Genomic DNA, 57671 nt, shown 5'->3' on the forward strand with positions numbered 1-57671 from the left:
TTGACGCGGGTCGGCTGCATCGTCTTGTGCGTCCAGTTCCAGCGTGATCTTCTGGCCGCCGATTGTCAGACCTTTCTTGTTGATTTCTTCGATGGCCAGGCGAGCGCCGTTTTCATTGTCTTTGCCCAGGTGAGCGATACCGCCCGTCAACGGAGCAACGTGACCAATCTTGACTACTTGGTCGGCCAATGCCTGGCTCGCACCGAAAACCATCAGGCTGCTACCTAAGCCCAGCGATACTGCGCTTAACGATACTGCGTGGCGACACTTTGTAGACATGCGCATCTCCGGCTTCCGAGTCGTTATTGTTAGGGCTGCTGCCCGGATTGGGCACAGCCGCTTACATAACGCAAAAACCGGGCCCGGGGGGTGATGGGGGCTGGGGCGGGCATCGCGGGGAATCCACGTACGTGTGCTGTAAAGAAAATGATCCACGTGGTTTTTTTGAATAATGTCCGGGATCTAGACAGCGTAAGGAAAGGGGCTGATTTTGAGGGTGTACCGAAATCGTTCCACGTAACGAATCTGATTTTGGTGTTTCGGACAGTGGCCAGACTGGTGCATTTGCGTTCTTCAAGCCGGTGCATTGGTCCTGTATGTGGATGGTGCGGACGATATTGCCGGTGCGGGATCGTGCGTGCGTGCAGGACAGAGCTGTCGACTCGGGTTTCGAAGGGGTCGTGCAATGATCGCTGCCATTACCGGTACTGGCTCATCCAGATATATCCGGCGACTCCCGAACCAATGAATCTTCGGCGGGGTGTAGTTTGCGCGGAATCCATAGCCGCGTCGATCACGCGATCGTCGTGATCCTCATCCCAATTTATATGATGAATATCCCTTATGCTCGCAACGCACGCGGCCGGGGCGCAACGATGACGATGCTCTAGAAGCTAGAGAGCATCCTGATAGAGGCCCAAATTGCCGAATCGCTTCGCATCCGTTGGATAGGCGTATCGGAGAAAGCAAGGAGATGAGAAATTATCAGATTAAATTTTGTCGCAGTCCTAATATTTATATCGGTAACGATCGCGGCCGTGTCGGGTTGCACAAAGGAACCCTACATGCTTGGGGTAACGGGATACAACTACACCGATCGGGCTGTCGCAGATTTTGCAGTAAACGGTGCGGGTGGTAGCGACATTGTGCTCAGCACGCCAACTTCAGGCGGGGGAAAAATAACGTGCTGTGTCGTCATGAGAAGAGGCACGAAAACGCCATTCTGGATCGAGGTCGAGTACAAAATGGATGCACTGGTTTCCTATTCAACGAGAGAAGAAATTGTACCTGCAGGCCCCCACATAAAAGCTCGCGTGAAAGTTGATGGCCCCATTCCGCCTGACCCTGCATATGTGGAAATCCATTTTTACCAAGACCACATTGAAGCTGCTATTTCAGGGGAGGACGGACCTTCTGCTCCGAGACTCAAGCTCGAACGGCGCTTGCCCTTTATTCGATAGAGATATTTCATGACTATGCCAGATAATACTCAAACTCCTCCAGCGGCTGGCCAGCGCCCACTGACGCTACTTGAGCGTCAGCAACGCGCTGCGGCGATGGCATGCGTTGATCCTGCTATAAAGCCGGGTGTTTCCGACTGCTCGCAATCGCTGTGGATTTCGCTTTTTTTCGATGGTACTGGTAATAACCTAGAGTCCGATAGGGACAAGTTAAAGCACAGCAATGTCGCGCGCCTTTTCTTAGCGCACAAAGAGAACGATGAAAGTACCGGTTGGTATTCGATCTATGTCAACGGGCTTGGGACAGCGTTCCGGGAGATTGGTGAGCTCTCTGCGAGCGTAACCGGCGGCGCTTTCGGGGTGGGCGGCGAGCGACGTTTAAACTGGGCGCGAGCAAAGTTCGACAAGCGAATAGCGATAGCGGAAGCCCGCGCGATGAATCCGAAACATCAAATTCGGATGATCAACGTGGCGCTGTTCGGCTTTTCTAGAGGTGCCGCGCTCGCTCGTGCTTTTGCGGTTCGCCTTGCTGCGGAATGCAAGCGACAAGGTGAAGGATGGCAGTGGCGGGGTCATCCCATCCGTCTGTACTTCATGGGCTTGTTCGATACGGTCGCATCGGCTGGTCTACCCGCTGGGGCGAAGGCCGTGGACCATAGTCCGGCCCTCCAGTTTGGCATCTCCGCAATCTCCAGGGTTTTCCCGCCCGCCATCTCATTGAGGTTTGCCCCAAAGAACGGTCACTACGGATGGGGGGAGCACATCAAGATTCCAGCAATGGTCGAGCAATGTGTTCACTATGTCGCCGCACACGAGGTTCGTGATTCATTCCCGTTGGACTCCGTACGCGATGGTGAGCACTATCCGGCGAACACGGTTGAAGTGGTATATCCCGGCGTCCACTCGGATGTAGGAGGGGGATATGCTCCTGGAGAGCAGACAAGGGCGCTCCAGGATGACGAGAAGTTGAGTCAGGTCCCATTGCTGCATATGCATCGTGCAGCGTGCGTAGCAGGAGTTCAATTGAAAGCGGTTGAAATGCTGGCGCCGGACGTAAAGCCGTACTTTCATCTTGCTGCCAAGACAGCCAGCCTGTTCGACAGCTACCAGAGCAAAGCACAAGCGGGTGGTCCTGTGGAAAAGGCCTTTTCAGATCACCTCTACCAACTTTACCGCGCTCGCAGCTACCTTGCGAAATTGACCCACGATGAGGCTGCACAGACCCGTATTCCGGCGGCGCGAGAGGTCTTGACGCAAACGGGTAACACCGACAAGGTGCCAAAGCTGTTGAAGGAAGTCGCACATATCACGGAAAACGGGATTGCGGTCAATGAAGCGATGTACGTGGCAGAGTACCGAAAGACGGATGGAAAGACGCTAAGCCTGCGAGAGGAGACGCTCGCCCGCGCAAATTTAGATGTCTCGCTGATTACTGGGACGAGCATTGAGAGACAAGCGCTACTCGATTTCTTTGACTATCTGGTTCACGACTCGGTCGCGGGTTTCGGGTCGGATCTTTCGAAACTTGAGAACTGGCGAATGATGTACTTCGGAGACCTCGCTTACGAACCGGCAAACAACTGGAGCTTGGCGGACACGTCGGTGCCGACAGAAAAATTCCAGACGAGCGCCTAGACACTATTTCGTCGATGACTACTCTTTCTGCGCAATTGTTCCTCCGCATGGCCGCGGGAACCCCAGTCCCCCGGCCCTGTCGGGAAAAGTGAGTTTGACGTGAAGAATTCTATCAATTGGATTTCCGTTCTGGGCCTAGGCTTTATTGTCCTCGCGAGCTTGGCGGGTTGTGCAAAAGAGCCCTACATGCTCGGCATTACGGGATACAACTACACCGATCGTGGAGTCGCGGATTTTACGGTGAACGGTGCGGGCGGCGGCGACATTGTGCTTAGCAAACCAACGTCTGGTGGGGGAGGATTGTCGTGTTGCGTTGTCCTGGGAAAAAACACGAAAACGCCGTTCTGGATTAATGTCGAGTACCAGATGGATGCGCTTGAAACCTACAGTCCAAGAAAAGAAATCGCACCGGCAGGCCCTTACATAAAGACCCGTGTAAAAGTTGACGGACCCATTCCCGCTGATCCCGAATATCTGGAGATTCACTTTTACCAAGACCACATCGAGGCGGCTATCACAGGGCGAGACGGCCCATCACCGCCAAGACTGAAATTACAGAGTCGTTCCGACTTCGCAAGATAGATGCTTCGGAGATATGTAATTAGATTTGGCTTTTGGGAAAAGAAAAATTGTAGGTAATCGAAAGGCCGGTGGCGCGTATACGGATGAAAATAGCTTTGGTATTGTCGCAGCATTATATTTAGAGTTTGCCACCGTCCCAGGGCGTTCATCTTCACATGCCATATCAAGCCATACTCGAATCGATCAAACAGGAAGTCGCGCCGCTATTGATGCAAGGGCGTGTGGCCGATTACATCCCGGAACTCGGGTGCGTACCCTGCGATAAATTTGGTATGGCCATCGTGACGCTCTCAGGCCAGACCTATACAGTAGGCGACGCACACGAGACGTTCTCGATTCAAAGTATTTCTAAACTGTTCTCTTGCGTGCTGGCCTTCCAGTTGCTCGAAGAGCAGTTGTGGCAGAGGGTCGGGCGCGAGCCTTCGGGTACCGCGTTCAACTCGCTGGTACAACTCGAATACGAGGGCGGCGTGCCGCGGAACCCGTTTATCAATGCCGGGGCACTGGTGGTTACCGATATCCTCTCAGAACGGTTCGTCCAGGCGGAAACCGCGCTCGTGCAGTTTGTTCGGCGCTTGAGCGGGAATGCCGACATCGATTACAGCCACCGGGTCGCGCAATCGGAACGCGAGCACGCGGAGCGTAATCTGGCGATGGCGCATTTCATGAAGAGCTTCGGCAATTTCCACAATCCGGTTGACCTGGTGATCGACGCGTATTGCCGGCAGTGCGCGATTGAAATGAACTGCGTCGATCTGGCGCGTGCGGTGCTGTTCCTCGCCAACGGTGGCGTGGTGCCATATAGCGGCGAACGGATTTTGGACGCACGCTCGACGAAACGGCTCAGCGCGTTGATGCTCACGTGCGGGACCTACGACGCCGCCGGCGATTTCGTCTATCGGGTTGGGTTGCCGGCGAAAAGCGGTGTGGGCGGCGGCATCGTGGCGGTATTGCCCGGCGAAATGGGCATTTGCGTCTGGTCGCCGGGCCTGGATGCAACGGGCAATTCACTTGCCGGCATACAAGCACTCGAATCGCTGACGACGTTAACGGGCCGTTCGATTTTTTGACTAAAGCGGACCCAACAGGCGCTCGAGCAAATCGACGCCGCCCATCTGTCCGCCTTTAAGCACGATCTCCAGGCCAGCGGGCCTCCGGCTGGTCAAGCCGCCAGCGGTAGCCATCCGTGATCGGTGTCATGAAAGACCAGTTTTTCTTCCTCTTTCCGGTCAAGGTCGGCGGTGCGCTCAATCATCTCTTTGAGCTTGACGTTGCCGTCGATGGTTTCGATGTAGATCGCGCGTAGCATGCGGTCTGCGGTTTTCGGGATCTTGCCGTGTTTTTCCCAAAGCGCGATCGTCTGCTCCGTGGTGCCTATCAGGTCGGCGAGGCGGTGCTGCGACAGGTCCAATTCCTTGCGCAAGAATCGGAATTCGGTGCCGGTGAGATGGCCTTGCTGTGCGAGCGTGCGGCCGATAACTTTGTGCAGGCCGTCTACGTCCTGAATCGACGTTGCCACGCCGTACGCCGTCTTGCGCTGCGTGACGCCGTTTTCGAGCCACACGTTACGCAGCCCGCTTTCCGTGTAGTGGTACATGGCATCCTCAAAAAACAGTGATTACGACGGCCCAATCGCCGTCCTCAGTACGCTCCATCGCCGCAGCTATGCTTACCTGGTCGCCGGCGTTTCGGCGCGTGAGCGTGCATTGCCAGTTGCCTTGCAAATTCGTGTGTGCCGGTTCCGATATCATTCCGTTGCGCAAACAGTCCAATACCTGCAACAGCGTGATTCTTCGCTCGCGCATCCGTTTCTTCGCGTGCGGCGTAATGAAGACGCGGCCCGAATCCTTCGCCGTGTCGCTTATCAGGCGCCGCAGGTTGTGATCGTTCAGACGGAACGAGATTGGCTCGGGTAGCATACCTATAATTATTATAGGTATGCGGCGGAAAAGCAAGCAGTACGGTCGTTGTATGGACGTGTTTTCCGTGCCCGCGCCGGATTTGATGAGCCACTTCGAGGTGGCATCCGGCACCATGGAAGCGAAGGCCGGCACGCACGCAAGCGCTTGAATCGCTGACTACGCTCAGGGGCCGTTCGATTTTTTGACTAAAGCGGACCCAACAGACGCTCGAACAAATCGACGTCGCCCATCTGTCCGCCTTTGAGCACGATCTCCAGGCCGTCGAGGTAGGGGCGATCGGAATGCAAGCGGGACAATGCCACGCCCGGACACACGCTGCTCAGATACGACAGGCCCCAGGCGTCCAACTGTTGCATGGCGTAACTCGAGGTGTCGCCGCCGGCGACGGCCACGCGATGCAGCTGCGTCGTTTCAAGCACGCGACGCAGCAATTGCCCGCAGGCGAGGGCCAAGGTTCTCGGATCGTCGTGGCCGGCGCTTTGCGGTTCGCCGACGCGCCGCGTGAACGCCAATACATGTCGTCCCGCATGCAGTGCTGCGGCGATCGGCTTCAAAATTTCTTCAAGGTAGGCGGACGCTGCGTTGCCACACAGTTGCTCGGGCGCAAGCTCGATTTTCTCGAACGCGTTGGCGTGGGCAATCTGTTGCGCCGTGAGCGGCGAGAGGCTGCCTGCGAGAATGAAAACGGGACCTTGCGCAGCGGCAGGAACGCGTGGCACGTCCCGTCGATTTCCGGGCTCCGGTTCAAACTTCGGCTCAGCTTGCGGCTCTATTCCCGGTTCGATTTCCAGCTCGACTCCCAGCTCGACTCCCAGCTCGATTTCCAGCTTGGTTTTCGGCTCGGCTTTCAGTTCCAACGCTAGCGAAGTCCCGGCGAGCGCGTGCGCCACGCTGCTTGCGCCAACTATCAGCATTGGCGAGCGTCGTGCATGAGGCGCGATCAATTCGCCGATCAACGGCAAATGGGCCGCTTCGAGCGCATCGAACAACACCGCATCGGGATGCTGCGCGAGTTGCCCGTCGAGCACGGCGACCCGTTCCGAGAGTGGTCGCACATACGTCGTGCAGTCCACCAGCGCCACGTGCCGCAACCCCTGCGCTTGCAAATGAAGCCGCAGATCGCCTTCATCCATCGGCGTAACCGGATGGCGGCTCATGGTCGGATGACGATCGATCCGATAGAGCGTCGACGCGGCGCTGGCTGCTGCAAACAGATTGCCGAACACACAGTAGCGTCGCAGGTCCGGTTGGCCGCCGATGATAGTGACCAGCGGATTGGGAAAACTACGGCGCAGCACATTGATGGCAATACCGATGCTGCCGGTACGCGGTGAGCTATCGAAGGTCGAGCACACTTTGTAGTGCAGAACCCGTACCCCGAGTGCCGCGAATGCGGCACCGACCGGACCCAGCTCGGCTTCGAGCGCTTGAGGTCCCATTGAGCGCGCGGTACCAGCCACACCCACGGCATCGAGCGGTCCAGCCGCGCTTAACTGCTCGGCAGTTGGCATCGCCATGAACAGGATCGCGCGCAGGCCGGCGCGCGCCAGATGGGCGAGCGTATCGGTGGCTCCGGTGAAATCGTCGCCATAGTAGCCATACCACGGCGAGGGCGAGGATGAAGACGAGGCCGCGACATTGCCGGCTGCCGGGAGCGTAGTCGTCATGCCGCTTTACTTACCCGGCTTACCGAAAAATTCCAGCGCGCGCCGCAGTTCCGGCGCATGGGCTGCGAAGGCCGCCAAGCTCACGCCGCACTGCGTCGCTTCCCACGCCTGCCGCAAGCTGGTGACGCCTGCTGCTGGCCCATCCGGATGCGCAAGAATGCCGCCCCCCGACATGAACAGCAAGTCGGTCGAACCGATCGCCTCGAAGGTGGCGGGCACCGTGCCGGCCCATTGGCCCGAGGAAAATGCCGGCATGACCGTATCGTCGACGCCCTCGCACAAGGGCGTCACGCAATCGCGGGCCGACGCAATCACCTCGGCGTTGTCCTGCGCGAACTTACCGTCCAGGCCATGCACGTGCATATGATCAACGCCAGCCAGGCGCCAGAGCGTCTGGTAAGCCTGAAACGACATCCCCAGCGCCGGGTCGCGCGACATCATGCCGAAGCCGTTGCGGTGGGCGTGCAAGACCAACGGGGTACTACGCCGTAGCGACTGGATTGCAGAAAAACCGCACCAGTTGATGCTGGCCATGACGCAACTGCCGCCTTCGCGTTCAACGAGTTCTGCATGACGGCGCATCGCATCGAGGTCATCGGTGATATTGAACGCCACCATGACGTGGCGCCCCGTGCGTTCTTGATAGCGACGCACTTGCGCCATCACCGCGGGCACGCGCTCGGCTAGCGGCGCCTGAGCGGGATCGGCACACACCTCGTCGTCCTTGATGAAATTCACGCCCGCTTCGCACAGGCTGGCGACCAGCTCGGCGATCTGCTCGGTGGAGAGTCCGACGTTGGGTTTAATGATGGTGCCGATCAGCGGGCCGGTTTCCACCTGCGTGATCCGGCGCGTGCCGGCGATGCCGTGCCGCGGCATCTCGAAGCGGGCCCGGTAGGCCACCGGAAGCCGCATGGCCAGCAGGCGCATGCCCGTGACTTCGCCCAGATCGTAGAGATTGCCCGCGACCGTGGCGGCCAGCGTCGGCAAATTAGCGCCGATGTTCTCCACAGGAAATGACAGCGTCACCCGTGCGCGGTGCCAGGGGCCGCCGATGCGTTGCCGTTCGAGCCACGCATTGCTCAAGCTGGGCCGCAGTGCCGGTTCGAGCATTTCAATGCGTTCGACCTGGGCACGGCTGCGCTCGCGCAGCGCATCGCTTTCACCGGCGACGCGCACAAAGGTGCCGCACGATTGCTCACCCGCCATCACCTCGGCCACTTTCGCCATGTCGAGCGGCGTCTCGACCAGGTAATCGGCTTCCAGGCGCTCGGCGTTTTGCAGCCGGTCCAAGGTTGCCAAGGCCGCCAAGGTTCCAGTAGCGCTCATAAGGTACTCAGGTCGGGGAACGGGCGGATCGGGTCGTGGCCATCCCAGCCCACCGATGCCGCGCGGATCATGTCGAACATCTTGCCCTTGGCGCCAGCCACTTCGGACAGCTCGATCACGGTGCCCGGATGGAACTCCGTATCGAAGTACACAAAGCGGCCATTCTTGCCCACTTCGCCGCTCATCGCGACTTTGAAACCTTGGCCTTCCAAGCGCGCCAGGTCCGCGTCGAAATCGGTGGTCCAATACGCATTGTGTTGCAGCCCGGTATGGCCGGCGCGCAGGAAATCGCGATACATCGAGGGCACATCGTTGCGTGTCTGGATCAGCTCAACTTGCAGCGGTCCCGAGTTGGCAAGCGCCACCGAGTTGTGCACCTCATACGATTGCCCACGGTAGGTGTAGTTCTCGACCGGCACCTTTTCTTTATAGAACCAGGGGCCTACGCCCAGCACACGGCTCCAGTAATCCATGGCGGCTTCGATATCGCGCACGACATAACCAGCCTGGCGAATTTCGCCAAAGTATCGACTCATGAGGGTTCTCCAGATTGATTAAAGAAAGCCGGTCGAGATCCAGGGGATCGCTGCGATCGCGAGCAAGCCGAGCAGCAGTGCGCCCAGGTAGCCGCCGATATAGCGCATCCCGGCATCCGGACTGACGCGGCTGATGGCGCAGGCCGAGTAATAGCCGACGCCGAAGGGCGGGGAAAACAGGCCGACGCCCATCGATAGAATCACGACGATGGCGTAGTGGATTTCGTTGACGCCGACTTGCCGGGCAATCGGAAACAGCAACGGGCCGAACAGCACGATCGCCGGAATGCCTTCCAGCACACTGCCCAGCATGATGAACACCACGATGGAAATCAGCAGGAAGCCCAGTGCGCCGCCCGGCATATTGCCGATCAGGTTCGCCAGGTCTTGCGAGAAACCCGATTGCGTGAGAGCCCAGGCCATCGAGGTGGCGCAACCGATGATGAAAATGATGGCGCCCGAAAGTGTCGCCGCTTGAACCAGCATTGGCCGCACGCGGCGCCAGTCGAATTTGCGATAAACCAGCAAGCCAATGACGACCGAATAAGCGATGCCTATGGTCGACACTTCAGTGGCCGTGGCGACTCCTTCGACTACCGCCGTGCGTATCACCACCGGCAACGCGAGCGCCGGCAGCGAGACGAGCAGCAGCCGGCCGATCTCCTTGCGCGCATAGCGTTTCACGCCGCTGAGGTCTTCGCTGCGGTTGCGCATCCAGACCACCGCGCACAGCAACACGGCCAGCAACATGCCGGGCAACAGACCCGCCGTGAAGAGCGCCGAAATCGATAGGCCCGTGACCGATCCTATGGTGATGAGCACGATGCTCGGCGGGATGGTTTCGCTCTGCGCGCCCGTGGTGGCCAACAGCGCCACCAGATCGCCTTCCTTGGCGCCGCGCTGTTTCATCTCGGGGAACAGTACTGGAGCGATCGCGGCCATATCTGCGACCTTCGAGCCCGAGATGCCCGACACCAGATACATCGCGCCGATCAGCACATACGACAGGCCGCCGTGCAGATGACCGACGAGGCTGGCGAGGAACTGGATCATCGCGCGCGCCATGCCGGTCATTTCGATCAGCAGCCCCAGAAACACGAACAAGGGCACGGCCAGCAGCACCAGGTGCGACATCCCTTCATCCATTCTGCCGACGATGATTTCGAGCGGCGTGAAGGTTGTTAGCCCCAGATAACCGAAGGTGGCGAGCGCAAACGAGAACGCGATCGGCACGCCGGAAAACACGCAGCAAGCGACGATGCCGACGAAAAAGATCACCAGATTGATTTTGCCCAGACCGGCAAACCACGGCCCGGCCGCGACGATGCCGCCGACCAGCAGCGCCGTGAGCAACAACGCCGCCACGATATGGCGCGGCCGGCCAACGGTGAGCAGACGCAAGACGCCGAGCGTGAGCATCAGCAAGACACCTACGGGCAACGCGAGCGCATGCCACGCGTTGCTGATCTCCAGCGCGGGCGTGAGGATGGCGGCTTCCCCGCTTGCATAGTCGAACGCCGGCGCGATGACCAACAACAGGAACGCCAGCGACGCGCACAGTGAGACCGTTTCCATCAACACCTGAGTGCCGGGCGCGCAACGCGAGACCAGCGCCGTCATGCGCATGTGTTCGCCGCGTCGCAAAGCCAGCGCTGCACCGAACATCGACAGCCAGAGGAACATCATGCTGGCCAGCTCGTCGGACCAGACCAGCGGTTGTTGGAAGACGTAACGGCTCACTACGCCAGCCAGCAGTACACCGATTTCAGCCAGCAGCAGCAAGGCCGCACCGCTTTCGATTGCGACTGTCAGGCCGCGATCGAGGTGGCCCAGCCAGCGCCGCAGGCCGTGAGTGGCCGGGAGCGCTGCCGGGGGCGAAACGGTATAGATGGGATTAGACATAGCGACGGATCTGCCGGGTGGGGTGGCTCAAGCAAGTGGCTTAGGCGCTGGCTCAGGCGAGTTTGCCGACCGACTGCTCGAGCAGGCCCCACGCTTGCGCACCGAAGCGGCCTTGCCATTCCTTGTAGAAGCCTGAGCTGCGCAACGCCGCGCGGAACGAGTCGGGCGCGGGACGGTTGATGACGAGTCCCTTGCTTTGCAGATCGGCGACGGCCGCATCGTTGAGCTTGCGCACGTCGTCGCGCTGCTTGAGCGCCGCTTCGTTGAACGCGCCCGAGACGATCGCTTGCAGATCCGGCGAAAGACGGCCCCAGGCACGCGGGTTGAGCACGAACCAGAAGCCGTCCCAGATGTGGTTGGTCAGCGAACAATACTTCTGCACCTCATACAACTTCGCGACTTGCACGATGGGTAGCGGATTTTCCTGTGCATCGACGATGTGCGTTTGCAGCGCAGTGTAGACCTCGCTGAACTGCAGGCTGGTCGGCGAGGCGCCCAAGCCTTTGAACATATCGATACTCAAGGGGCTGACCGGCACGCGGATCTTCAGGCCCTTCATGCTCTGTGCGTCGGTGATCGGCCTGTTGCCCGTGGTGGTCTGGCGAAAGCCGTTGTCCCACATGCGCTCGAACGTTTCGAGGCCGGCCTTGGACAGCGTGGCACGCACCAATGCGCCGAGCTTGCCGTCCATCGCGCCCCACACCTGGTTGTAATCGCTGAAGGCGAAGCCGACCGCGTTGATCGCGGCCACCGGAGCCAGGGTCGAGACGACCAGCGCGGAGGGCGTGAACATCTCGATGCCGCCGCTTCTGACCTGCGAGAGCATGTCGGTGTCACCGCCGAGCTGGTTGTTCGGGAAAATGTTGATCGCGACGCGGCCTTTGGTCTGCTCGAGAATCTTGTTTGCAGCTTCCTGCGAGCGCACGTTAAGCGGATGCGTCACCGGCAGGTTGTTGCCGTACTTCATGACGAATTCGGGGGTCGCGGCTTTGACGATGGCGGGGAACCCTAATGTTCCCAACGCCCCGACCGCCCCGATCGCGGGGCCGGCGGCGAGGGCGCGCAAAACGGCACGTCTTGAGAGATTGGTCATGCTGGTCTCCATTCTTATAATGATGGACAATTGATGTCCCATCAAATTGTTTTTTTGATGCAAACTGTTGTTTCAGTTGGCGAGTATTAGCGTAGGTCTGCGAGCGGTTGATTGTCAAACGCGAATATTGATGGTTTTTGATGTGTTCTATGAAGTGGCCTGCCATGTCCGATTTTTTGCCTGAAGCTGCGGTTGCGCGCGCCCGTATCGTCGATCTGGCGCGTAGCGCCGGTGTGTCGACCGCGACCGTGGACAGAGTGCTCAATGGCCGCAGCGGCGTGCGTCCGCAGACTGCCCAGCGGGTATTGAAAGTGGCGTCCGAGCTGGGCTATTTGTCCGAGCAGGATGCGCGCACCAGTAGCAGCGCGCAGCGGACCATGCATCTGACGTTCCTGCTGCCGGGCGGCAATAACCGTTATCTGCGAATGTTGGGCGACTACATCGACTGTGCGGACGAGGCATGGGCGCCGTTCCCGGTCAAATGCCGCACGCAATTCGTCGAGAGTTTCAATCCCGCGGAATTGGCGCAGCGCTTATTGCACTGTGGGCAACGTTCCGATGGGGTGGTGTTGATGGCACTCGAAGATCCCTTGGTGCGCGATGCGGTGAACACCTTGGCCGACCAGGGCGTGCCGGTATTGACGATGATTTCGGATTTGTCGAATGCCCGGCGCCGCGCTTATGTGGGGATCGACAACCGCGCGGCGGGGCGCACGGCCGGGTTGTTGCTGGGGCGTTTCATGGGGCCGCGCCCGAGCGGCAAGATCGCCATGATTGCGGGCAGCTTGAATTATCGCGGCCATGAGGAGCGTGAGATCGGGTTTTTGCACTTGATCGAATCGAATTTTCCCGCCATCCATGTGCTTGGGCTGCGCCAGGGGCAGGACGACAGTGAGCGAAATTACGAGCAAACGCGTCATCTGTTAGAGCAACATCCCGATCTGGCGGGCATCTATAGCTGTGGTGGTGGCACCGACGGCATCGCGCGCGCCATCAACGAAATTCGCCATGAGCAGAAGATCCTGTTCATCGGGCACGGACTCACGCCCGATACGCGAGCACTGCTGATCGATGGCACGCTGGACGCATTGATCACGCAAACGCCTCAGGCGATGGTGGGCAACTGTGTAAAGATCTTCCGCAATATCCGCGAGAAGAGGGATCCGCTGGATCGGGTCAAGCCGGTCCAGTTCAGTATCGTGTTGCGGGAGAATTTGCCCTGAGTCGGCGACGAGTGGGCAACATCAGGGGCCGCCGACGTGGCAGCCCCTGATGTTCACCTGTGCTAGCTTGTGCTTACTTGTGTTCGAGGTGGTAGCGGGTGACGCGATCCACTTCGTTTTTCGAACCCAGCAATACGGCGACGCGCTCGTGCAGTTTGGTCGGCTGGATGTCGAGTATGCGTTTCTCGCCATTGGTTGCCGCGCCGCCGGCCTGCTCGACGATGAACGCCATGGGATTGGCCTCATACATCAAGCGCAGCTTGCCCGGCTTGCCCGGGTCGCGCTTATCCGCCGGGTACATGAAGATGCCGCCGCGGTTCAGGATGCGATGCACGTCGGCTACCATGGACGCGATCCAGCGCATGTTGAAATCCTGCTGGCGCGGGCCGTCCTTGCCGGCGATCAGTTCGTCCACATAGCGCGTGATCGGCGGATACCAATGGCGCGCATTCGACGCGTTGATCGCGTATTCGCGCGTTTCCACGGGGATCCGGATATCGCTTTGCGTGAGCACCCACGAGCCCATTTCACGATCGAGCGTAAAGCAGTTGACGCCGTGGCCGGTGGTCAGCACCAGCACGGTTTGCGGACCATACACGGCGTAACCGGCGGCGACTTGCTGCGTGCCGGGTTGCAGGAACGATTGTTCGGTCGGCTCGACACCGTCCGGGCAGCGCAGCACCGAGAAAATGGTGCCGATCGAGACGTTGACGTCGATGTTCGATGAGCCGTCCAGCGGATCGAACATCAGCAGGTACTGGCCTTTCGGATAGCGGTTCGGAATCGGGTGGATCTCTTCGAGCTCTTCGGACGCCATCGCGGCGAGGTTGCCGCCCCATTCATTGGCTTCGAGGATGATTTCGTTGGAGATCACGTCGAGCTTTTTCTGTACTTCGCCTTGCACGTTTTCGGTATTGGCCGAACCGAGCATGCCGCCCAGGGCGCCTTTGCCGACGTAGAAGCCGATCATCTTGCAGGCACGCGCGACGACCTCGATCAACAGGCGCAAGTCGGCCGGGATGTTATTTGTTTCGCGCTGCTGCTCGATCAAGTACTGCGTGAGGGTGGTACGGCGATGCATCTGCATGGAGCGCTCCGGGATATTCGACAATGGTTCGATTTTACATCGTGGCGGCGCTTAAGCGGCAAATGAGCGGCAAATGTCGTACGTTGATTCAAGCCAAAGCCTTATCGATAATCTCCAGCACATCCTTCGACTTCGCCTGTGCTCGCACATTGGCCAGTGCAGCACGCATAGGCTCACGCAGCGCCGGCACAAACTTGCGCCAGCGTTCCAGCGCGCGCGCAAGGCGAGCCGCTACCTGCGGATTGAGCGCGTCGAGCGCGATCACCTGCTCGGCCCAGAATGCATAACCTGAACCGTCGACCGCATGGAACTGCGCGGGGTTTCCCGAGCAGAAACTGAAGATCAACGAGCGTGCACGGTTCGGATTACGCAGCGTGAAGGCCGGGTGCTGCATCAATTCGCGCACCGTATCGATGATGCGCTCGCCCGCGTTGCCACGTCGCACGGCCTGCAGCGCAAACCACTTGTCGATCACCAGCGGATCTTTCTCGAAGCGGCTGTAGAAATGCGCCAGCGCTTGTGCCGCGGCCGCGCCGCCAGCCTGCAGCAGCGCTGTCAGCGCGGCCGAGCGGTCGGTCATATTGTTCGCCTGGTCGTACTGGCTTTGCGCGAGCGCGCTGACTTGCGCGTCGTCGAGTTCACTCAGATAGGACAACGCGAGATTTTTCAGCGCACGCTGACCCGCGTCCGCGGCGCTCGGTTGATACGGGCCCGGCGTCTGATGCGTGTGGTAGATGTCGATCAGGTCGTCACGCAGCAGCGTAGCCAGCCGGACGCGGAAAAAGCGCCGCGCGGCATGCACTGCGGCGGGATCCGCCACCTCCATCTGCTCGGCCAGATAACTCTCGGACGGCAGCATCAGCGCTTGCTCTCGAAATGCCGGTGACAGGCTTTCGTCGCGCAGCACTCGACCGAAAGCTTCGATCACGGTATCGGCGAGTTGTAGCGGCCGACCGGCGGCAGCCGCCTGCGCCAACGCCAGCAGTTCCTGTGAGGCCAGTCGCTGACCGGCTTCCCAGCGGTTGAACGGGTCGCTGTCGTGTGCCAGCAGGAATGCCAGTTCCTCGACGCTGTAGTCGTACTCGACGATCACCGGCGCCGAGAAATCGCGCAACAGCGAAGGCAGCGGCTTTTGTGCGACGTTGATAAAGGTGAAACTTTGCTCGCCGGCGTTGAACTCAAGAATACGCGTCGTGCCGTGTGGCGCACTTTCGCCCGCAAGCTGCAAGGGCAGATCGTGGCCATCGGCGCCAACCAGGCCCAGCGCGAAGGGGATCAGCATGGGTTGCGCTTTTGCGTGCGCGTTTGCGTCATCAGGCAGCGACTGCGCGAGTTGCAGCGTGAGCGTGCGCGCCGCCGGATCGTAGACCGTATGCGCTCGCACGCGCGGTGTGCCGGACTGGTCGTACCAACGTTCGAACTGCGCCAGATCGCGCTGGTTCGCATCGGCCATCGCGCCGCGGAAGTCATCGCAGGTAACGGCCGCGCCATCATGGCGTTTGAAGTACAAATCCATGCCGCGGCGAAAGCCGTCGCGGCCGAACAAGGTCTGGTACATCCGCACCACTTCGGCGCCTTTCTCGTAGACGGTCACGGTGTAGAAGTTACTGATTTCCACGTAGCTTTCAGGGCGCACGGGATGCGCCATTGGGCCCGAGTCCTCGGCGAACTGCATCTGGCGCAGCACGCGTACGTCGTCGATGCGCTTGGTGGCACGGCTGCTGACGTCGCTGCTGGCGGCGCCCGCGGAAGTGCCGTCGTCGATGGCGCCCCGGCTCGCCATATCCGCTGAAAATTCCTGATCGCGAAACACGGTCAGACCTTCTTTCAGGCTCAACTGAAACCAGTCACGGCAGGTCACGCGATTGCCGGTCCAGTTATGGAAATACTCGTGACCGACCACGGCCTCGATATTCGCGTAATCGGTGTCGGTCGCAGTTTCGGGGTTCGCCAACACATAACGCGTGTTGAAAATATTCAAACCCTTGTTTTCCATCGCACCCATATTGAAGTCGCCGACCGCAACGATCATAAAGCGCTCCAGGTCGAGCTCGAGGCCGAAGCGCCGCTCGTCCCATTCGAGCGCGTGAATGAGGGAGTCCATCGCATGACGCGTCTTGTCGAGATCCTGAGGCTCGACCCACACTTGCAGCAATTTGCTCTTGCCCGAGCCGGTCGTGAAATGTTCTTCCAACGCGACCAGCTTGCCGGCCACCAGGGCGAACAAGTAGCTGGGCTTGGCGAACGGATCCTCCCATTTTGCGAAATGACGCCCATCAGGCAAATCGCCTTGTTCGATCAAGTTGCCGTTGGAAAGCAGCACCGGGTATTCGGCTTTGTCGGCGCGCAGTGTCACGACGTAGCTGGCCATCACGTCAGGACGGTCGAGGAAGTACGTGATGCGGCGAAAGCCTTCCGCTTCACATTGCGTGAAGAAGTTGCCGCTCGACACATACAAGCCCATCAAGGTAGTGTTGCTCGCCGGCAGGCAATGGTTGACCACGGTCAATTCGAACCGGTCGGGCACACCCTGCACGCTCAAGTGGTCCGCGCTCGCCTGGACATGGGCGTACGGTTTGCCGTCCAGCGCAGCGCTGACGAATTCCAGGCTGTCGCCCAGCAACTCGAACGCATCGCTGTGCGGCGCATCGGGATTGCGGCGCACTTGCATGCGGTTGGTCACCACGGTTTTTTCCGCTGCCAGGTCAAATTCCAGAGCCACGGAGTCGATGAGAAAGGCCGGCGGGGTGTAGTCGGCGCGGCGAATTACGTTGGACGCTACAGTATTCGACATAGGGCGGAGGAATCTTCAGGTTCATGGAGCGTGAGTGGCAAACGCCACAGATCGGTCCATTGTACAAAAGTCGGGGTTGCTACGGGTTTCTTCTGGGATTCTTCTGGGTTTTCCTACGCATTTCTTAGGGTAATCAGACCCGTTAAGCCGCAATTTCTCGGACTACGTCGCGTATCATCAAATACAGCGGCCTGGGTCGCGACGCGTGTTGAGTCGCGAGTTGAGTCGCGAGTGTTAGATCAGTACGGAGGGCGGAAAATGAGAACAAAATTCAGCGCAATGCCGATGAGAGGCATCCCCCGCATGGGGCTCGCCGGCGCAGGTTTGGTACTACTGCTGACGGGATGCACGAGTTACGTCACGACCAACGTGACCGCGTTCCAGAATTGGTCAGCCAGCGACACTGATCGCAGCTATACCTTTCTGCGTACCGCGCAACACAGCGATCTCGAAGAAAGTAGCTACGAGTACATGGTCGACAACGCGCTATCGGCCTATGGCTTCCAACTGGTGGAGGCCAGCCGCGCGCATTATGGGGTGGCGTTGGCTTACGGGGTGCGCAACGACACGACGGTGGTGCCGCAGCCTGTTTTCTACGATACGTGGCAGGGCCCGGTTTGGTACGGCGGCTACGGCGGGTTTAGAGGCTACGGTTATGGCGGGTTCGGGCCGCCGCCTTTTGGCGTGATGGGGCCGGTCGCTTATGTCAATCAGGCTTACCCATCGTTCGTCAAAGGACTGTCGATCCAGATCGTGGATCAGAAAACCCATGCCGAGGTGTACAAGGTCAATGCGAGCACGACCGGCCCGGATCCTGAATTGCTGCTTGCCATGCCGTATCTGGTGCGTAGTGCGTTGAACAATTTTCCGATGCCCAATGGCACCGTGATACACGTGAGCTTGCCGGTCGGTGCCAACGGCCCGGCGCCGGCTGCCAACACGAACCTCAGCGCGAACGAAGCGGCTGCGGCACCGGCCACGATGCCTGCCAGTTCGGCTGTTGCGCCGAAATAGCAGGCTGGTCGAGCGTCAACCGCGGCAGGTACTGCCAGGCGCAACGCACGCGCAGTTCAGGCGCGCTGGTATTGTCCATGCCGCGCCAAACTGCGCGCGATCAGCACGAATATCAGCACGAAACCCAGCAGTGCCCATTGCGGCAGTAACAAGCCGAAAATCGGCGGGTAGAGCGTCTCGCATAAGCCAGACACCTTGAAGACCGACGGCAGGATCTTGGCCAGCGGCAGGCTGTCGACCACCGGTTCCAATGCGTCGAAACCGCAGCCGAACGCGGGCTTGGCTTGCACCCAGACGTGGCGCGCGGCAGTCACGATGCCGCCGAGCGACGCCAGCAGAATCAGGACTTCAGCGATCCGCACGCCGCGCCACCCTCGTGCGGCAGCGCCAGCGAGCGCGAAAACGGCGATCAATAGGTAGGCATAGCGCTGCAAGATGCACAGCGGGCAGGGATCCTCATGCTGGAAAACTTGCAGATAAAGCGCGCCGCCTATCAATGCAAGCGCCACCACGGCCAATATGATCAGTCGGTGCCGTTCTCGGCGTAAATAATAAGATGCTTTGTCCATATGAATTCCTGAGTCGGAGAAACCGGGGCACCTATTGTAACGGGGGGGCCGAAGGTCGGTGGAAGACGATCGCAATGTCAGCAAAGTCTTGCATAAGTGCGGGCCAGGCATGGCCCTAGCCCGCACGTCGCTGATCTCGCTGGCTCATGTCGCCACCGCTGCTACGCAGCCCTGGCGTGCCTTATGCGGTGGTCGTCCGATCGCGGGGGCGCGGGGTGCGACGTCCGGGGGGCGGCGTCCGGCTGAGACGTTGGGGTGCGACGTCCTGTCGCAGGGCCGTTCTTCGAGCCGGCTGCCATGCGAAATTCCGCCGGTTTGCCGCTTCACCGCCACTGACGCATAATGGGTGTGTCCTCTGTCTTTGCGCCCGCCGCGCTTCCCACTACGCTATGAGTGAAAACCAGTCACCCCCGGGTTCCCCCGGCGAGCCTTCCAACCCCAGTCCATCTACCGATCCCGTTACTCCCGCGAGTCCTCCCGCGCCCGGTGCTGCACGAGCACCGGAGGAGGTGGTTGCGTCCGATACGCCTTCGACGGTAGTGCGGCCCGTGCAACCAACGGCGGAGCAGCCCGTAGCCGTGCCGGTGGCCCAACAAACGACACCACAGACGACGCAGCCGGTCGCGCCGACGGTGACGCCGCACGCGGTGGCACAGCCAATCGAGCCAACTGTGGCAACAGTGGTACCGCCTGCGCCGCAGCCCGTGCCGCTCGCAGGCCCCGCCATGGGTAATTTTGCGAGCGCATCTGTCGGTGATCCTGCTAGCGTGGCTGCCGGAGTCGCCGCCGCTGCGAATGCAGGCGCAAACGCAGGAGCCGCCGCCGGTGCGAATGCCGGTGCGAATGCCGGCGCAGCGGCTGGTGCTGCGGCCGCTGCTGCCGCAGCTACGACTGGCGGGACCAGCAGTGGCCCCTCTGCCGGATATGAGCGGCCTGCCTATTTGAACGACGGTTATTCCGCGTGGGGTGCGATAGGCCGACGCGTGATGACACGCGCCCAGGCGATTTTCGATCGAGCGGGCAAGCGCATGTCGCAGCGCACGCTCAAGATCGGGGTGTCGGCGCGGATTTTCCATCCGGAGCCCGAAGGCAAGGGCCTGCGCGGCAAGACGCTGCAGTATCTGGAGGAGTCGATCGCGCACTGGGTGATGTCGCGCGACGTGCTGGTGTTCATGATCCCCACGGTCGGTCAACAGGGCATGATCCACCCCAGCAATATCCGCTTGCGCGACTACGCCAAGCATCTGGACGGCTTGCTGCTGCAAGGCGGCGCGGATGTTTCGCCGCAGTCGTACGCGGAGGCTGCGACGCGTCCCGAGTGGCATGGCGATCGCGTGCGCGATATGTACGAGCTCGAACTGCTGCACGAATTTATCGAGTCGGGCAAGCCGGTGCTTGGGGTGTGTCGCGGTTGCCAGTTGATCAACGTCGCGTTCGGCGGAACCCTGTATCAGGATATCGCCACCGATGTCGAAACCGCGATCGAGCACGTCAACGAGTTATACGACCAGCATCGCCATGTGATTCAGTTTCCGCCGGGCTCGTCGATGTCGGGCATGTTCGCGGGGCAGCGCGAGGGGCTGGTCAATTCGATCCACCATCAGGCTGTGCGCACGGTCGGGCGCGATCTGTCGGTGGAAGCGGTGTCGGCCGAGGACGGCATCATCGAAGCGGTGCGCTACAAAAAGGCGCCGTTTGTGATGGGCGTGCAATGGCACCCGGAGTTTCATCGCGCCGGAGGCCCCGAACTGCTTGACTGTACGCCCGTGCTCGATAACTTCCTGCGTGCGGCACGCGACACTCGGTTCTGATACCGTCGCCTCAGTCAGACGCCTGCAACGCGTGCCGAACCTGCTCGAGCACGCTGCCCCAATCGTCAGGTGCACTTTGCCGAAATAGACGCACGCTCGGATACCACGGGCTCGTCGATCGATTCAGCAGCCAGCGCCAGTCGGGCGCATACGGCAACATCACCCAGGTGGGCTTGCCGAGCGCGGCGGCAACGTGAGCCACCGAAGTGTCGATGCTGATGACACAATCGAGGTGTGAGATCAGTGCGGCAGTATCGGCGAAATTGTCCAGCGGATAGGCCGGCGTATGGACCGTCGCCAGACGCGTGATCCGCTCCAATGCATCGAGATCCGATTCGCGCAAATCCTTCTGCAGCAATACCCAGTCTATGTCGTCCGGCGCGAGCAGCGATTCGAGCAGCGGTTCGAGCAAGGACAGCGGCAGCGCGCGATGTTCGGCGCGTGCCTTCACGCGCCCAGACCAGACCAGGCCGATGCGGCGTCGCGTACAAGTCGGCAGGCTGGCGCCCCAGCGTTCCACACTGGCTGGCGGCGCAACCAGGTAGGCCGGCTGATGCGGGATGGTAGCCAGCGTCGTGTTGAAGGCGAGCGGTAGGCTCAGTAGCGGGCAGTGGCAGTCGAAGGGCGGTCGCGGCTCGCCTTGCGTAATCAGATCCACGCCCCAGGCGTGCGCTAGCGGTTCAAGCAGTGCGGTCAGTTCGGCCTGAACTTCAACGATGACACGCTTGGCTCGTTTGGCAACGTTCGGGATATAGCGGATAAATTGGATCGTATCGCCCAGCCCCTGTTCGGCGTGAACCAGCAAGGTACGGCCTACCAGCGGTGTTTCGCCGCGCCAGCGTGGTTGGGTGATCTCGGCTGCCTGCGCGTAGATACGCCAACGTGCTTCGTAGCCGTGCCAGCCGCCGCGCAAATCGCCTTGCAGCAGCTTGATCAAGGCCCGATTGAATGCTGCGAACGCGAACTCGGGGCGCAATTGCAAGGCGCGCTCGAAGGCATGCGTGGCCGCGTCAAATTCGCCCATGTCATAGAGCGCTGCGCCCATTTCTTGCCAGGCCGCGGCGAACGCCGGGTCTAGTCGCAACACCTGTTCGTAATGGGCGCGTGCCTGCGCCGCATGACCAGAACCGGCCAAAGCGTGGGCCAGTCCGTAGCGCGCGAGCGGCCAGTCGGGTTGCAGCGCCAACGCGCGTTCGAACGCTTGCGCGGCGTCCTCGCAGCGATCGAGCGCGTCCAGTGTGTGTCCGAGGTTGAACCAGGCGGACGCGAAATCCGGTTGCTGGGCCACCGCGGCCCGAAAATGAACCAGGGCCCGTTCAGTGTCCCCCAATGCCTTGCGCGTGTTGCCCAGGTTGTTGAGCGCGCCGGAGTGGGTCGGCGCCTTGGCCAGCACCGCTTCGAAGGCGTCCGCGGCCGCATCGAGCTGGCCATGGTTCGCCAGCGCATTGCCCAGGTTGTTGAGAATTGCCGGATCGCCGGGCTCATAGCCGAGCGCGTTACGGTAGCTGTCGATCGCGTCGGCGTGCTGGCCGAGCGCATTCAAGGTATTGGCGAGATTGACGTGCGCCGCGCTGAAATCGGGCTGCAGCGCGATGGCGTGCCGGTAGGCGGCGAGCGCTTCGACGTTTTGCCCGAGCGCCTTGAGCACATTGCCCAGGTTCAACCAGGCGCCCACCAGCGCAGGTTGAGTATCGAGCGCGCGGCGTATCAATTCGGCGGCTTCATCATGACGGCCTTGCTGGTGGCGCAGCACGCCAAACAAGTGCAGGCAGTCGGCATGGCGCGGTTCGCTGGTGAGCGCGGCCTGATAGGCGCGCTCCGCGAGGGCGAGGGCGCCGCGCTGGTGTGCTGCATAAGCTTCGCGAAACGCAGAGGACATGTAAGGGCAGACTCGCAGGTAGACCGGCATTTTGCCATAGGCGGTGGCAGCTTATGGACGTTTTGCTTGCCACGCGACGCCTTAATATTTAACATGTGAACATATGTTCATATGTTGATTTCCATGAAAGCAGAAACCGACGAGCGCGTTTTATTATTGTCCGATCTGTTCAGGCTGCTCGGCGACCAGACCCGGCTGCGCATCGTGCTGGCCTGCGTGGCCGCACCCGTCGCAGTGGGCGCGATCGCGGAGTCGCTGGGCCTGAGCGCCTCGCTGGTCAGCCATCACTTGCGCTTGTTGCGGGCCGCGCGGATCGTGCGCGCCGACCGGCAGGGCAAGCAGGTCTTTTATCTGGCCGCCGACAACCATATCAGCGATATGCTGGGCGATCTGCTCGAGCACGTCGCAGAACCCCATCCCGATCTTTAGCAGGAGTCGCCATGAGCGCACATCAGCATGACGAGTCCGCGCATGAAGCGCACGGTCCCGGTCACGACCATCATCACGGCGCCGGACACGATCATGGCCACGGCCACGGTCATGGTCATGGTCACCACCACGGCGTGCCGCCTGACGGCAAGAGCCGGGCCTTTGCCATCGCGGTCACGCTGAACGTCGCGATCGTGGTGATTCAAGCGGTCTACGGTTTTATCGCCCATTCGACCGCGCTGCTCGCCGACGCCGGTCATAACCTGTCCGATGTGCTGGGGCTGTTGTTGGCATGGGGCGCGATTTATCTGAGCCGCCGCCAGCCTACCGAACGTTATACCTACGGCTTGCGCGGCACCTCGATCCTGGCCTCGCTCGCCAATGCGGCGCTATTGTGCATCGCCAGCGGGGCCATCGCGCTGGAGGCTGTCATGCGACTGGCCAATCCTTCGCCGGTCGGAGGTATCGAGGTATTCGCAGTGGCCACCGCGGGCATCGTGGTCAACGGGTTTTCGGCTTGGCTCTTCATGGCGGGTAGCAAGGGCGACCTCAATGTGCGCGGCGCGTTCCTGCATATGCTCGGCGATGCGGCGGTGTCTGCCGGCGTCGCCATAAGCGGCTTGGTGATCTTGTGGACCCACTGGTACTGGGTCGATCCGGTGATGAGCTTTGTGGTCGTGGGCGTGGTGCTCTACGGCACTTGGGGGCTGCTGTGCGATTCCGTCAAACTGTCGCTAAACGCGGTGCCGCAACAAGTGGACGCCTCGGCCGTGCGTGAATACCTGGCCGCTTTGCCCGGCGTGGTCGAGGTGCATGATTTGCACGTCTGGGGCTTGTCGACGACGGAAAATTCGCTGACCGCGCATCTCGTGATGCCGGGAGGCCATCCAGGCGACGTGTTTATCTGTCAGATCACGGCGAAGCTGCTCAGCGAATACCAGGTGCATCATGCAACGATCCAGATCGATCTCGGCGCGACCGACCACGGGTGTGCACTGTGTCCGGCGCCCGTCTAGCACCGGCTTGATCGCCAGTGCACGCTCGCTTGTGCTCAATCGATCAAGCGTGCCGCCATTCAGCCTCTGAACAACGAGACGGTCGCGATGCCCAGCATGGTCATCGCCAACGAGCCGAACAAATGCGCTGAGATATGCGCTACGGCCCAGCCAAGGCGACCTTGTTGTATCAGCGAAGTCGCTTCGGCCGAGAAGGTCGAGAACGTCGACAGACCGCCCAAAATGCCGGTGATCACAAATAGCCGCCATTCGATTGCCACTCCCGGATATCGCGCAAAAAACGCGATTGCCACGCCGATCACGTAGCCCGCCGATAAATTGGCGGCCAACGTACCGATAGGCAAGGTCGGCAGCAAGGCATTGAACTGCAGGCCAAGCGCCCAACGCAGCAAAGAGCCGAGCGCTCCTCCGATGGCGACGGCGGCGAAGGAAAGCAGCATGAATACTCCGAGTGGCAAAAAGGAAGTGGTCGCAGTTTATCATCGGCGTTGCGTCTTAAGTGACCTCGCGCACCGCCGTGGGTGTTAGCCCGAGGTCAGCCCGACCGTCAGCCCGATGATCGGCACCCGCCGGCCAAAAAAAACCGCCCGGGCTAACTGCATCCGGGCGGTCTTCTCAACGAGTTTGTCAACGGGCTTGTCAATAACAGCAGCTCAAATTCCCATCACGCAGAGGCCGGCTCCAGCTCTTCGCGATGCAAGGTCAGCGCCTCGCGAATGATCGGATTGAGCTCTGCGCCGTCCGGGGTATCGAGCGCATGCAAGATGGCCGTGCGCATGCGCGGCGCCCAGAATTTGTGGATATGATCCGCAATGTTGGTCAGCGCTTCGTCGCGATCGGGCATCGAATCGAAGAAGTCGCCGATCTGATTGGCCATCGTAATCATGTTGTCGAGATCCATCGTTCAATTCCTGATCATTTTGCCGCCGCGCCCTCTTCGACAACCGGCTGGCGGTTGTGCAGAAGGTCGAGCTGCGTTTCGTTGAAGCGCGAATAGGCTTTCTGCCATTCCGACGGTTGTTCGACCGGCAAGACCTGCACCGCCGTGACCTTGTATTCCGGACAATTAGTCGCCCAGTCCGAGCTGTCGGTGGTGATCACGTTGGCACCCGACTCCGGGAAGTGGAAGGTCGTGTAGACCACACCGGGCTGCATGCGCTCCGTCACCAGTGCGCGCAGCACAGTCGTGCCGGCACGCGACTCGATGCCGACCCAGTCGTCCTTGTTGATGCCGCGATCTTCCGCATCGACCGGATGAATTTCCAGCCGGTCTTCGCTGTGCCACTGCGAATTCTCGGTGCGCCGCGTCTGGGCGCCGACGTTGTACTGCGACAAGATACGGCCGGTCGTCAGCAGCAGCGGATACTTGCGCGTCACCTTTTCCTTCGTGGCGAAGAACTTGGTAATGATGAAGCGGCCCTTGCCTCGCACGAATTCGTCGATGTGCATGATAGGCGTGCCTTCCGGCGCATGCTCGTTGCATGGCCACTGCACGCTGCCCAGCTTATCGATCAGGTCGAACGAGACGTTCGAGAACGTCGGCGTGAGCCGCGCGATCTCATCCATGATTTCCGACGGATGGCTGTAATTCATCTCGTAGCCCAGCGCCTTGGACAACATCATCGTGACTTCCCAGTCGCCGTAGATGCCCAGCGGCGGCATCACTTTGCGTACGCGCGAGATGCGGCGCTCGGCATTGGTGAAGGTGCCGTCTTTCTCCAGGAACGATGCGCCGGGCAGGAACACGTGAGCGTATTTGGCGGTTTCGTTCAGGAAGATATCCTGCACCACGATGCATTCCATCGACGACAGCGCGTGTGCGACGTGATGCGTATCCGGATCCGACTGGACGATATCCTCGCCTTGCACGTACAGGCCCATGAAGGTGCCGTGAGCCGCCGCGTCGAACATGTTGGGAATGCGCAGGCCCGGTTCCGGTTGCAGTTCGACCTTCCACGCTTCTTCGAACAGCGCGCGCGTGATCGAGTCGGAGATATGGCGATAGCCTGGCAGTTCGTGCGGGAACGAGCCCATGTCGCACGAGCCTTGCACGTTGTTCTGGCCACGCAGCGGGTTGATGCCGACGCCTTCGCGACCGACGTTGCCGGTAGCCATCGCCAGGTTGGCAATGCCCATGACCGTGGTCGAGCCCTGCGCGTGTTCGGTGACGCCCAAGCCGTAATAAATGGCGCCGTTGTTGGCGGCCGCATACATGCGTGCCGCACCGCGCACTTGCTCGGCCGGCACGCCGGTGAGTTCAGCCGTGGCTTCCGGTGAATTTTCCGGCAGCGAGACGAAGTCGCGCCATTGCTGGAACGCACGCGCTTCGCAGCGCTCCGCGATAAACGTTTCGTCGATCAGGCCTTCAGTGACGATCACGTGCGCGAGCGCATTGACTATCGCGACGTTCGTACCCGGGCGCAATTGCAGGTGATACGACGCCTTGATGTGCGGGCCGTCGACAATATCGATCTTGCGCGGATCGACCACGATCAACTTGGCGCCTTCGCGGATGCGGCGCTTCATGCGTGAGGCGAAGACCGGGTGGCCGTCGGTCGGGTTGGCGCCGATCACGACGATCACGTCGGAATGAGCGACCGACGCAAACGTTTGCGTACCGGCCGATTCGCCGATGGTTTGTTTCAGGCCATACCCGGTGGGCGAGTGGCACACGCGTGCGCAGGTGTCGACGTTGTTGTTGCCGAAGGCGGCACGCACCAGCTTTTGCACCAGGTACGTTTCTTCATTGGTACAGCGCGACGACGTGATGCCGCCGATCGAATCGCGCCCGTACTTGCCCTGGATCCGGCGGAATTCCGAAGCGGCATACGCAATCGCTTCTTCCCAGCTCACCTCTTGCCACGGATCGTTGATGCTCTTGCGGATCATCGGGGTGGTGATGCGGTCGGGGTGCGTGGCATAGCCCCACGCAAAGCGACCCTTGACGCACGAGTGGCCTTCATTGGCCTGCCCGTTCTTGTACGGCGTCATGCGCACGACTTCGTTACCCTTGACCTCGGCCTTGAAGGCGCAACCGACGCCGCAATAGGCACACGTGGTTACCACCGACTTGGTCGGCTGGCCCAGCATGATGACCGATTTTTCCTGCAAGGTCGCAGTCGGGCAGGCCTCCACACAAGCGCCGCACGACACGCATTCCGAATCCATGAACGACTGGTCTTCGCCGGCCGAAACACGCGAACCGAAGCCGCGCCCCGAAATGGTCAATGCAAACGTACCCTGGGTTTCTTCACAGGCGCGCACGCAGCGATTGCACACGATGCACTTTGACGGATCGTAAGTGAAATACGGATTGGATTCGTCTTTCTTGCTGTCGAGGTGATTCTCGCCTTCGTAGCCGTAGCGCACTTCGCGCAGCCCGGTCATGCCAGCCATATCCTGCAGTTCGCAGTTGCCGTTGGCGCCACAGGTCAGGCAGTCGAGCGGGTGATCGGAGATATACATCTCCATCACGTTGCGACGCAGGCTATGCAGCTTGTCGGTCTGGGTATGCACTTTCATGCCGGCTTCGGCCGGCGTGGTGCACGAGGCCGGATAACCGCGGCGGCCTTCGATTTCAACCAGGCACAGCCGGCACGAGCCGAACGGCTCGAGTGAATCGGTGGCGCACAGCTTGGGCACTTGTACGCCGGACTCGATGGCCGCGCGCATCACCGACGTGCCCGCAGGAACCGTCACCGCGACACCGTCGATTTCCAGCGTGACGGTCGTGTCGGCATGACGATACGGCGTGCCGTAATCGAGCTCCTGGATGGGCATCGAATCGCTCATCGGAATCGGTTTGATCGATGCGCATCCGCATGAACCTGAGCCGCAGCCCGATTGGGGTTGAGTTGCGTTTGCCATAAAAGTGGTCTCCATTTCGTCAGGCCGCCGCGGTTTGCGGTGCGCCGGTCAGGCCGAAATCTTCGGGGAAGTGGTTCAGTGCGGACAGCACGGGGTACGGGGTCATGCCACCCATCGCACACAGCGAGCCGTTGAGCATGGTGTCGCACAAGTCGCGCAGCAGCGTGACTTGCTTGACCGAGGTATCGCCATTGCGAATGCGCTGGATGACCTCGACCCCGCGGGTCGAGCCGATCCGGCACGGTGTGCATTTACCGCACGATTCGAGCGCGCAGAATTTCATCGCGTATTGCGCGAGCTGCGCCAGATTGGCCGTATCGTCGTGTACGACGATGCCGCCATGACCTACCACCGCGCCCACTGCGGCGTACGCTTCATAGTCGAGCGGAATATCCCACTGGCTTTCCGGCAGATAGGTGCCCAGCGGGCCACCCACTTGCACGGTACGTATCGGCCGGCCGCTGGCGGTGCCGCCGCCGTAGTCGAACATCAATTCGCGCATGGTCACGCCAAACGCCAGTTCAACCAGACCGCCGTAGCGGATGTTGCCGGCCAACTGGATCGGCAGCGTGCCACGCGAGCGGCCCTGGCCGAAGTTTTTGTAGAAGTCGGCACCGCGCGCAAAAATGATAGGCACCGAAGCGAGCGTGACTACGTTATTGATCACGGTCGGCTTGCCATGCAAACCGGAGAGCGCGGGAATCGGCGGCTTGGCGCGCACGATGCCACGCTTGCCCTCAAGGCTTTCCAGCAAGGCGGTTTCTTCGCCGCACACATAGGCGCCGCCGCCCATCACCACATGCAGTTCGAAGGTCTTGCCCGAACCCAGCACATCGGTGCCCAGCCAGCCGGCGGCGCGAGCCTTCTCGATCGCGCGGTTCAGCGTCTTGACCGCGTGCGGGTATTCGCTGCGAACGTAGATCCAGCCCTCGGTCGCGTCGGACGAAATACCGGCAATGGTCATGCCTTCGATCAGCATGAACGGATCGCTCTCCATGGCCAACCGGTCGGAGAACGTGCCGGAGTCGCCTTCGTCGGCATTGCACACCACGTATTTCTGGTCCGCCACCGCACCGAGCACGGTCTTCCATTTGATGCCGGCTGGAAAGGCCGCGCCGCCGCGGCCGCGCAAGCCCGAGTCGATCAACATCTGGCAGGCGTCGGCGCCGCGCATCGCAAGCGCGTTCCTCAGCCCCTCGAGTCCGCCATGCGCGACGTAGTCTTCGGTCGAAAGGGGATCGGTGATGCCGATGCGGGCGAACGTCAGGCGCTGTTGCTTCTTCAGAAACGCAATTTCGTCGACTACGCCCACGCATAGGTCATGCTGGCGGCCGTGCAGGAAGTCGGCATCGAATAAAGCGGCGACGTGTTCGACTTCAACATTGGCGTATCCCACGCGCCCGCCTGCAGTTTCCACTTCCACCAGCGGTTCGAGCCACAGCAGGCCGCGCGAGCCGTTGCGCACCAGTTCGATCTCGACGCCACGCTGCGCGGCTTGAGCCACGAGCGCTTGCGCGACTTCGTCGGCACCGAGCGCGAGGGCGGAGGAATCACAAGGAACGAAGATGCGGGTCATACGGTTTCCTTTGCGGCGGCGGCCTCGGTGCACGCTTGCTGGTTAGCTTGCAGCAGCGCATCGAATTTCTTCGGCGTAACCTTCGCATAGAGCTTGTCATTGATCATCATCGACGGCGACAGTGCGCATTGGCCCAGGCAATAGGTCGATTGCAGGCTGACTGCAGCGGGGCCATCTTCATGCTGGTGGCTGTCGAAGCGGCATCCCGTGCGCTGCTCCATGTGCTCGGCGAGCGCCTCGGAACCCATGCTCTGGCATGCCTCGGCGCGGCACAACTGGATGGCGATCGGCGCCGGCGCGGAGGTACGGAAATGATGGTAGTACGTGATAAAGCCATAGACTTCAGCACGAGAGAGGTTCATCGCCCGCGCCAGCGGCGCTATTGTGCCCTCGGGAATATGTCCCGCTTCCTCCTGAATTGCGTGCAGGATGGTTAGCAGGGGCTGCCCGGGAAGGGCCAAGCGGGCCACCAGCTCTTCTGGCGCGATCGCAACGCGAGTGTGCACGATATATCTCCGGATCCACGCTTAGAATATGCTACAAGAAGCATATTTAAACGCTATTATTCAGGTCTGTCTCCCACGATAGCCGTTGATAAACAGAGTTTCAATAGGAATTTACGCTGCATAATGATTCAAGTCACCTCTCACACCGAACTGCACCTGCTGCATCCAGGCGGCGAATCTCTGAATCTGGGCGATGTCGTTCCTCTACTCAAGCAGATCCGGCAGTTGGGCAGCATCGCGGCGGCGGCGCAACACATAGGCATGTCCTACCGCCACGCATGGGGACGCGTGCGAACGCTGGAGCAACTGTTGGGCAGCGAATTGATCGCCAAGTCGCGCGGACGCGGTTCGGTGCTGTCGGAATTGGGCGAGAAACTGTTATGGGCCGACCGCATGCGCGAAGAACGCACGCAGTTGTCCATGGCAAGCCTGAGCAAAGAGGTTGCCCAGGAATTGAATAAGCTGCTGGGCGGAGCCGGAGGCGTGGCGCGCATCCATGCCTCGCACGGCTACGCAGTCGACGCGCTGGTCGATGCACTGGCGGCGCAGCAGACGGTGGCGGACTTGCGTTACCGCGAAAGCGCCGAGGCCGTGGCCGCGCTGGCGCGTGGCGAGTGCGATATTGCGGGTTTTCACCTGCCGACCGGCGAATTTCGCGCCAGTTGCGCGAATGCGTTCCGGCCCTTGTTGGACGATAGCCGGCATGTGTTGATCCATTTGACCCAGCGCAAGCAGGGCTTGTTCTTGCCCAAAGGTAATCCCAAGGAAATCAAAGGCTTGGCCGACCTCGCCCGCGAAGACATCCGCTTCGTGAATCGTCAGCCAGGTTCGGGTACCCGTATGCTGCTGGATTTGCTGTTACTCAAAAACGGCGTAGATCCGGCGTTGGTCCACAGCCAAGCCAGCACCGAATTGACGCACTCAGCCATCGCGGCATTTGTCGCAAGCGGGATGGCCGATTCCGGCTTTGGTGTGGAACCCGCTGCCCGCCAATTCGGGCTGGACTTCGTCCCGATCGTGGACGAAGATTATTATTTCGTGTGTGAGCGCGCCAAGCTGAACGCCGGCGCGCTGCGCATCTTGTTGGATATCCTGCTTTCGGACGCGTTTCACGAGGTCGTCAGCCAACTGGCCGGGTACGACGGTCGCCGGTGTGGCGAAATAGTCAGCGTGCGGGCCGGGTTGAGCGGCTGACCGGCTAGTTAGTTGGGCCGTCGCATCGCCTTCAAGGCATGGTGGCCAATATCGGTAAGCCTGACATGGTGCGCGCCCGACGCCAATCGTTCGAGCAATACCAACTGTCGCTCCAGCAATGCGTCGAGTTCTTCGCGCTCCATTTCGACCTGTTGCGGCGCATCTTTCACAAGTAACAGCGTGGCAAATTCATGCGGACTCAGCATCGTTGTCTCCACTCATATCAGGTTGGCGGACGGCAGACCGGAGCGCGGAACCCGTTGCGACGACACAACGAACGGGCGGTAAATAATCTCCGGGAGTTCAAGTCTAGGCGCTGGCGAGCCGAATTTCAAAGATGAATATGGAATAACAAACGCGGCTCGAGGTTCATTTACCGGGGGCCGCATATAGCGTGGCAGTACATCGACGCTATCGCATCGCTAATACGATTGTCTTTACCGTCGGGAAGTTAAATCCGAATACAGAATTCGAGCGCGCTATTCAAACGGGGACCCAGTGTGGACTGTCTGCGGCGCCGCCTGCAGCCGGATCGCCGGCCTGCGAAAAACGGCCGGCCTGTGGTCCTGAAAATCTGATTTTTACACCGAGAAATTATTAAAAATAAAATCACGGAAGAATAAAATCACGGTTAATCATGGTATTTGATGCATAAGAAAATATAGCGCCAGCATGGTTTTACGCGCGCGTCCTTTATTTTCGACACACCATTTATTTTGGGCCGTATTGGATAGGCATTGCCTATAATCTGCCACGATAATCGATAAAAATAAAAACGATGACACGTGATTTCGATCTTCTCGGACCCAGCAGGCGCCGCGCGGCAGTGATATCGGCACGCGCGGCCAATCTTGTGCTGGCGGCGGCGATTACGCTCGCATTGGCGCTCTGTGCGATTCTGACCCAGTTCCTGTTTGCTTCATATCAAGACACGTTGCGCCTGGCAGAAGCTGCCGATCAGAACCTCTCGCGGGCAATCGAGCAGACTTTGATGCGTAATTTTATTTTGTATGACGCGCCGTTACGCGCAATACAAGACAATCCCGGCCTCATTAACAATGCGATCGCGCAGCGCTCGGGCCGCAAAGAATTCACCCTCGAGCGCGCCACCGTTCCCAGGGAGGTCGAAGGCATCTACGTGCTCAATGCAACCGGCGACATGACGCTTAACCTTTTTGCGCCGATTCCATGGCAACCGAGTTATGCGGATAGCGACTACTTTGTGGTCCAGCGGCAAGATCCGCTTCGAGGTTTGTACTTGAGCGAGCCGTTCAAATCGCGGCTAACGGGGTCGACGGAAATTGCATTGAGCCGGCGCTTGAACCATGCCGACGGCAGCTTTGCGGGCGTGGCCGTGATTGCCATCGACCTCTCGTCCTTCGATACGATTTTTGCGGGCTTGAAAACCGGTCGCCTCAGCCATATGAATTTGTTCCGGGACGATGGGCTGTTGTTGGCCACCTACCCTGACCGGCGGCGTCCAGTGGGCGTCGCGATTGGCGCGACCCCCAACTTCACCCGCATGCAGCGCAGCCGGGTCGGCAGCTTTGTTGCCCCTGCTGCATTGGATGGCGTTCGGCGGCTGTACTCATTCAGGCGTATCGGCGATTTACCATTGATATTCACCACGGCGCACTCGGTGGACGATATTTTCAGCGGCTGGATTCGGCGCTCCGTCATATTGGGCAGCGTGGCTGCGCTGTTTGCCGGGCTGAGCATCGCGATTGCGTGGTGGTGGCGGCGCGAATTGCGTCGGGTCCACGAACTCCATCGGCTGCTCGGGCCTCACGCGCTCAGCGATCCGCTGACACAATTACCCAACGGTGCGTGCTTCGATGCGCAACTGGTCGCGCAAAGCAAAGCGGCCGGTGAGCGCAACGTGCCGCTGACGCTAATGATGATCGACGTCGATTTTTTGAAGGCCTACAACGCTATCTACGGCTACCGCGCAGGCGACGCCGCGTTGATCCGGCTCGCGGAGCATTGCCGGGCAGCCGCGAATTCGGGGGATGTCAAACACGTCGTGGCACGCTCGAGCCGCAACCGCTTCGTGATATTGCTCAGAGGTACCGCTATCCGGCCTGCCGAGTTGATTGCCGACGGCATCCGCCAGCAGTTTGCGTTCGAGCGTATCCCACATCAAGCTAGCCATTTTGGCGTGCTCACCATCAGCATCGGTGTCGCCGCGCTCTCGGACGAAATGGATCAGGAAGGGCGGGCGCTGATGAATGCTTGTGATAACGCGCTCTCACAGGCCAAGCGCGCTGGCCATAATCAGGTTTTCCTGCATCAGGGGCGATGGTCGCCGCAAGCGCTGGGGTCAAACTACGCGGCCCGCCGCGCGGCGGGCGCATAGCGCGAATCCGAACGCCCGCGCGCCGGTCGGGCGAGCGGGGGCGTTGCACTGGTTAGCGCGTTACCGATGTGCCGTCCTGTACGCTGCCTTTCGGGTTGTCATGCTACGATGTTCTGGACATCGCAGGAGATGTCAGCAGGAGATGCCCATGAGCCAGGAAATCGTGCAACGCTTCGAAGCGCAGTTCGCGCTGCGGATCGCGCAGGCTATCTCCGGCGTGTTCGGTGAGCGCATCAAGGTCGAGGTGATTCCGAATCAAGGCAGTGGTCACCCGACCCGCGTCCATATCCACGGTGTACCGATAGAGCCCTTAGGCAGATTTGCCTATCCGTTGAATGCTTACCTGACCTGGGACGGGGGCGAGATCGAAGCGCTTTTCAGCGCCAACGGCGAAGCGAAATTCGCGCGCTATCTCGCCGCGTTGCCCAATAAGATTTTTGCGTGGCAGGTACCGCGTCAAATCGATTTCCGTTCGCGCACTCAGGCTGAAGTCTCGGTTTTGCTGGGGGGGCTCGACTTCGAGAGCTGAAGTCCATTTTCGCTTTCGCATGTTTCTTCTTACTCAGGGGTGGCTGCCATGACGACCAAATCGATTTTTAGCGAAACCCATATCGCTGCGTATGAAACCAAGGCAAAGCCTGGCGAAGGGTGGAAGGGCTACATTTGGATACGCCGGCAAGGCGAAGAGCAGGACGAGGCACCCACGGCTACGACGGACGAGTTTGCGGGCGAGGATGACGCGTTATTTGCCGCCGAACTCATTGCTCGCGACAGGCTGCGCGAGCTGTCGATCTAGCGCCATCGTCAAATCGGATATCCCATCCGTGCATCCGCGGCCCGAGCGTATTTCGAGCGCTGGCACGCCTCTTGCGTGAAGGTAGGCATCGACTCAACAAAAAAAGAGGAAACCTATGACTACCCAACATACCGCTACACAAGCCCGCACCAGCACACAGGCCGCCAATCGTGCATTGGGTTTTTCAGGTTCGCACGCCAGCACCGGCTTTTCCATCGGTAGTTTTTACAATGGCCCGCTGCTTGGCGAGGTATCGCGGCAAGAACTCGAACTACTTCGATACGCGAACTTGCAGGCTTTGATGATTTTGGCGCGCGGCTAGGGAGGTCGATAGCCGACGTACGCACGTGGTCTTCAAAGTTGCTTCGCGAGAAGTTATGGCAACGACACCCCAATAGCCCGACAACGGCTATTGGGGTTTTTTGATACCGCCCGCGATCACATGGCGTGCATTTGCTGATGGTAGTCGGGAATCGGAACCACCACGCGCGAGGTCACGCAGGGGCTCGGGTGTGCGGCTTCCGGTTGCCGCGGTAGCAGCCTTTGGAATTCGCCCTTGATAATGCCGTAGCAATCGCAGGTCCGCCGCTTGAGGCCTTCCCGATCAAGTACCGTGATATGCCCACGGCCCCGCTGTATCAGCCCTGCCGCCTCGAGTTTTCCTGCCGCCTCGGTCACGCCTTCGCGACGTACGCCCAGCGTATAGGCAATCATCTGCTGCGTCGTGACCAGGTCATTCGCCTGCATGCGATCGTGGGCCAATAGCAACCAGCGACACAGTTGCTCGTCCACGGAATGACGACGATTGCACAGCGCGCTCTGGGCAATTTGTGTCATCAGCGCCTGGATATAAAGCAGCATCAGGCGATTGATCGAATGCGATCGTTCGAATTCGATCTTGAACTGCTGTGCGTTCATCGCAAAGCCGTAGCCGCTACTGGAAACTTCAATGCGGCTGGGCATTGCGTTACCGCCCGTGAGCACGGGCACGCCGGCGACGCCCTCGCGACCGACTGCGGCCACTTCCACACTCGCGCCGTCTTTCATCAAGCAGAGCAATGAGATCACGGCTGTGGTGGGGAAATACACCACTTTGATCGGCTGGCCCGCGTCCGACAAGAGCTGCCCGCATTTCAACTGGACAGGGCGAAGGTGGGGTGTAAGAGATCGAAGCTCGGATGTCGATAACGCCGCCAGTAGATGGTTTTGAACCACATCGTCATGAGAGTTCAGCATGATCGTTTCCGCCAGTTTGCCGGTCCAATAAAGTCTAAGTGACCGAGCATCGAATCAAGGGGCCGTCTGCGGTGTCATTGCCCGTGCCGGGCTTCGGTACGCGTGACGCAAACGTCTTTTTGCTATTGCGGCTCGCCTGCAGCGCCAGTCGCTGCCTGCGTGCGATAGATATAGCGATATCCGTGCCAAGACCGTAGGACCGGCTGTTTGGAAAATGCATCGTCGCGGTTCGGATCGGGAAGACGTCGATATGATCGGAAACGTCTCAGAACTGAGGCACCGAATATTTGTCCCGGCGCGTATCGGAAAAGCGTTCGCGTTCAAATCGCTCGGTTAGCCGTGTTGAGCATGGCAAAGTTTTGACAATCCTCAACCGATGGATGACAACACCGACTTGGCCCCCTTTGCCAAGCGAGCCAAGTCGCTCGCACGCCCCGAGCGAAAACGTTTCAGCCATGAGAATGCGGCCTTTGAGGACGCAACCGAGAGGCAACCAAGGCCGCGACGCAGGACACAACAAAGGCCGCAACGAAGGACGCAATGGGCGACGTCATCGAGGCCAAATGAGGGGCCATTTGAGCGCGACGCCATTGCAGAATCGTCCGCATCGTGGGCCTGCATGCGAGACGCGCAGCGAGGCTCGATAAGGTGTCGGAAGGTGGCTGCGCACAAGCGCGCAAAGGGTACGCTGCCGAACAGAGGGGGGGGTGCGTGGGGCCTAAGGTTAAGTCGTCGCACTCGTCAATCGGCCGCAACGCACATGCCCGAACGATGCCGCGACGCCAGTGTGTACTCGGTGACGACTAGGCTACGGGGAGATATCCATGGAATGGAAATGCAGTGAGTTCAAGCACCTGTCGACGCACGAGTTGTACTCGATTTTGCGTGCGCGCAGTGCCGTGTTCGTAGTCGAATACGCGCATATCCATCTCGACATCGATGACAAAGATCAGGGGGCATTACACATATTCGGACTTGAATCGGACGGCGGATCGCCGCAGGTCGTTGCCTACGCACGCCTGCTGCCCGGCAACGAGCAGGAGCCCGAGGTCGTCATCGACAAGCTTTTGACGGTCTCGAAACGGCGTGACGACGATACACGCGACCTGCTCATGACCCACGCCCTGGCTGCGGTGCAAACCGTCTGGCCCGATCATCCGATACATATCAATGTCTCGGCGCATCTGGAGGTATTGTGCGAGAGCCTAGGCTTTCGCAAGGCGGTCGGGTCCTTGCTGGATCATGGCGCGTCCTGCGTCGGCATGGCGAGAGGACAGGCGCAAAGCGGGGGGCTGCGGGAGCGGGCAACGGTCCACGCGGCGCGCGAAGACGCGCAGGACTTCGACGCACCTGGCCCACATCATCTCATCGATCGCCTGGGCATGACCTGACACGGTTCTCGGCCGCAAACCGCGGCCGAGTCTCTTCCCGACTTGGCTGCGCGCGAGTGCTTACGGCTTTTTCCAGCCGCTGAGCGCGTTCAGATAGACGTCTGCGGGGCGATCCATGCCGGCCGCCTTGGCATGATGCAGCTCCGCGTCGTGCAGTTCCGCCCCATCGCCCTTGATGCCCGTCGCATGGCCACAGCCGTTCGTGTCAGTCGACATGCCGGGCGTCGGATGAGACGCACGAGCACGCAAGCCGTGCGTCTGCATCAGCCGGTACAGCGTGGCACGCGAGACACCGAGTTCCTGAGCGACCTGGTTGAGGCGGCTGTTGTGGCGCAGCAGCGCATCTTCGATCGCGTGCCGTTCGGCGGCCTCGCGGGCATCGACCAGCGTGCCGACCCTATCGTCCACGCAATGTTCCAGTTCCAGATCAGCCGGCGTAATCACACGGCCCTCGGTCATGACGATGGCGCGCCGCACCCGGTTGATCAGTTCGCGAATATTGCCCGGCCAATGGTAGCTGTACATCGCTTCGAGCGCCGCCTCGGAGAATCCGCGGATGCGCCTTGGACTGTCGGCCCGGTAACGCTCCAGCGTGTGACGCGCCAGGATCTCGATATCCTTGCCACGCGAGCGCAACGGCGGCTCCTCCAGGCGCAGCACGCAAAGCCGGTGGTACAGATCGGCGCGAAATGTTCCCGCGCGCACGGCATCTTCCAGGTTCGCGTGGGTCGCGGAGATGACCCTTACGTCAACAGGAATGTGTTCGTGAGAGCCCAGGCGCTGGATCTTGCGCTCTTGCAAAAAGCGCAGAAAACTGACTTGGCTCTCCAGGGGCAGGTCGCCGATTTCGTCGAGAAATAGCGTGCCGCCATGAGCGGCTTCTACATGCCCTATTTTTTGCTGATGCGCGCCGGTGAATGCGCCGCGTTCGTAGCCGAACAACTCGGATTGCAGCAGCGTATGCGGAATCGCGCCGCAATTGATCGTGACGAACGGCCCTTTCCTGCGGATCGAGCGTCGATGAATCGAGGCCGCGGTCAATTCCTTGCCGGTGCCCGACTCGCCATAGACCAGCACCGGGGCGTCGGTTTGGGCGACTTTGCCGATCGAGCGAAACATGGACAGCATGGCATCGCATGTGCCTATCATTTCGGTATCGTCGGCGGGGGCAAGCTCTGCCGCGCTCTGGTCTAGCGTGATCATGCCGTGCGCGTGGCCGATGGAGCCGACGATGCGCCGCGCCGGGCAGGGGAGTATTGCGAAGTCGAGAAAATAGAGGCGAATCAGCCGGCGCACCATCGGTTGCGCGAGTTGCGCTTCGGATAGCGTAATAACCCAGCCGACGCGCGGGGCGGTAAACATCGTCTCGAATGCTGCGATCTGCTGCACGGTATAACCACTGCTGAAATCGAACAGTCCGACGGTGATGGGTTCCTTGGCGAGCAGCCGTTGGCCATCTCGTAGCGATTCGACAGTCGACACGGTCCAGCCACGTTCGGCGAGTAAATCCTGCACTTGGGGATCGGGAGTGCACGACACGTAAAGCAGATGTCCCAGAAATTCTTCGTTCATCACACGGGCCCTTCTGTCTTCGTTTACATTTGGTTCGCAAGTCCGGGGCGCGATCGATTTGTTAGACAACTACGCCTCACCGCTGCAACGCTGGACTCGACGAAACTCCGATGCTGCAAAGCTCTGAACGTCCCTCTCGCGAGGCGGCATTGTCATTTTCTTATACACCAGTAGAAAGAAAAAGTATGTGCAGATGGAAGTGCCTTCGTCCTCCTATGTGCCTTTGCTCAAAAAAAGGTGAAATAGCACGCTCTCGTGAATATGAGATGGCCTGTCCATCGCATTCTTTGCACGGATGAAACGTTTTGATCGAGGGCCGTCCATTTCGGGTAAATAAAAAGTGCGAGCCAACCCGTCGGGGGACGAGTCAGGAATAGAGCCCTTTTTTGTCACGCGTAAATTCATCTTGTTTCGCTTACGAAAATGCACGGAGCTTCCTGGCTATCCTGGGATAGCGACGCTTGCGGCACAGATGCGTATGCGCAACAACTGCGCGGAACAATGCGGGATCGGGCGCGCCGCATAAATAAATTGTTGTGCAGCACTGACTAATGAGGTTAGCCTGAAGCGTCGGATCAATTTAGCCATGGCGCACAGGCATATGTACAGGCGTATGCACGGACGTAACCCCGCTCGGCACGCCCGCCAAAGCCTCGCTGTTAAGCGCCAACACCCAGGGTCGTAGGGTCAGCGTGCTTATAATCGCCGAACGCTGTGCGAAAAAAGGGCCCGCATTGCAGTCATTACGTTTTTCAATCGTTAGATTTTTCACGATAGATCGGGATGCCGCGGCTTGTAGTGGTCTTGTCGTCGTCTAATACCCGGCTAGTATCCAGTCCGTACCCGTTTTGTATCCGGGGCAGATACGGGTCTATCTTTTCCGAGCGTCCAGCAATCAGCAATTCGAATCGTTCGATATTCCTATGCGTATCCTGTTCGTCATCGGCAACCTAGGCGATTACCACGTGCCGCGATATGAAGCGCTCGTCAGGCTCGCATCGAGTCGAGGCGACGACGTGTCGCTGGTCGAAGTGTTCGGAAAATCCGGCGTTTATGAGTTTCCCCAGGATCGTCGGGAGAAATTTTTCAGCGATCGTCCGGCGCATACGGTCACGCTGCTAGCCGATGCCGGAGAAGCGGACGGCCACAGTCTCAAGGTCAGCCTGCGGTTGTGCGCGGTCGTGCGAAAATTCAAGCCCGATGTGGTCGTGACGCTGGGCTACAGCACGAGCTATTCGATCTGCCTCTGTCTGCTGAAAATGGCATTGCAACGTTTTTCGTTGATCTACATGTCCGATTCCAAAGCCGACGACGGCCGGCGCAACACCGTCAAGGAGATGCTCAAGCGTCAACTGGTCTCGCGCTTCGACGGGGCGTTGGTCGCGGGTGAAAAACATCGTGCCTATGCCCGGTCCCTAGGCATTCCGATGGAGCGTTCGCGGGTCGGTTTCGATGTCATCGATGTCGAGTATTTCGCCAGGATGTCGCGTGCGGCCAGTGCGAATGCGGACGAGGTGCGCGCGCGTCACCAACTGCCGCAGCGATATGTCCTGTGCGTGAGCCGGTTCGTCGAGCGCAAGAACGTCGATCTGGTCATCGAGGCCTATGCCAAATCGGGCCTGGACGTGGCCGATGTATCGCTGGTGCTGGTGGGGCAGGGGCCCGACGAACAGAAGGTGTTGGAGCAGATCCGGCGGCTTGGCTTGGAAAGCCGGGTCGTTATTCTGAGTTCCGTGGCAAATCAGGAAATGCCCGGTCTCTATGCCTGCGCCGAATTCGTGGTGCTCGCCAGTCAGTTCGATCAATGGGGCCTATGCATCAACGAGGCGTTTGCTGCGGGCAAGCCGGCCATCGTGACGCGAACCTGCGGCGTAGCCGATGAACTGGTACTCGACGATATCAACGGTTTTGTCGTTGAACCTGGGGACGTGGCGACCCTGACGCACAGGATCCGGCTACTGGGGAGCGACACCGCGTTACGCAAACGCTTCGCCCATAACGCCGTGTCGTTGATCCGAAATTGGACGCCGCTATTGTTCGCGGAAAATCTCATCGACCTCGCGGAATCGCTCACAGGCACCGCCGGTCGCACCCGCGACGTACGCTAGCTACATATTGGGGGTGAACGAAGCGCCTTCGCGGGTCACCACGCGGCGCTTCAGCGTCCTGGCCACGGAATACACGGTGCCCAAACGTTCCACACCGAGCCGCTGCTTCAGTGTGCCGCCAAACCCCGAAAGAAATTTGAAGGTGGCGGGGCTGGAAAACCCGTCGAAGTCGAAGGTTAGCCCACGCTCGAGCGCTGCCTGCAGCGCGGTCCAAAGCAATAGGCTGATCGATCCGCTATCGCTGCCTTGGGCACGCGTCGAAAGTAGGTAATACATGGCATGCTGATCCCAGACGAGGCCAATGGCCGCCACCAGCTTACCGTTGCGGTCATATGCGCCCAGCAGTTGCCCAACACCTCTGTGAACGAACTCGCACACCAGGCGGCTCATGATGCTCGATCCATAGGCATTGCGGATCGAGCGCGCGGCGAGGTTGGCTTCGTAAAAATTCAGGAACTCGGTCGTGGCATCGATCGGCGCTACGGTCAGGTTTTTGTCTGCGCTGCGGATCAGGCTGCGGGTCTTGCCGCGCAACCGCGCCCACGCCTCTTTCTGAGGACAATCCGGCGCGATCCGATAGGTGTAGCGCGCCGAAATCGAAAAACCTTGCAACGCGAACGAAAGCGCTTCCTCGATGCGCGGGTCGAATACTTGAAAAAAACTGTCGAAATGAGGCAGTTGCTCGATGAGCTGCGTGGTGATGTTCAGGCGGTGACATTGTTCCTGGCTGGGGCTGCCCCCCAGAGGCTTGATGACCGGACCCAGCGTGCGGGTCAACGGCGGCAGATGCGACACGCGCCACATGCCCACGCGGGCAATAGCGTAAGGCATTTCGCCGAGCACCTCCTTGCCGCGTAGTACACGCGCCATCTTCCACTCACCTTCGGTCGCAATGTCCAGCCACCATTTTTCGTGAAAAATGGAATGTGCGCCGCCGGCACTGCTTGATACCAAAGGCGCGGCCGCCGCGGCAATGGCCCCGGCGCGCGCCAAGCCCGAGGTGGTCAGATCAGGATCTTTCAAAATGTTCATCGAACGAGCCCATCTTTGTGGAACGATTCCGTGCGCTTGGGGTTCCAAGCTCGCAGTCGCGCAAAGCTTTCGAACGCCGCCGCTCGCGTCGCAAACGTCAGTAGCCCTTGTGAATCGCCGTGAATCATGAGGCTGCGTAGTCGACATAAGAGTATTCGCAGGTTCCCGGCGGCTTGGTCCGCGGTATCTTGCTCAATCCAAGCCAATCCCGTTGAAAGAGTTCAGCCGACCTCGCTGCCGGATCGAAACGCCCGGCGTCTGACTAGCCGATTCGAGTCTTATCTTTGATTTCAGACGGCGTAGTTAGTGTAGACGGAGCACGATAGCGTTCGCCCGCCAAATTCAAGCGCATTTGAGCGATTGCAACGAGATGGTAAGTCGGAAGGTAGTCATACGTCATGCAAAGCAGATGTGCTTGCGTGGCGAGATCGGTTCAAAATTCGATCCAACGACACAGCCACGCAGAGTAATGCACGATGAGGCTTTGGATCGGTGCGTGATGGCCGTATGCGATCGATGAGACGGCCAGCAAGCCTATGGCGGCGATGCGCGGGTGCGGCAGCGTGCGGGGCAGCCTGAAAAAATGGCGCAGAAAGACGAGTGCGATCGTGCCCCCCAAAAGCCAGCCGGCCAGGACTTCGATCGGCGTGTGAGCGTGTTCGAAAACTCGCCCGACACCGATTGCGGCGCTGAGCAACAAGCCCAGCGATGCCCCGAATTGCCACCATCGGGTGTTCGCACTGCCTAGCAGCAACGCGATCGTGACGGTCCATATGGCCGATGACAGCATCGTATGGCCGCTGATCACCCGGAAGTGCAGCACGCGAATTTCGGTACCACAACCGGCATGGAGGAATTTGACCAGGCCTACCAGCGCCATCCCGATCGAAATCGCGAGTACCCACCGCACTGCCTCCGACTTGTCGGCGGCGCGTATCCAAAGTGCGCAGACGAGCGCAAGCGGCAACATCAATGCCGCGTCGCCCAAGTTTGTCACCGGCGCCCAATCCGTCATTGCTCTGTCTCTTTTTCGGCGCCGTGTCGTTCGACTACCGTCAACCGGTGCCGCTCGCACTAGCGTTAATCGGTGTCGTTTTTACGCCGGCCGGCGAGACGGTATTGAGTAGGGGAAATCGATAAGCGTTTTCGAAATATTTTCGCCAATCCGTCGCCGCTCCAGGTTCCGCAACGGCGGGCGATCTTGTCCACGGGCAAGTCGGTGGCGGAGAGCAGCATGCAGCTTGCGTCCAGTCGCGCCCTCAATAGGTATTCCGATGGCGTGAGACCAACCTGCGCCTTGAAGCGACGCAGAAAATTCCGTTCGCTCATGGCCGCTACACGCGCAGCGTCCGCCACGGAGATCGGCCGACCGTAGTTTTCGCGTATCCAACGTGCTGCCGCTTCGATCTTCTGCCGCACCCCGCCGTCGTCCAGATCGCCGAGCACGGCGCTCAGCCTGCGCCACGCGCCGGGAATCGAGCGCTCCGAAATCTCACGCGCAACGGACGAGCCGTAATCGCGCTTGACCACGGAAAGGGCTGCTGCGATCGGTCCTTTGGGATCGTCCAGCGTCAGCGCCGAGACCAACATCTGCGGCGCGCTCATGTGAGGGCCGCCCGACGACCCACCCTCGCGCATATCCAGCGCACCGCCTCGCAACGAGAGGTTGGCGGCCGCCAGGATTTCCGTGCCTTCGCCTATGGCTTTGACGATGCGAGTCTTCGGCGCGATGCTGCGCAGGCGCTGCAGAAGATGGTCGTCTTCCTTGGCTTGCCGGGCGCCTTTGCCACCTGCGACAAACAGCGCATCGCAGTCGTTGAGGCAGGGGGTGTCGAGGCTATCGGTCCAGATGCGCATGGAGCAACTGCTGGCCACGCTGCCACCCGCGCTTGAGAGGAACAATAGTGAGTAGGGCAGTCCATCGCTGGAGGGCTCCTTCTGCAACTGGTTCGCGAGAAAGAAGACTTCGGCAATAGAACTGACTTCGACTAATGAGAAATCGTCGAAGATCAAAATAGCGACGCGCTTTTCCATGTGGGTTACTTGGTCGTGGGGCCGGTCATGCCTGGGCCTGAGAGTGGGATGGGTGCCATATCTGTGCGATTCGCCTCTCCCTGCAACGATCAATGTTGCGGATTCCACAGGATCGAAAAACTTCTCCTCTGCGTCGCATCATACGCGGCGAGGATAGTGACGAGAGTCATTCGTCGGAAAAGGGCGAGATGTTGGCAGATCCATTCGACCAGCGAGGCATACCCTGGGGCATCGGCTTCAACTTCAACTGATCCGGGGTGACGAGGTGCGAACTCTACACAAAGCGGTATTTCCTGTCGCTGGGCTAGGTACGCGGTTTCTTCCTGCAACCAAGGCAAGTCCCAAAGAGATGTTGCCTATCGTCGATAAACCATTGATCCAATACGCCGTCGAAGAAGCCATTGCAGCGGGTGTGACCGAAATGATCTTTATCACCGGCCGCGGCAAACGCGCGATCGAGGACCACTTCGACAAGTCGTATGAAATCGAGATGGAGCTGCAAGCACGCGGCAAACAGGCATTGCTCGACCTGGTGCAAGGCATTAAACCGAGCCACGTCGATTTCTTCTACGTGCGTCAATCCGAGCCGCTTGGGCTGGGTCACGCAGTGTTGTGCGCTGAGCGGATCATCGGTGACGAGCCGTTCGCCGTGATCCTCGCTGACGATCTGCTCGACGGAAAACCGCCGGTGCTCGAACAGATGGTCTCCGTGTTCGATCATTACAATTGCTCGGTGATCGGTGTCGAGGAAATTCTTCGGGAAGAGACGCGCTCTTATGGCGTGATCGACGGCCGGGCATGGGACGAACGCGTTTTCAAGATGTCGGGCGTGGTCGAGAAGCCCGAACCGGCGCAGGCGCCATCGAACCTGGGCGTGGTGGGCCGCTATGTGCTCACGCCTGGCATCTTCGATCACTTGCGCGCGCAAAAGCCCGGCGCCGGCGGCGAAATTCAGCTGACCGATGCCATCCAGTCCTTACTGGCTCATGAGCAGGTGCTGGCTTATCGTTACCGGGGCAAGCGCTTCGATTGCGGCAGCAAACTCGGTTATCTCAAAGCGACGGTCGAGTTTGCATTACGGCACCCGGAAGTGAAACAGGCCTTCGAGGCCTATTTGATTGAGCGATTCGGAACGACCCATATTTCGGCAGAACTGGTCGAGCAAGTGGTTTGAAATGGTGTTCGTGTTGCGGCCCCGCAGAGCGGCCGAAGTGAGATCAAGCCGGAAGAGGAAAAATCCGCCAAGGTGCTGGTGATATCGGGCAAATACGCGGACGGGCCTTGATTTTCTGTGTCGCTTGCGATCTTGTAGTAGATGGCGCGAGGCTCCCCCGGTCCGCGCCATGGTCCTTGGGGCCCGTTTCCCGCGGGCCCATTTTTTTTGGGTGCGCGCTAGTTGAGCGCACGGCCGATCTCCGCGTCGGGCAACACGCGGTACGACGACGGTTCGTGGATGTTTTCGAGTACGTTCGAGTAATCGTGAGTAATTTTGAGTATTCGCGCGCGATCAGCGGAAATAGGCTTTGGTATTCTCGTGCACGTCGTCGCGAATCAGCAGTTCGGTGGGAAGCAGCCAAGCGTACTCGCTGTGCTGGTGAAAGCGGCCGATCGGCGCGGTGGCGTTCAGGGTGATGGCGTAAGCCAACACGATGTAGTGCGTCGAGACGCCAGGTTCGCCGGCGAAGTTGTCGACATAAAGATGCTCGAAGACGCCGTAGAAGCGAGCCGCAGAGCGCTCCAAACTCCGGATGCCCAGTTCATCGTTGACGATACGCGTGAACGCGCTGTCCAGCGTTTCGTCCTTCATGATGCGCCCGCCGGGCACGAACCAGGTGTTGCGCGCGGGACGGTTGCGGCGCTGGCCGACCAGGACGTGATGGTGACCATCGGTTACGATCAGGTCGATTGCCACGAGCGGTGTGTGGCGAACCACGTCGAGAAATTCAATGTCGCTGAGCATCATGGATCCGGTGCCTTGTGAAGGCGGATGAAGGTCGGAAGTATGTCGATACATGTACGGCGTTCGATCGTGGTAGCGCCCCGCTCGTCGTAACCCTATGTATTCCGAAACATATTTCTTGGCTAATGCAGCGATGCCATGAAGTGACCGGATGGAGAGGGATCGACGCATGCGCGACGAGTGAAATCAGTCTAGCGCGTTGCTGTGTGCGAAATGAGTTCCAGGTACTGTCGAAAACCGCCGAAGTATCGCCGCGTCGGGCCAGGGGCGCGGCGGATCAAGGCGCGACATAGCCCTCGGGTGTGGTCGCATTGGCTTTGGCCAGCGCCGCATCGTTGGCGATCACATAGATCGGTGCCTCGGTCAGCGCGAGCGACACGCGACCGTTCGCATAGGCGACGTTCGACGCATTGCCCATCATGTCGAGCACACTCACCGTACCCGACGTCCCCGGGGCGTCCACCTGCAAACTGTAGGGGACGCTATAGGTCGCGCTGAAACCCGAACTGCTGCTCCACACCGCATTGTTATGCGTCCATAGCGCGCTGATTACCTTGCCACCGTCGGTCTTCTGAAACGCGTACGCATATACGCCTTTCGGCGTGCCGCGGATCGGCCCCAGCGTGATCGTGGCATCAATGATGCGGGTCATAGCCGCCACGGCCAGCGCAGCAGGTTTGGGGCTGATATCGTGGGGGCCGTAACCGCCTTGCGGATGCTCGAGGTCAAAGAAAATTCCGTAACCGGGCGGTGGCGGTATATCGGACATGTAGAACACATAGGTCAGATCCGCGCCTTCGCCAAGCAGGATCAAGTGAGTGCGCACTGCTACCGCGCCTTGTGCGTAGAGCACGTTCGCGTTGGGATAGTTTGGGCCGTACGAGGTTCCGATGTCATAGCTGGTGCCGGTTTCCGTGACGAACAGCTTGGCGCCCGGCTTGAGATAGGCCGCCATGACATGCCTGAGCGCGCGCGTGGAGGCGGGCAGCGCGTTGGCGGCCACGGCGGGATCGGGGTCGTCGGCGAGCCGCTCCGGGGGATGCGATGGCGATGTCCCTGCGTCGTAGTATCCGTGCGCGGTTACGCCGTCTAGATACTGGCCGATACCCAGCGGCGCGAGACGCTTGAGCCACACGGTGTTGGTTGCCATGATCGCATTGGTGACACCCATCACGACGGCATGCGGATCGGTCGCGTGTATGCCCTGCCAGGTGGCCTTGTACATATCCACGAAGTGGGCGTCGGTGTCTTTCCAGGGAAGGCCGCCGCCGAAGTCCGGTTCCCACGTTACCTGGTAATAATTGTTCGTTTGATTGGGGAAATATCGGGCACGGACCGCATTCGATTCCTGTCCCACTTTGCTCATGAACGACTTGTAAGCCGACAGCGATGCCGGGGCATAGCTGTGCGTGATCTCATGCGTAGGACTGGCCCAGGCCGGGATCCCGTCGAGTTGGATGAGCCGCAGCAGACCGGGTTGCTTGAAGAACGACGAGACGTGATCGGCCGACGGGTCGAACGTATTCGGCCCGTTGGGTTCCATTAGATACCAATTGCGGTTGTCGTTGATCCAGGAAAGGCCCAGATCTTTGTAGAGGGGGCGGTAGCCGTCCCCCGAACAGCAATCCTGGCCCGGTAGCAGGTAGGCCGCGCCCTGACCGCCGAAGCGGGGAAGATCCTTGCGGACTTCGCCAAGCGCCGGCAGCAGCGGCGAGAGGTCCGGCAGAATGCCGAACGAAGCGATGCCATTGGGGCGCGTGCCGCGCGCCATCAAGGTTCCACCTTGCGCGGCGAGCGTGGCGGAAACGGAAAAATAACCGGCTAGCGCCGATGTGCAATTCAGCGTCCACACGTTCGCACCAGGTACCACGGCGATGCGTCCGCTTGCGTGCACGGTGCTCCATGCGTCCGCGATTTGCCACGAGAGCGTGTCGCTCGATTTGGCGCGCGTCGTGAATGCGAGCTTGAACGGTTTGTTCGCGCCGAACATCCGGGTGCCATCGCTGCCCGGCGTGTCGGCCGCTATCAGATCGCCTGTCGAGGGTGCGGGACTGGGGGCGGACGCCGGGCTGCACGTCATCGCAAGCGTGGACGCTGGTGGTAACGATGTTGCGATTTGGGGCGAGGTACTGCTACCGCTCGATGTACCGCTGGTATCCGGCGAACCGACCGAGCCTGGTGCGCCGGGAGCTGCCGTGTTCGTGGCGCCGTTGGCGGGAGGGGCGCTGTTCGCGTTATCGCCGCATCCTGCGGCGATGCAGCAAGTCGACAGCGCGACAATCACGAACCTCGCGATCCTCTTGAGTCGGCGCACGCTTAGGGAAGGCACAAAAACGGAGGGCACAGAATCGCCGGTCACCGCGAAAGTCGTCGTAGAGAAGCGCTTCATGGCGTTATGCTCCGTTGGCCTTTCTTGCGGGTTGGACGTGCTTGCGACCAAGCGCGGCGGCGCCGAATCACTCACCCGCGAACTTATCCGCTCAAGTCGGCTTGGATCTAACCTGCTAACTCACCCCGGTCGGAGTAAAGCTGAGAATAGGACACCCGGTCCGATCGCGCCAGCGTTGGCGGCAAGCGACTAGGCGCCGGCCGTCGGCGAGAAATCGGAGTACCTGCATGGGGTCCGCTTTGTCCTTTCGTTCGCGTTGAGTCCACGTCGGTCTCACGCGGACCTCGCATGCACCCGCATGCACCTGTATTCAGCGCAATTCACCGATCCTGTTCGCTGTCCCCTATTTAACAACAACTCTCGCTTGTTTCATTTTCGTAACATCTTTCGCCGACTGGGGCTCGCGCGTGTTTGACGAGGGATAGGCGCGCGTCGTTGATCGTGCAGCGCCATGCCGTCTCGCGAATGACGCAATTTCGAAAGCGAAGAATGCGCCGATCGTGCTCCGTTCTTCTTCTCACATCCGACAGCAACACCCTTATCTGACGCCATTCTGGACGTGCTTTCGGCCAGAAAATAACGACCGGGCGTCTGAATTGCTGCGACGCATTAAACCTTGTTTCGGGCGTCGCACACATCTTGAAATGCCCGAACGCCGCTATCTGCTTGAGCTCTTTTCCTTTTCACGGGCAATGCGTTTCTCTGCGTTCGCCATGAATTTCTCGCGGCCGTTATCAATAGTGAAACGTTTTGGGGTGCCTTTTCGTGCGCCAATATTTCGGATTTTCTGGAACTCAATCCCATCAAGGCCCAGCGGTTGCTGGCACGCTCCTCGCATAGAGCTACGTACCGACAGCGCGCGGCACTGGCGAAACCGCAGTGCAGCGATTTCTGTCACTGCGCGAGCGCAAAAAGCAGCGGTTGTTTTGCTCTGGCGTAGTGCGGGTTCGAGAGACCTGGCGCCATCTTTCCGCCAATATCTCGCCGCTATCGGTCGGCGCCGCCTAAAGCAGGTTAAGCGTGCCTATGATGCACTGCAAAGAGAGAGCATGTTCGAGATCCCTCCACGGCCGATCAGTCCGGGGACCCTCAGACCAACGATGTTCAGGGGAAAACGATGCCTTATGCCGATCTTGAGTCAGCGGTGATGGGATGGCTGCATGTGCCAGACAAAAGCGCGCGGTGTGAAGCGCGCAAGATCGCAATCTTGCTGTTCGACGGATTCTCTCTATTAGGGGCGGGCATTGTGGCTGAAGTGTTCCATGTCGCCAATGAGCTGTCGGCGTCCGCCAACGACGACTCGGCCTATGACGTTCGCTTCTTGTCGGCCGATGGCGGACACGTGACGTGCTCGTCCTCGGTTCGCGTCTGGACCGATGGGCTCGACGCGCGGCACTACGTCGGCTTCGATGCGCTCTTCGTCGCGGGCGGCAAAGGTGCCGACGTGGCCGCGGGTGACGGTCGGATCATCGGCTGGCTGCGCCAGGTGCATAGCAATACGGCCACGGTCAGATCGATCGCGGAAGGTCGCAAGGTGCTCGATGCGGCGGGTATACGCAATCAGCACGACCCGCAGGGGCGCTTCGGATCCGTCATGACTCATGTCGGTCAAGACGAGCACGGCAGCGACTCGGGCGATCGCTACGAATCGATGAAGCTGGCACTGGTCATGATCAAACGCGACCTGGGGCGTGAGATGGCACGTCGCGTTGCCGAGCGGCTGATGCCGGGGTCCGCGGCCAAACTCGAGCCTTTGCTCGGCGACAGCGGTGCCGCCGCCGACAAGATTCGTGCCGCGGCGCGGTGGTTGCAGGAAAATTGCGCGCGACCGGTTTCGGTGGTCGAGGCGGCGCAGGTGGCCATCATGAGCGAGCGCAATTTTCTGCGGCGCTTCAAGACCGAGATGGGCGTCACGCCGTCGGATTACTTATTGCAGGCGCGGCTCGCCGTCACCTGCAGCTTGCTTACGGACTCTGAATTGCCGGTCGATAAAATTGCGCGCCGCAGCGGGATGGGCAATGGCGATCGACTCGCCAAGATTTTCAGAAAACGTTTATTGATTTCACCCACCGAATACCGGAGGCAAAGCCGCTGCGATGCAGGCGGCTGAACAGACACACCAGGCAGGAAGCAGATGAGGCGTCACGAAGTCGGGGTCACCCCGACTTCGTCGGTTCGGTAGGTTCGTCCAGGCTCGACTGCCATTCGATGACTGGATTGGTGGGCAACGATGGGTACCAAAGGTATTCAGATAGGACTACTAAAATGCATGACAAGATAAACAAGATCGAAGCGGTGGGTGTGGTTGAGCGGGGTGTGGGCTCGGAAACTCGCGTGCAGTGTCGACGCGTGGTGCCAGTTGTGCTCGCAGGCGGCTCTGGAACGCGGCTTTGGCCTATGTCGCGTGAGCACTTTCCGAAGCAACTGATCGGGGTTGTCGGGCCGGACTCGCTGCTGCAAGCGACCGTGCATCGCATGGAGGGCTTTCCTAGCCCGTGGGAAGTCTCGTGCGCGCCCATCATCGTGTGCGGCGACGAACATCGATTCATTACGGTTGAACAACTACGCGCGAGTGGCGTCGAGGCACGCATCGTCGTCGAGCCGGCGCGTCGCGACACGGCGCCCGCATTAACGCTTGCGGCCGCGCTGGCTTGTGCCGACGGCGAGGATGCGATCCTCGTGGTGATGCCTGCAGATCACGCAATAGGCGATATCAAGGCGCTGCAAAACGCGATCAGTATCGCAGCGGGCTATGCCGAAATGGGCGCGATCGCCACGCTCGGCGTGCCGCCTACGCGCGCCGATACCGGCTTTGGCTATATCCGCTTGGGGGACAAGCTGCACGATGACGTGGACGACGGCGCGCATCAAATTGCGGGCTTCGTCGAGAAGCCGGCGGCGGAGTTGGCCGAGCAATACGTCGCGTCGCAGATGTACTGGTGGAACAGCGGCATTTTCATTTTGCGTGCTTCTACGTGGCTTGCCGTGCTCAAACGCATGCAGCCCGAAATGCACGAAGCCTGCCTCGCGGCGCTCGAACACGCGCTCGCCGATGGCCCCTATTTACGGCCGGACGCCGAGCAATTCGCCCACTCGCCCTCGGACTCGATCGACTATGCCGTCATGGAGCGTCTGACCGATCCTGACTCGGGTTGCCAGGGCGTTGTGGTGCCGCTCGAAGCGGGCTGGTCCGACCTCGGCTCGTGGGACGCGGTTTGGGCCGCGATGGATAAGGACGAATCGGGCAACGTCGCGCGCGGACGTGTTGTCTTCGAAGGCGCTACGTCGAGCTACGCTCATTCGGAAGGACGACTGGTCGCGTGCGTCGGGACCACCAACATCGTGGTGGTGGAGACCGACGATGCGGTGCTGGTGGCCGATCGCTCGCGGGTCCAGGACATCAAGGGCCTGGTCGCGCGTATCAAGGCGCAGCACGCGCCGGAAGCCGACAGCCACCGCAAGGTTCGCCGCCCGTGGGGGTTCTACGACTCCATCGAGCACGGCGAGCGCTTCCAGGTCAAACGGATCGTCGTTCAGCCCGGAGCGCGGCTCTCGCTGCAGTCGCATCATCACCGCGCCGAACACTGGGTGGTGGTGTGCGGTACCGCGCTTGTCACGCGCGGCGACGAGCAATTTCTGCTCAGTGAGAACGAGTCGACGTTTATTCCGCTGGGCGTGCGGCACCGACTCGAGAATCCGGGAAAGATGCCGCTCGAAATTATCGAGGTTCAGTCCGGCAGCTACCTCGGAGAGGACGACATCATCCGCTTCGAAGATACCTACGGACGCTGCAAATAGAGCTGGCGATTGTCTTGTGTGCTGTCAATGGATTGTAGTCAGTTAGAGCAGTTCGGGGAGAAACAAGATGCGCGAATTACAGGGTCTGGCGGCGCGAATCTTCGATGTCGCGGTAATCGTCCTGGCGGCGTTGGTAGCGTCGCAAATCCGTTTCGGGGACGCCTCGCAGCGCAGCTTCTACGAAGCGTTCGTGGCGTTTGCGCCTGCGTTGGCGTTGGCGCTCTTCCCGGCATTCGGTGTGTATCAATCCTGGCGCGGGCGCTCGAAGATCGCCTTGGCGGGTCAGGTGTCGATCGCGTGGTTGATCGTGCAGGCGTGCGGCCTCGTGCTGATGTTTTCGTTGCATCGCATCGACAGTGTGTCGCGGCTCTGGTTCATCTATTGGACTGCCATGGCCGGTGGCTTCATGGTCGCGGGCCGACTCGCCACGCATTTTGTCCTCGCTCATGTGCGCAATGCCGGTTTGAACGTGCACCAGGTCGCGGTCGTGGGATGCGGCAGCCATTGCGGCGCCGTGGTGCGCAAGATCGAAGCCAAGCCGACGGCGGGTTTTCGCGCCGCGGCGATCTACAACCTGTGTCCCGATACCTCGGCGGCTCACGCCAAGGTGCCGGTGTTCCTGGACCTCGTGGCGTTTTCCTATTTTGTGCGCTCGCAAGACGTCCATGAGATATGGCTCGCGCTGCCGCTGTCCGAAGAGCGAACGATATTGGCGCTGGTCAACGAGTTTCGCAACGACCTGATCAACGTGCGCTTCATGCCGGACGTGCGCAGCCTGGCGCTCTTCGAAAGCGACATGACGACGCTGCTCGGTGTGCCGGCGATCAATCTGGTCGCGTCGCCGTTGTCGCCGCATGCATTGATGCAGAAGGAAATCTTCGATCGCTTGTTCGCCGCAGCAGCACTGATTGGGCTAATGCCGCTGCTGCTCATCATTGCCGTGGCGGTGAAATTGTCTTCGCCCGGGCCCGTACTTTTCAAACAGCGCCGCAAGGGCGCGGATGGGCGCGTATTCAGCATCTACAAATTTCGCTCCATGCGGCAACACGTAGAGCAAGCCGGCGTCGTGAAACAGGCGACGCGCAACGATCCGCGCATTACGCGGGTGGGGGCTTTCCTGCGCCGCACGAGCCTCGACGAATTGCCGCAGTTCTTCAACGTTTTGCGTGGCGATATGTCGGTTGTGGGGCCGCGACCCCATGCTATCGAGCATGACGATCTGTATCAGAAGGTCGTCGCCGGTTATATCCATCGTTACCGGATCAAGCCGGGCATCACGGGGTGGGCGCAAGTCAACGGCTTTCGTGGTGAAACTGACCGCGTCGAGAAAATGGAGCGACGCGTGGCACATGATTTGTACTACCTAGGCCATTGGTCCTTCGCACTGGATTTACGCATTATCGCCAGGACGATCGCCAATGGATTACGGCATACCAATGCCTACTGAAGGGAGGACGACCAACATGTTTACGCAAAAAAAATCAAGAGCAATAGAGCGGACCATCGAGTGGACGGTGCCTGCATACCGTGTTGGTCTGGCGGTGATATTGATCACGTTTCTGTCGGCGTGCGCCTATGCGCCTGGCATGCGCATGGTGAAGCCGGCGACCTTGCCGGAAACCAGCACCGCCGATGGCGATCCGGCAACCGAAGTTCAGATTGCGATCACACCGATCGACCTCACGCTGATCCGGCAAATGCATAGCGCCACCGCGCAAACGCATACCGCCGAGGTGAAAGGCCTCTACGCGGCTCCCGGGCCGTACAAGCTGGGTCCCGGCGATGTATTGCAAATCACCGTGTGGGACCATCCGGAGCTTGCGGCTGCCTTGGGGCAGCCTGCGGCGTCGACGCGTCCGTCCGACGCTTCGCCCGGGTTTGTCGTCGATCATGACGGCAACGTGGAGTTTCCCTATGTCGGCAACGTGCACGTGGGTGGCCAGAGCGCCGAGCAAGTGCAGCGGCGGATCGCCCAGGGCCTGAGCCGCGTGTTCGTCAGCCCGCAAGTGACCGTGCGTGTGGCATCGTACCGTGCCGCTCAGGTCTACATCGACGGTGAGGTGCGCGCACCCGGTGCGCAAACCATCAACGACATCCCGATGACCTTGACCGAAGCGATCAACCGCGCAGGTGGATTCGCACCGAACGCGGACCAAAGCCGCGTGGTGCTCATCCGTGACGGCGTGTCCTATCCGGTCAACGTGTCCGACATGATCGATCAAGGGGTCAATCCGGCTCGCATCATGCTCGCTAACGGCGACATGCTCCGAGTGCTTTCGCGCGAAGACAACGCGGTGTACGTGATGGGTGAGGTGAACAAGCCGGCGACGGTACTGCCCACACGCAACGGCACGCTGACTTTGAGCGACGCACTCTCGCAAGCCGGCAGCGTGAATCCCGGCACTGCCGATGCGAAGCAACTGTATGTGATTCGCGACGCGGGGAACCTGAAGCCGCAAATCTATCACCTCGACGCCACTTCTCCGGTTTCGATGGTGCTGGCGAACCAGTTCGAGCTTCAACCCAAGGACGTGGTGTATCTCGACAACAATTCGCTCGTGAGATTTAGCCGTGTGCTGAACTTGATCCTCCCGCTGATCAGTGCCGGGCTGACAGGGGCGGTTGTAGGAAAGTAAGGAAGCGAGCCTAGGTTGTGCCCGCGCTTGTGCCTGGGGAAGGCAATTGTTGGAACGACAGGAGTGAAATGATGGCAATGAGCTTCGATGACCACTACGCGGGCGTCTATACCGGGGATGAGCTTCGTCTTTCGGATTACCTCGCCGCTGTACTCGGGAACTGGCGGATCATCGCTATCATTGCGCTGTCGGTACTGGCGCTGGGCACGGCGTACGCCTTTTTGGCGACGCCGGTCTATCGTGCCGACGCGATGATCCAGGTCCAGGAGAGCAACAACAATAACAATAACAACAATAAAGATCCGGTCCAGACGATGTCGCAGCTTTTCGACACGAAATCGACCACTGCCGCGGAGAATGAATTGGTCAAGTCGCGGCTGGTGGTGGAGGATACAGTGCGCAAGCTGCATCTGGACATCTCAGCCGGGCCCCGTTATCTGCCGGTCCTCGGCGGCATTGCGCATAGCATCGCCAGGACCTTCAATTGGGTTCCGCCGATCGACGCGCTGTCGCATTACGCGTGGGGCGACGAGCAGATCACGGTGTCTCGCTTTGATACGCCGGCGGCGGACTACGGCAAGACCTATACGCTGACAGCGGCGGCCGACAATTCGTATGTACTGACCGATCCGAACGACGTACGGGTGCTCACGGGCAAGGTCGGGCAGGACGCGAGCGGCGTGAGTTCGGCCGGCCCCGTGACCTTGCACGTCGATACCCTGGTCGGTGCACCGGGCACGCAGTATCAATTGTCGCGGGCGTCCACGCTGGGCACGGTCGATGCGCTGCAGCGCAAACTGCTGGTGGCGGAAGCCGCGCTGCAGTCGGGCATTATCGATGTGAGCCTGGAAGGGCATGACAGCGCGCTGACCGCAGCCATCGTCAATAACATCGTGCGGCGCTTCGTCGAACAGGATCTCGCAACGCGCTCCGCCGAGGCGGAACACACGCTCGCGTTCCTCGACGATCAATTGCCGCAACTGCGCGCCGAGCTCGATCGTGCGGAGCAACGCTATAACACGTTCCGCAATCAACAGCGCACCGTCGATCTTAGCGAAGAAAGCCGGCTGCTGCTGCAACAGATCGTCGACAACAAGACCAAGCTCGTCGACTTGCAGCAACAGCGCGCGGAATTGTCACAACGCTTTACCGCGTCGCATCCGGCGGTCGCCGCACTCGATGCGCAAATCGCGACGCTCTCGAGCCAATCCGGCTCCCTGGGCCGCAGCGTTTCCGTATTGCCGGCTACCGAGCAAAGCGCCTTGCGTCTGTTGCGCGATGTGCGTGTGGATACCGAGCTGTATACGAATCTGCTCAACAGCGCGCAACAACTGCGGATCATGAAAGCCGGGCAGGTCGGCAACGTGCGTGTGGTCGATTTCGCCGAGGTGGCGGACGATCCAGTCCGCCCGAATCGGCCGCTGGTGATCGCGCTCAGCGGTGCAGCGGGCTTGTTCATCGGGATCGTGGTTGCCTTTGTGCGTAAATCGCTGTTCGGCGGTGTCGAGCGTCCCGACGAAATCGAAAAAGCCGTGGGCGTGCCGGTATTTGCGATCGTGCCGCGCAGCAACCAGCAGTTGCGCTTGCGCAATGAAGTGGCCTCGCGTCGTGACGGCTTGCATGTGCTCGCGGTGCTGTCGCCGCAAGACGCCGCCGTCGAGGGCATCCGCGGCATACGCACGTCGTTGCAAATGACGCTGGCCGGCGCCCGGAACAACATCGTGATGATTACGGGCTCGCGTCCCGATGCCGGGAAGTCGTTTCTCTCGGTCAACTTGGCGGCGCTGGTTGCATCGGCCAACAAGCGCATTCTTTTGATCGACGGCGATATGCGGCGCGGCGATATTCATTCGCACTTCGGTGTGAAATTCCAGCCAGGGCTGTCCGACGTGCTGATGGGCGCGGACATCGACCGCGCGGTGCTGCATGACGTGCTGCCCGGCATGGATGTGCTGACCAAAGGCTCGCTGCCCTCGAACCCCGCCGAGCTGTTGATGAGCGACCGGATGGGCGTGGTGCTCGATCAACTGGCGCATCGCTACGACCTGGTGATCATCGACACGCCGCCGGTGCTCGCCGTGACCGATGCAACCCTGATCGGCAAGCATGCGGGCACGACGCTGCTCGTGGTTCGTCACGGCCGTCATCCGGTGGATGAAATCAGCGAGACCGTCAAGCGGCTGCAAAACGGCGGGGTCAGCTTGAAGGGTGTCTTGCTCACCGATGCGCCGCAGTCCAGGGTCTTCCCGGGCTCGTCCTATGGCGGCTACTACGGCTACAAGAGCGTTGCAGAGTGAGGACGCGCGATATCGAATGATGTGATGCGAGTTCACGCGTTTTGCGTGTTTTCGTAGCCGTTCCTCCCCCCGGCGCGCCGCCTGCGCGCGCCGCTGAATACCCCCTGAAACGTGAGGCACACGATGAATCGTAAAGTCGCTTTGATTACCGGCATTACAGGGCAAGACGGCTCTTATCTCGCTGAACTATTGCTCGAGAAAGGGTACGAGGTGCACGGCATCAAACGGCGGTCGTCGCTGTTCAACACCGACCGGATCGACCACTTGTATAGCGACCCGCATACCGAGGACCGCAGGCTTTTTCTGCACTACGGCGATCTGACCGACTCCACCAGCATCCTGCGCGTCGTGCAGCGCGTCATGCCGGATGAAATCTATAACCTCGCGGCGCAAAGCCATGTCGCCGTGTCGTTCGAAGAGCCGGAGTACACAGCCAATACCGATGGCTTGGGCGCGCTGCGCATTCTCGAGGCCATCCGGATTCTCGGCCTCGATAAAAAGACGCGCTTTTATCAAGCTTCGACTTCGGAGCTCTACGGCCTGGTGCAGGAAGTGCCGCAACGGGAAACGACACCGTTCTATCCGCGTAGTCCCTACGCGGTGGCGAAGCTTTTCGCCTACTGGAGCACGGTCAACTATCGCGAGGCCTATGGTCTTTACGCGTGCAACGGCATTCTGTTCAATCACGAATCGCCCGTGCGTGGCGAAACCTTCGTCACGAGAAAGATCACGCGTGCGATCGCCCGTATCGCCGTGGGCCTGCAGGATATGTTGTACCTCGGCAATCTCTCGGCGTTGCGCGACTGGGGTCATGCACGCGACTATGTCGAGATGCAGTGGCTGATGCTGCAGCAGGAAAAGCCGGAAGATTTCGTGATCGCGACCGGCGTGCAATATAGCGTGCGGGAGTTCGTGCAGAACGCAGCGGCTGAGCTTGGGGTGACGATCCGCTTCGAGGGCAGCGGTGTGGATGAA

General features: G+C 60.1%; 49 protein-coding genes (1 of these 49 running past the window's edge). 23 read left to right on the forward strand and 26 right to left on the reverse strand.

Features of this window, described 5'->3' with window-relative positions; all coding sequences use genetic code 11:
* On the reverse strand, positions 1-279 hold a 279-nt coding region (locus GSQ77_RS07955), incomplete at its 3' end, for an ABC transporter substrate-binding protein (protein ID WP_158900842.1).
* A 785-nt stretch (positions 280-1064) separates the two neighbouring features.
* Between GSQ77_RS07955 and GSQ77_RS07960 the strand changes: the two genes are divergently transcribed.
* The 4 genes from GSQ77_RS07960 (at position 1065) to GSQ77_RS07975 (ending at position 4747) form a co-directional block, all read left to right on the forward strand.
* On the forward strand, positions 1065-1460 hold the full coding sequence (locus GSQ77_RS07960) for a DUF3304 domain-containing protein (protein WP_158900844.1): 396 nt from the start codon (positions 1065-1067) through the stop codon (positions 1458-1460).
* A gap of 9 nt (positions 1461-1469) precedes the next feature.
* The gene (locus GSQ77_RS07965; RefSeq protein ID WP_158900846.1) at positions 1470-3095 is read left to right on the forward strand and encodes a DUF2235 domain-containing protein; all 1626 of its coding nucleotides are present in this window, start codon (positions 1470-1472) and stop codon (positions 3093-3095) included.
* Between the two features lie 99 nt (positions 3096-3194).
* The gene (locus GSQ77_RS07970) at positions 3195-3677 is read left to right on the forward strand and encodes a DUF3304 domain-containing protein (protein WP_158900847.1); all 483 of its coding nucleotides are present in this window, start codon (positions 3195-3197) and stop codon (positions 3675-3677) included.
* Positions 3678-3832: 155 nt separating this feature from the next.
* On the forward strand, positions 3833-4747 hold the full coding sequence (locus GSQ77_RS07975; protein ID WP_158900849.1) for a glutaminase: 915 nt from the start codon (positions 3833-3835) through the stop codon (positions 4745-4747).
* A gap of 92 nt (positions 4748-4839) precedes the next feature.
* On the opposite strand, the gene GSQ77_RS07980 is transcribed toward GSQ77_RS07975, so the two are convergent.
* From GSQ77_RS07980 to GSQ77_RS08010, 7 genes are all read right to left on the reverse strand, one after another.
* Entirely contained in the window at positions 4840-5274 is a 435-nt protein-coding gene (locus GSQ77_RS07980) for a DNA-binding transcriptional regulator (protein ID WP_158900851.1), read from the reverse strand.
* A gap of 7 nt (positions 5275-5281) precedes the next feature.
* A complete protein-coding gene (locus tag GSQ77_RS29760) occupies positions 5282-5596 on the reverse strand; it encodes a DUF4258 domain-containing protein (protein WP_301951150.1) in 315 nt (104 codons plus the stop codon).
* Positions 5597-5784: 188 nt separating this feature from the next.
* On the reverse strand, positions 5785-7266 hold the full coding sequence (locus GSQ77_RS07990; RefSeq protein WP_158900853.1) for a four-carbon acid sugar kinase family protein: 1482 nt from the start codon (positions 7264-7266) through the stop codon (positions 5785-5787).
* A 6-nt stretch (positions 7267-7272) separates the two neighbouring features.
* A complete protein-coding gene (locus GSQ77_RS07995; protein WP_174246412.1) occupies positions 7273-8595 on the reverse strand; it encodes a ribulose-bisphosphate carboxylase large subunit family protein in 1323 nt (440 codons plus the stop codon).
* Positions 8592-9131, reverse strand: coding sequence for a VOC family protein (locus GSQ77_RS08000; protein ID WP_158900855.1), 540 nt, complete (start codon positions 9129-9131; stop codon positions 8592-8594). The genes GSQ77_RS07995 and GSQ77_RS08000 overlap by 4 nt, the downstream gene beginning before the upstream one ends.
* A gap of 18 nt (positions 9132-9149) precedes the next feature.
* Positions 9150-11033, reverse strand: coding sequence for a TRAP transporter large permease subunit (locus GSQ77_RS08005; RefSeq protein WP_158900857.1), 1884 nt, complete (start codon positions 11031-11033; stop codon positions 9150-9152).
* 52 nt (positions 11034-11085) lie between these two features.
* Positions 11086-12126 (reverse strand): TRAP transporter substrate-binding protein, encoded by a 1041-nt coding sequence (locus GSQ77_RS08010; RefSeq protein WP_158900859.1) that lies wholly within the window; start codon positions 12124-12126, stop codon positions 11086-11088.
* Positions 12127-12290: 164 nt separating this feature from the next.
* On the opposite strand from GSQ77_RS08010, the gene GSQ77_RS08015 reads away from it, so the two are divergent.
* Positions 12291-13349: a LacI family DNA-binding transcriptional regulator gene (locus GSQ77_RS08015; RefSeq protein ID WP_158900861.1), complete on the forward strand. Its 1059-nt coding sequence runs from the start codon at positions 12291-12293 to the stop codon at positions 13347-13349.
* Positions 13350-13422: 73 nt separating this feature from the next.
* Here GSQ77_RS08015 and GSQ77_RS08020 read toward each other — a convergent pair whose 3' ends face one another.
* A complete protein-coding gene (locus GSQ77_RS08020) occupies positions 13423-14436 on the reverse strand; it encodes a class 1 fructose-bisphosphatase (protein WP_158900863.1) in 1014 nt (337 codons plus the stop codon).
* 88 nt (positions 14437-14524) lie between these two features.
* Positions 14525-17230 carry an aminopeptidase N gene (gene pepN / locus GSQ77_RS08025; protein WP_158900865.1) on the reverse strand — a complete coding sequence of 902 codons (2706 nt, stop codon included), beginning with the start codon at positions 17228-17230 and terminating at the stop codon, positions 14525-14527.
* Between the two features lie 258 nt (positions 17231-17488).
* Here pepN and GSQ77_RS08030 point away from each other — a divergent pair, with 258 nt between their 5' ends.
* A complete protein-coding gene (locus tag GSQ77_RS08030) occupies positions 17489-18244 on the forward strand; it encodes a DUF4136 domain-containing protein (protein ID WP_254067519.1) in 756 nt (251 codons plus the stop codon).
* A gap of 56 nt (positions 18245-18300) precedes the next feature.
* Here GSQ77_RS08030 and GSQ77_RS08035 read toward each other — a convergent pair whose 3' ends face one another.
* Positions 18301-18813 (reverse strand): disulfide bond formation protein B, encoded by a 513-nt coding sequence (locus GSQ77_RS08035; RefSeq protein ID WP_158900867.1) that lies wholly within the window; start codon positions 18811-18813, stop codon positions 18301-18303.
* 389 nt (positions 18814-19202) lie between these two features.
* On the opposite strand from GSQ77_RS08035, the gene GSQ77_RS08040 reads away from it, so the two are divergent.
* Positions 19203-20624 carry a gamma-glutamyl-gamma-aminobutyrate hydrolase family protein gene (locus GSQ77_RS08040; RefSeq protein WP_158900869.1) on the forward strand — a complete coding sequence of 474 codons (1422 nt, stop codon included), beginning with the start codon at positions 19203-19205 and terminating at the stop codon, positions 20622-20624.
* 10 nt (positions 20625-20634) lie between these two features.
* On the opposite strand, the gene GSQ77_RS08045 is transcribed toward GSQ77_RS08040, so the two are convergent.
* The gene (locus GSQ77_RS08045) at positions 20635-22503 is read right to left on the reverse strand and encodes a tetratricopeptide repeat protein (protein WP_158900871.1); all 1869 of its coding nucleotides are present in this window, start codon (positions 22501-22503) and stop codon (positions 20635-20637) included.
* A 123-nt stretch (positions 22504-22626) separates the two neighbouring features.
* Between GSQ77_RS08045 and GSQ77_RS08050 the strand changes: the two genes are divergently transcribed.
* Together GSQ77_RS08050 and GSQ77_RS08055 are read left to right on the forward strand one after the other, a co-directional pair.
* Positions 22627-22932 carry a helix-turn-helix transcriptional regulator gene (locus GSQ77_RS08050; protein ID WP_254067520.1) on the forward strand — a complete coding sequence of 102 codons (306 nt, stop codon included), beginning with the start codon at positions 22627-22629 and terminating at the stop codon, positions 22930-22932.
* An 11-nt stretch (positions 22933-22943) separates the two neighbouring features.
* Positions 22944-23948, forward strand: a complete 1005-nt coding sequence (locus GSQ77_RS08055) for a cation diffusion facilitator family transporter (RefSeq protein ID WP_158900875.1) — start codon at positions 22944-22946, stop codon at positions 23946-23948.
* 59 nt (positions 23949-24007) lie between these two features.
* Here the strand turns inward: GSQ77_RS08055 and crcB are convergent, their stop codons facing one another.
* The 5 genes from crcB to GSQ77_RS08080 all read right to left on the reverse strand — a co-directional run bounded on the left by crcB (position 24008) and on the right by GSQ77_RS08080 (position 29897).
* Positions 24008-24388 (reverse strand): fluoride efflux transporter CrcB, encoded by a 381-nt coding sequence (gene crcB, locus GSQ77_RS08060; protein ID WP_158900878.1) that lies wholly within the window; start codon positions 24386-24388, stop codon positions 24008-24010.
* Positions 24389-24612: 224 nt separating this feature from the next.
* On the reverse strand, positions 24613-24849 hold the full coding sequence (locus tag GSQ77_RS08065) for a formate dehydrogenase subunit delta (protein WP_158900880.1): 237 nt from the start codon (positions 24847-24849) through the stop codon (positions 24613-24615).
* A 14-nt stretch (positions 24850-24863) separates the two neighbouring features.
* Entirely contained in the window at positions 24864-27815 is a 2952-nt protein-coding gene (gene fdhF / locus GSQ77_RS08070) for a formate dehydrogenase subunit alpha (protein WP_158900882.1), read from the reverse strand.
* A gap of 19 nt (positions 27816-27834) precedes the next feature.
* Positions 27835-29391 (reverse strand): NADH-quinone oxidoreductase subunit NuoF, encoded by a 1557-nt coding sequence (locus GSQ77_RS08075; RefSeq protein WP_158900884.1) that lies wholly within the window; start codon positions 29389-29391, stop codon positions 27835-27837.
* Positions 29388-29897: an NAD(P)H-dependent oxidoreductase subunit E gene (locus tag GSQ77_RS08080; RefSeq protein ID WP_158900886.1), complete on the reverse strand. Its 510-nt coding sequence runs from the start codon at positions 29895-29897 to the stop codon at positions 29388-29390. Before GSQ77_RS08080 ends, GSQ77_RS08075 begins: the two co-directional genes overlap by 4 nt.
* Positions 29898-30020: 123 nt before the next feature.
* On the opposite strand from GSQ77_RS08080, the gene GSQ77_RS08085 reads away from it, so the two are divergent.
* Positions 30021-31091, forward strand: coding sequence for a substrate-binding domain-containing protein (locus GSQ77_RS08085; protein WP_158900888.1), 1071 nt, complete (start codon positions 30021-30023; stop codon positions 31089-31091).
* 8 nt (positions 31092-31099) lie between these two features.
* Here GSQ77_RS08085 and GSQ77_RS08090 read toward each other — a convergent pair whose 3' ends face one another.
* Positions 31100-31297 carry a hypothetical protein gene (locus GSQ77_RS08090; RefSeq protein WP_158900890.1) on the reverse strand — a complete coding sequence of 66 codons (198 nt, stop codon included), beginning with the start codon at positions 31295-31297 and terminating at the stop codon, positions 31100-31102.
* A gap of 572 nt (positions 31298-31869) precedes the next feature.
* Here GSQ77_RS08090 and GSQ77_RS08095 point away from each other — a divergent pair.
* From GSQ77_RS08095 to GSQ77_RS08110, 4 genes are all read left to right on the forward strand, one after another.
* Entirely contained in the window at positions 31870-33447 is a 1578-nt protein-coding gene (locus tag GSQ77_RS08095; protein ID WP_158900892.1) for a diguanylate cyclase, read from the forward strand.
* A 148-nt stretch (positions 33448-33595) separates the two neighbouring features.
* Entirely contained in the window at positions 33596-33976 is a 381-nt protein-coding gene (locus GSQ77_RS08100) for a DUF5594 family protein (RefSeq protein ID WP_158900894.1), read from the forward strand.
* Positions 33977-34024: 48 nt separating this feature from the next.
* Positions 34025-34243, forward strand: coding sequence for a hypothetical protein (locus GSQ77_RS08105; RefSeq protein WP_158900896.1), 219 nt, complete (start codon positions 34025-34027; stop codon positions 34241-34243).
* A 115-nt stretch (positions 34244-34358) separates the two neighbouring features.
* The gene (locus GSQ77_RS08110; protein WP_158900898.1) at positions 34359-34565 is read left to right on the forward strand and encodes a hypothetical protein; all 207 of its coding nucleotides are present in this window, start codon (positions 34359-34361) and stop codon (positions 34563-34565) included.
* 116 nt (positions 34566-34681) lie between these two features.
* Here the strand turns inward: GSQ77_RS08110 and GSQ77_RS08115 are convergent, their stop codons facing one another.
* The gene (locus GSQ77_RS08115; protein ID WP_158900900.1) at positions 34682-35479 is read right to left on the reverse strand and encodes a Crp/Fnr family transcriptional regulator; all 798 of its coding nucleotides are present in this window, start codon (positions 35477-35479) and stop codon (positions 34682-34684) included.
* An 824-nt stretch (positions 35480-36303) separates the two neighbouring features.
* Here GSQ77_RS08115 and GSQ77_RS08120 point away from each other — a divergent pair.
* Entirely contained in the window at positions 36304-36870 is a 567-nt protein-coding gene (locus GSQ77_RS08120; RefSeq protein ID WP_158900902.1) for a drug:proton antiporter, read from the forward strand.
* Between the two features lie 60 nt (positions 36871-36930).
* Here GSQ77_RS08120 and GSQ77_RS08125 read toward each other — a convergent pair whose 3' ends face one another.
* The gene (locus tag GSQ77_RS08125) at positions 36931-38442 is read right to left on the reverse strand and encodes a sigma-54 dependent transcriptional regulator (protein WP_158900904.1); all 1512 of its coding nucleotides are present in this window, start codon (positions 38440-38442) and stop codon (positions 36931-36933) included.
* 923 nt (positions 38443-39365) lie between these two features.
* On the opposite strand from GSQ77_RS08125, the gene GSQ77_RS08130 reads away from it, so the two are divergent.
* Positions 39366-40550: a glycosyltransferase family 4 protein gene (locus GSQ77_RS08130; protein ID WP_158900906.1), complete on the forward strand. Its 1185-nt coding sequence runs from the start codon at positions 39366-39368 to the stop codon at positions 40548-40550.
* Here the strand turns inward: GSQ77_RS08130 and GSQ77_RS08135 are convergent, their stop codons facing one another.
* The 3 genes from GSQ77_RS08135 to GSQ77_RS08145 all read right to left on the reverse strand — a co-directional run bounded on the left by GSQ77_RS08135 (position 40551) and on the right by GSQ77_RS08145 (position 43616).
* On the reverse strand, positions 40551-41582 hold the full coding sequence (locus tag GSQ77_RS08135; protein WP_158900908.1) for a GNAT family N-acetyltransferase: 1032 nt from the start codon (positions 41580-41582) through the stop codon (positions 40551-40553).
* Positions 41583-42015: 433 nt separating this feature from the next.
* A complete protein-coding gene (locus GSQ77_RS08140; protein ID WP_158900910.1) occupies positions 42016-42597 on the reverse strand; it encodes a phosphatase PAP2 family protein in 582 nt (193 codons plus the stop codon).
* 65 nt (positions 42598-42662) lie between these two features.
* Positions 42663-43616, reverse strand: a complete 954-nt coding sequence (locus GSQ77_RS08145; RefSeq protein ID WP_158900912.1) for a GlxA family transcriptional regulator — start codon at positions 43614-43616, stop codon at positions 42663-42665.
* Between the two features lie 265 nt (positions 43617-43881).
* On the opposite strand from GSQ77_RS08145, the gene galU reads away from it, so the two are divergent.
* On the forward strand, positions 43882-44790 hold the full coding sequence (galU, locus tag GSQ77_RS08150) for a UTP--glucose-1-phosphate uridylyltransferase GalU (RefSeq protein WP_158900914.1): 909 nt from the start codon (positions 43882-43884) through the stop codon (positions 44788-44790).
* Positions 44791-45123: 333 nt separating this feature from the next.
* On the opposite strand, the gene GSQ77_RS08155 is transcribed toward galU, so the two are convergent.
* The 3 genes from GSQ77_RS08155 to GSQ77_RS08165 all read right to left on the reverse strand — a co-directional run bounded on the left by GSQ77_RS08155 (position 45124) and on the right by GSQ77_RS08165 (position 48863).
* On the reverse strand, positions 45124-45576 hold the full coding sequence (locus GSQ77_RS08155) for a GDP-mannose mannosyl hydrolase (RefSeq protein ID WP_158900916.1): 453 nt from the start codon (positions 45574-45576) through the stop codon (positions 45124-45126).
* A 277-nt stretch (positions 45577-45853) separates the two neighbouring features.
* A complete protein-coding gene (locus GSQ77_RS08160) occupies positions 45854-47965 on the reverse strand; it encodes a hypothetical protein (protein ID WP_254067521.1) in 2112 nt (703 codons plus the stop codon).
* 658 nt (positions 47966-48623) lie between these two features.
* Complete coding sequence (locus tag GSQ77_RS08165) at positions 48624-48863, reverse strand: hypothetical protein (RefSeq protein WP_158900918.1); 240 nt, start codon at positions 48861-48863, stop codon at positions 48624-48626.
* Positions 48864-49082: 219 nt separating this feature from the next.
* Here GSQ77_RS08165 and GSQ77_RS08170 point away from each other — a divergent pair, with 219 nt between their 5' ends.
* The 6 genes from GSQ77_RS08170 to gmd form a co-directional block, all read left to right on the forward strand.
* Positions 49083-50075: a GlxA family transcriptional regulator gene (locus GSQ77_RS08170; protein ID WP_158900920.1), complete on the forward strand. Its 993-nt coding sequence runs from the start codon at positions 49083-49085 to the stop codon at positions 50073-50075.
* Positions 50076-50230: 155 nt separating this feature from the next.
* On the forward strand, positions 50231-51763 hold the full coding sequence (locus GSQ77_RS08175) for a mannose-1-phosphate guanylyltransferase/mannose-6-phosphate isomerase (RefSeq protein WP_158900922.1): 1533 nt from the start codon (positions 50231-50233) through the stop codon (positions 51761-51763).
* A gap of 67 nt (positions 51764-51830) precedes the next feature.
* Positions 51831-53210, forward strand: a complete 1380-nt coding sequence (locus GSQ77_RS08180) for an undecaprenyl-phosphate glucose phosphotransferase (RefSeq protein WP_158900924.1) — start codon at positions 51831-51833, stop codon at positions 53208-53210.
* 67 nt (positions 53211-53277) lie between these two features.
* Positions 53278-54399 carry a polysaccharide biosynthesis/export family protein gene (locus GSQ77_RS08185; RefSeq protein ID WP_254067522.1) on the forward strand — a complete coding sequence of 374 codons (1122 nt, stop codon included), beginning with the start codon at positions 53278-53280 and terminating at the stop codon, positions 54397-54399.
* A gap of 71 nt (positions 54400-54470) precedes the next feature.
* Positions 54471-56696 (forward strand): polysaccharide biosynthesis tyrosine autokinase, encoded by a 2226-nt coding sequence (locus GSQ77_RS08190; protein ID WP_158902850.1) that lies wholly within the window; start codon positions 54471-54473, stop codon positions 56694-56696.
* Positions 56697-56819: 123 nt separating this feature from the next.
* Positions 56820-57671, forward strand: the 5' portion of a protein-coding gene (gene gmd, locus GSQ77_RS08195; RefSeq protein ID WP_158900926.1) for a GDP-mannose 4,6-dehydratase. The gene runs 267 nt beyond the window's last position; the window shows 852 of its 1119 coding nt (coding positions 1-852); its start codon is at positions 56820-56822; its stop codon lies off the right edge, out of view.

Source organism: Burkholderia sp. L27(2015), from assembly GCF_009765705.1.
GTDB lineage: Bacteria > Pseudomonadota > Gammaproteobacteria > Burkholderiales > Burkholderiaceae > LMUX01.

Excerpts from the sequence above, each read along its gene's own strand:
- fdhF (WP_158900882.1), bottom strand. The coding sequence starts at position 27,815 with ATGGCAAACGCAACTCAACCCCAATCGGGCTGCGGCTCAGGTTCATGC.
- GSQ77_RS07965 (WP_158900846.1), top strand. The coding sequence starts at position 1,470 with ATGACTATGCCAGATAATACTCAAACTCCTCCAGCGGCTGGCCAGCGC.
- GSQ77_RS08155 (WP_158900916.1), bottom strand. The coding sequence starts at position 45,576 with ATGCTCAGCGACATTGAATTTCTCGACGTGGTTCGCCACACACCGCTC.
- GSQ77_RS08050 (WP_254067520.1), top strand. The coding sequence starts at position 22,627 with ATGAAAGCAGAAACCGACGAGCGCGTTTTATTATTGTCCGATCTGTTC.
- GSQ77_RS08110 (WP_158900898.1), top strand. The coding sequence starts at position 34,359 with ATGACTACCCAACATACCGCTACACAAGCCCGCACCAGCACACAGGCC.
- GSQ77_RS08055 (WP_158900875.1), top strand. The coding sequence starts at position 22,944 with ATGAGCGCACATCAGCATGACGAGTCCGCGCATGAAGCGCACGGTCCC.
- GSQ77_RS07995 (WP_174246412.1), bottom strand. The coding sequence starts at position 8,595 with ATGAGCGCTACTGGAACCTTGGCGGCCTTGGCAACCTTGGACCGGCTG.
- GSQ77_RS08130 (WP_158900906.1), top strand. The coding sequence starts at position 39,366 with ATGCGTATCCTGTTCGTCATCGGCAACCTAGGCGATTACCACGTGCCG.
- GSQ77_RS07990 (WP_158900853.1), bottom strand. The coding sequence starts at position 7,266 with ATGACGACTACGCTCCCGGCAGCCGGCAATGTCGCGGCCTCGTCTTCA.
- GSQ77_RS08095 (WP_158900892.1), top strand. The coding sequence starts at position 31,870 with ATGACACGTGATTTCGATCTTCTCGGACCCAGCAGGCGCCGCGCGGCA.
- GSQ77_RS08100 (WP_158900894.1), top strand. The coding sequence starts at position 33,596 with ATGAGCCAGGAAATCGTGCAACGCTTCGAAGCGCAGTTCGCGCTGCGG.
- GSQ77_RS08035 (WP_158900867.1), bottom strand. The coding sequence starts at position 18,813 with ATGGACAAAGCATCTTATTATTTACGCCGAGAACGGCACCGACTGATC.
- GSQ77_RS08170 (WP_158900920.1), top strand. The coding sequence starts at position 49,083 with ATGCCTTATGCCGATCTTGAGTCAGCGGTGATGGGATGGCTGCATGTG.
- GSQ77_RS08040 (WP_158900869.1), top strand. The coding sequence starts at position 19,203 with ATGAGTGAAAACCAGTCACCCCCGGGTTCCCCCGGCGAGCCTTCCAAC.
- GSQ77_RS08005 (WP_158900857.1), bottom strand. The coding sequence starts at position 11,033 with ATGTCTAATCCCATCTATACCGTTTCGCCCCCGGCAGCGCTCCCGGCC.
- GSQ77_RS08160 (WP_254067521.1), bottom strand. The coding sequence starts at position 47,965 with ATGAAGCGCTTCTCTACGACGACTTTCGCGGTGACCGGCGATTCTGTG.
- GSQ77_RS08075 (WP_158900884.1), bottom strand. The coding sequence starts at position 29,391 with ATGACCCGCATCTTCGTTCCTTGTGATTCCTCCGCCCTCGCGCTCGGT.
- GSQ77_RS08045 (WP_158900871.1), bottom strand. The coding sequence starts at position 22,503 with ATGTCCTCTGCGTTTCGCGAAGCTTATGCAGCACACCAGCGCGGCGCC.
- GSQ77_RS08120 (WP_158900902.1), top strand. The coding sequence starts at position 36,304 with ATGGAATGGAAATGCAGTGAGTTCAAGCACCTGTCGACGCACGAGTTG.
- GSQ77_RS08105 (WP_158900896.1), top strand. The coding sequence starts at position 34,025 with ATGACGACCAAATCGATTTTTAGCGAAACCCATATCGCTGCGTATGAA.
- GSQ77_RS08090 (WP_158900890.1), bottom strand. The coding sequence starts at position 31,297 with ATGCTGAGTCCGCATGAATTTGCCACGCTGTTACTTGTGAAAGATGCG.
- GSQ77_RS08135 (WP_158900908.1), bottom strand. The coding sequence starts at position 41,582 with ATGAACATTTTGAAAGATCCTGATCTGACCACCTCGGGCTTGGCGCGC.
- GSQ77_RS08065 (WP_158900880.1), bottom strand. The coding sequence starts at position 24,849 with ATGGATCTCGACAACATGATTACGATGGCCAATCAGATCGGCGACTTC.
- GSQ77_RS08115 (WP_158900900.1), bottom strand. The coding sequence starts at position 35,479 with ATGCTGAACTCTCATGACGATGTGGTTCAAAACCATCTACTGGCGGCG.
- GSQ77_RS08140 (WP_158900910.1), bottom strand. The coding sequence starts at position 42,597 with ATGACGGATTGGGCGCCGGTGACAAACTTGGGCGACGCGGCATTGATG.
- GSQ77_RS08175 (WP_158900922.1), top strand. The coding sequence starts at position 50,231 with ATGCATGACAAGATAAACAAGATCGAAGCGGTGGGTGTGGTTGAGCGG.
- GSQ77_RS07980 (WP_158900851.1), bottom strand. The coding sequence starts at position 5,274 with ATGTACCACTACACGGAAAGCGGGCTGCGTAACGTGTGGCTCGAAAAC.
- GSQ77_RS08020 (WP_158900863.1), bottom strand. The coding sequence starts at position 14,436 with ATGCAGATGCATCGCCGTACCACCCTCACGCAGTACTTGATCGAGCAG.
- GSQ77_RS08000 (WP_158900855.1), bottom strand. The coding sequence starts at position 9,131 with ATGAGTCGATACTTTGGCGAAATTCGCCAGGCTGGTTATGTCGTGCGC.
- crcB (WP_158900878.1), bottom strand. The coding sequence starts at position 24,388 with ATGCTGCTTTCCTTCGCCGCCGTCGCCATCGGAGGAGCGCTCGGCTCT.
- GSQ77_RS08145 (WP_158900912.1), bottom strand. The coding sequence starts at position 43,616 with ATGGAAAAGCGCGTCGCTATTTTGATCTTCGACGATTTCTCATTAGTC.
- GSQ77_RS29760 (WP_301951150.1), bottom strand. The coding sequence starts at position 5,596 with ATGCTACCCGAGCCAATCTCGTTCCGTCTGAACGATCACAACCTGCGG.
- GSQ77_RS08125 (WP_158900904.1), bottom strand. The coding sequence starts at position 38,442 with ATGAACGAAGAATTTCTGGGACATCTGCTTTACGTGTCGTGCACTCCC.
- GSQ77_RS08015 (WP_158900861.1), top strand. The coding sequence starts at position 12,291 with ATGTCCGATTTTTTGCCTGAAGCTGCGGTTGCGCGCGCCCGTATCGTC.
- GSQ77_RS07975 (WP_158900849.1), top strand. The coding sequence starts at position 3,833 with ATGCCATATCAAGCCATACTCGAATCGATCAAACAGGAAGTCGCGCCG.
- GSQ77_RS08180 (WP_158900924.1), top strand. The coding sequence starts at position 51,831 with ATGCGCGAATTACAGGGTCTGGCGGCGCGAATCTTCGATGTCGCGGTA.
- GSQ77_RS07960 (WP_158900844.1), top strand. The coding sequence starts at position 1,065 with ATGCTTGGGGTAACGGGATACAACTACACCGATCGGGCTGTCGCAGAT.
- GSQ77_RS08085 (WP_158900888.1), top strand. The coding sequence starts at position 30,021 with ATGATTCAAGTCACCTCTCACACCGAACTGCACCTGCTGCATCCAGGC.
- GSQ77_RS08030 (WP_254067519.1), top strand. The coding sequence starts at position 17,489 with ATGAGAACAAAATTCAGCGCAATGCCGATGAGAGGCATCCCCCGCATG.
- pepN (WP_158900865.1), bottom strand. The coding sequence starts at position 17,230 with ATGTCGAATACTGTAGCGTCCAACGTAATTCGCCGCGCCGACTACACC.
- GSQ77_RS08190 (WP_158902850.1), top strand. The coding sequence starts at position 54,471 with ATGGCAATGAGCTTCGATGACCACTACGCGGGCGTCTATACCGGGGAT.
- GSQ77_RS08010 (WP_158900859.1), bottom strand. The coding sequence starts at position 12,126 with ATGACCAATCTCTCAAGACGTGCCGTTTTGCGCGCCCTCGCCGCCGGC.